Raw genomic sequence first — 54817 nt, forward strand, 5'->3', positions numbered from 1 at the left:
ACCACCGGGTCAAGACCTACTTGAACTACACCGTGCGACAACCCAGGCCAGGCACCCATGTCTGGCGTACACCCCACAACCGATGGCTACTCGTCGATGAGCGCGGCACACACCGCATCGACGAGTCGCTGGGCCACGCCCTCACCGGTCGGTCGCAGGGGGAGCAACATCTCGCCCTGATCATCCGTGACCAGAACCCCGGCTATGGCGAGGTCGTGGGGACACAGCGTGGACGGTCGAGTTCGCGAAGTGAGGATCAGCGATGACCCACGAACGCCGATGGATCACCACTGCCCCGGGGTGGTAGGACGGGCCACGGGGTGCCGGACCTCATTTGGTGGGTTGGCCACCAAATGCCTCGTCAATCAACTCCTCACAGATGTTGCGGTCGTCGTCGTTGCGGGGCTCGTGCAATCTGAACGGGACGCCGTTGATCTCCCAGGTTCGTTGGGATAGTTGAGCGTGTCTCCGGGCGGTCAGCAACTCCTCCGTCTCGACAACTAAGGGCTGGGAGGAAGACCGTTGCCCGCCAGCTGACGGTGGTGGCGTTGTTGTCCAGCAGAGAGCGCCATGAGCCGAGAAACTCTAGGAAGCCTCCAACTCCGTCGGCCGGAGCTCTGAGACGGAAAATTGCACGCGGCATGGCAGAAGTACACCCCAACTGTGGTTGGCGCGATCTTCTTGACACGCTTGTCGTAGAGAGCGAACGCACGTTGGTAGCACCAGTAGTTGCTCCGCCCGACATCAAAGTTCAAGAGTTCACCTCGTCAGGACGGCACAGGTCTGAGGACCCCGGTGCCACGGGTGACGGCCAGGCACTCATCCGCAGGCTCAGGCCATCACGAAGTAGCGCAGATAGACATAGAGCCACGCGACCAGCAACGTCGCCACGGTGACGACGATGCCGTGCTTGGTGAACTGCCAGAAGCTGATCGGCTCACCGGCCTTGGCTGCGATGCCCAGGACCACCACGTTGGCGCCCGCCGCTACGGCGGTGGCATTGCCACCAAGGTCAGCGCCGAAGACGAAGGCCCACCACAACGGGCTCTCGGCGCCGGACTGCGGCGTGGCACCGACCATGTCCTCGACGATCGGCACCATCGCTGTGGTGTAGGGAATGTTGTCCACGAAGGCGCCCACGACACCGGACCCGAAGAGCAGCACCGTGGCGGCGAGCAGCTCCTGGTCACCCATCGCCTCAGCAGCCCACTCCCCGATCTCGCCGATGATGCCGACCTGGACCAGCGAACCGACCAGGACGAACAGCGCCATGAAGAAGGCCAGGGTGCCCCACTCCACCTCTTCGAGGAACTCGTCCGGCTCCGTGCGGGAGACCAGCACCGTGGCCCCGGCACCCAGCATCGCCACCATCGAGGGGTCGACGTGCAGCAGGGTGTGCAGGCTGAACCCGACCATCACGAGCCCGAGAACCACTAGGCACCGCACCAGCATTCGCATGTTGGTGATCGCATCGCGCGGCCGGATGTCCCCCAGCCGCCCGTCGAGCGTGGCCTCGGCCTTGAGGTCGTGGCGAAAGAGCCACTTGGCCATCACGATGAACCCGGCCAGCAGTACGACGGTGAGCGGCAACGAGTGGACCAGGAAGTCGACGAAGCTGAGGTCGGCCCGGCTGCCGATGATGATGTTCGGCGGATCGCCGATCAGGGTGGCCGTTCCGCCGATGTTCGACGCCAGGATCAGGGAGATCAGGTACGGCGCCGGCCGCAGGCCCAGCTGACGGCACACCGACAACGTCACCGGCGCCACGAGCAGGACACACGTGACGTTGTCCAGGATCGGCGCGACGGTGGCGGAGACCAGCACGAGCAGGACCAGCAGCCGATAGGGCTCCCCGCCGGACTTGAGCGCCGCCCACAGGGCGAGGAACTCGAAGAGGCCGGTCTGCTTGAGGACCCCGACGATCACCATCATCCCGAACAGCAGGAAGATCACGTTCCAGTCGATGCCGGTCTCGTGATTGAAGAAGGCCGACTCCGCATCGACCAGCCCGATCACCGCCATCGCGGCCACCCCGCCCAAGGCCGCGGCGACGCGGTGCACCCGCTCGGTGGCGATCAGGGCATAGCTGACGATGAAGATCGAGATGGCGGCGGACGTCAGGATCACGCCGACCTCCGCCGTACGCCCAGGGCCCTGACCGAGTTCTGGGGTTCCATCGCCTCGTGCCAGCCCGCCAGCCGGCCGAACCTGCTGACCAACAGCAACCGGTCCTCGACCGCGCTCACCTGACCGAGCGCCGCAACCACCAGCACCTGGTCCCCAACACGCAGCGCTGTGGAACCGGTCGGGACCATGACCAGCGAGCCGCGGGTGACCAGGGCTACGGCGGCACCGTCGGGCAGTCGGAGCTCACCGACCTCCACGCCGGCGAGTCTCGACCCCACCTCCACCTCGAAGCGGAGCATCACCGCGTCGAGCCGGTCGAGCGTCGCGAAGCCGATGGACACCTTGTGGACGAAGCTGCCCTTCTCCGTCCATCGGGGTTGGCGGCCACGTCCGATCGCCAGGCCGACCGTGAAGCCCAGAGCCGCACAGATCATCCCCGCCGAAATGGCCAGTTCGAGCTCTCCGACCTCCATCCCTCAAGTCAAGGGGAGCCGGGTGCCCAGCCATATAGGTGCTGCCACCCATCTTGGGTGCGGACCAGTGGCCCGGGAGCCGACTACTGGCGCTGCTGCAGCTCCTGGACGGTGCCCGACAGCAGACAGAACTCATTGCCCTCGGGGTCGGCCAGCACGTCCCAGCTGACGTCGGGTCCCTGCCCCACGTCGACCCTGCGAGCGCCCAGCGCGAGAAGCCGCTCGAGCTCCTCGTCCTTGGTGGTGCCGTCCGCGCGCAGGTCGAGGTGCAGCCGGTTGGTGGTGGTCTTGGCCCTTCCCCACGGGGCGACGTCGATGCCGGGCAGGGCCCCGCCGGCGGGACCGATGCAGATGATCCCGTGCTCCTCGTCGAGGTGTTCCCAGTCCAGCACCTTCGCCCAGAAGTCGGCGACGAGTCGGGCATCGACTGCATTGATGACGATGTTCGCGATGCGAGTTCCCATGCTCCGAGTCTGACATTCTCGCTGGCCTAGGGTCAGCACCATGCCCAGCGGTGACGAAGAACCAGGAACCCTCCCCACCCGCGGGCTCGCCTGGACCCTGACGATCGGCGGCCTGCTCGGCCTGGTGGCCGCAATCGTGCTGCTGGTCGAGAAGATCGCGTTGATCAAGGATCCCGACTATGTCCCGACCTGCAGCATCAACCCGGTGCTCTCGTGCGGGTCGGTGATGAACACGGCGCAGGCTGAGGTCTTCGGCATCCCGAACCCGATCATCGGGATCGTCGGTTTCACGGCGGTGGCGATGCTCGGTGCCGCTCTGCTGGCCGGCGCGAGGCTCCACCGCTGGTTCTGGTGGGCAGCGCAGGCGGGGGTGAGCTTCGGTGTCGTCTTCGTGCACTGGCTGATTTGTCAGAGCCTCTACGTCATCGGTGCCCTGTGCCCCTACTGCATGGTGGTCTGGGCGGTGATGATCCCGATCTTCTGGGTCACCACCCTGCACAACCTCAGGTCCTGGGCGACCACCGGCTCCGGCGTACGACGTGTGGCCGGGTTCCTGACCAGCTATCAGGCCGCGATCCTGACCGCCTGGTTCGTCGTCATCGTCGGCCTGGTCGCGGTGCGGTTCTGGGACTACTGGGTGACCCTGGTCTGACGTCGGCGGTCACACCACCGGGCCCCCATCCGTCGTAGTGCTGAGGACACACGAGATGGAAGGGTGATCACATGGAGCTGACCGAGAGATTCTCAGCCGAGCGACCGAGGCTGGTGAGCCTGGCGACCCGCGTGCTCGGCAACGCCGGCGAGGCCGAGGACATCGTCCAACAGGCCTGGTTGCGGATGGACAACACGACGACCGACATCGACAACCTGCCGGCCTGGCTGACCACGGTCACCACCCGGTTGTGCCTGGACCGGTTGCGGATGCGTACGCCGGTCCCCGAGGAGGACCTCGAGCTCACCGAGGTCTCCCCCGACCCGGCCGAGGACGTCGCACTGGCCGACGCGGTGGGGATCGCGCTGCAGATCGTCCTGGACCGGTTGAGCCCGAACGAGCGGGTGGCGTTCGTGCTGCACGACAGCTTCGGCTTCGACTTCCCGACGATCGCGGCTGCCCTCGACGTGACCCCGACGGCCGCCCGCAAGCTTGCCTCCCGGGCCCGGGCGAAGGTCGCCCAGCCGCGGAGCACGGACCCGCTCACGGACTGGGAAGTGGTCGACGCGTTCATGGCCGCGGCCCGCGAGGGTGACTTCTCCCGGCTGGTCGAGCTGCTCGCACCGGATGCGTTCATCGCCGGGGACGAGGCCGCCGTACTCGCCGGGACCCCTCAGCGCATCGCGGGCCGCGACGAGGTGGCCACCTTCTTCAACGGCGCCGCCCAGGCAGCGCTGCCGGTGTACGTCGACCAGCGGGCCGGGTCGGCCTGGTTCCACAAGGGCGAGGCGCGCGTCGTCTTCGACTTCACCATCGTGGCCGGTGTCGTGCAGCGGATCGACTTCCGGGCCGCTCCGGAGGTGCTCGCGCAGGTCGCTCGACGCGACGGCGCGCGGCGGCGCTGAAGTTTTTGTCCGGGCCGGTCACACCTGCGCTCCGGCACACGTCAACAAGACAAGACCGACTACACATCGTGAAGGGAACAGACATGAAGACCATGACCTGCAAGCAGCTCGGTGGACCGTGCGACCTCGGGCACACCGGCGAGAGCGCCGATGACGTCATCAATGCCCAGGACAAGCACCTCAAGGAGGCCGTGAAGGCCGGCGACGAGTCCCACCAGGCAGCGCGCCAAGAGATGAAGTTCCGGTGGATGCACCCCAAGAAGTCGATGGGTTGGTACAACGACACGAAGGCTGCGTTCGCCGCGCTGCCCGAGTGCTGAAGCACCCCTTCCACCTGCCCGGTTTGGCCGGGCAGGTGGAAGGGCAGAACAGCGAGGTGACCCGAACGCGCTTCGCGGCCCTCGCCACTCTCGTCTCCCTGGTGTGGTTCCTGGTGCTGGTGCTGCACCACCCGAACATCACCTACAACGACGGCCGCGACTCCGACGCGATCGAGACCGAGTGCGAGTCGATCTTGGGGTTCGGCGACAGCACGGTCATCGGGTCCAACGGTGGTCCGCGCGATGCCACCGTGGTGAGGGGTGACGACGCGGTGAACGCACTCCAGCTCGAGGCGATGGACTCAGAGTCCATCGAGGACGAGCGGTTCATCCAGCGCCTTCTGGACGCGGACTGCACCGATCGACGCGCGACGCTCCAGGCCTGGTCAACCGCACCGGCCATCATCTTCACCCTGGCCCTGGTGGCGCTGGGACCGGCACTGGGCCGCGGGATCGCCTCGGTGCGGGAGATGGGGCCGAGGGCTCCCGCGAACTGGCGCGACCTGCCCTGACTGGAGCGATCTTCGCCGGATGACCCCACTAGGATCACTGCATGGAACTGGCTCCGACGTCATGCCCAGATCTGACTGGAGTGGGTGAGCGACGATGATCGACATCCAGACGCTGATCAACTTCCTGCTGGTCGTCGCGTTCGTGCTGGTCGGTGGCGTCTTCGCAGCCACGGAGATGGCGCTGGTGTCGCTGCGGGAGTCGCAGGTCAACCAGCTCGCGCAACGCGGCGGGCGTGGGCAACGTGTTGCCGACATCGCACGCGACCCGAACCGGTTCCTCTCCGCGGTCCAGATCGGTGTGACCGTCGCCGGGTTCTTCTCGGCCGCCTACGGTGGCTCCACCCTGGCCCCGGACATCGCGCCCTACCTCGTCGACCTCGGCATGGGCGACGACGCAGCAGACACCACCGCACTCATCGCGATGACCCTGCTGATCGCCTACCTCTCCCTGGTCCTGGGCGAGCTGGTCCCCAAGCGGATCGCCCTCCAGCGCGGCGCCGGCGTCGCGATGGTGACCGGTCCGGTGCTGGACCGGTTCGCGACGGTGATGCGCCCGGTGATCTGGCTGCTCTCGATCTCCACGAACGCCCTGGTCCGCCTGCTCGGCGGCGACCCGAACGCCTCGTCCGAGGACGTCTCCAGGGAGGAGCTGCGCGAGATCGTCGCCAGCAACGAGGAGCTCGGCGAGGAGGAGCGACGGATCCTGAGCGACGTCTTCGCGGCCACCAAGAACACCATCAAGGAGGTCATGCGCCCGCGCGGTGACGTGGCCTTCATCGAGGCCTCGATGCCGCTCGACGAGACCCCCGCCTGGGTGGCAGACCAGCCCTACTCGCGCTATCCGGTGATCGGGGACAGCTTCGACGACGTCACCGGCTTCGTCCACGTCCGCGACCTCCTCGGCAAGCGGCCGCCCGGGGCGGTGAGTGTGGGCGACGTACAGCGTGAGGTCCTGCACCTGCCCGGCACGAACAAGCTGCTGCCCTCGATCGTCCGGCTCCGCGAGATGGAGACCCACCTGGCGATCGTGGTCGACGAGTTCGGTGGCACCGACGGCATCGTCACCCTGGAGGACATGGTCGAGGAGATCGTGGGCGACATCCGCGACGAGTACGACCAGGAGCCGATCCGTCGCACGTCGTACGACGCCCGCGTCGACGGTGTCATTCGTGCCTCGGCATCGCTGACCATCGAGGACTTCGCCGACGAGACCGGCTTCGAGCTCCCCGACGGAAGCTACGAGACGGTGGCCGGTTTCGTGCTGGCACGACTCGGCCGGATCCCCGACGTCGGCGACTGCGTCGACGTCGGCGGCGCGGTGCTGCAGGTCTCGGGCGTGGACGGGCACCGGATCACCGAGGTCGAGCTCACCGGCGACCAGCCCGACCCGGCGGAGGCCTGAGTCGCGGCGCGGATCAGGACAGGCGCGCCGGCAAGGTCTCGAACCCGCGCAGGATCCGGGTCGTACGTCGGGTGGCTCCGGGCAGCAGCTCCAGCTCGGGGTGGCGCTCGAACAGGGTGCGCAGCCCGATCTCGCCCTCCATCCGGGCAAGCGTGGCGCCCAGGCAGTGGTGGCGGCCCAGCGAGAACGAGAGGTGGTCGCGGGCGTTCTCGCGGGTGACGTCGAAGACGTCGGGGTCGGTGAACACCTTGGGGTCGCGGTTGGCGCCGGCCAGCAGCGTGGTGACCAGAGCACCGGAACGCATCGGGACGCCCGCGATGGTGGTGTCCGCCTGGGCCATCCGGCCGGTCAGCAGCACCGGTGGGTCCAGGCGCAGGACCTCCTCGACGGCGTTGCCCCACAACTCGGGATCGGCCTTGAGCCGGGCCAGCTGCTCGGGGTGGTCGTGCAGCAGCCGGATCCCGTTGGAGAGCAGGTTGACGGTGGTCTCGAAGCCGGCCGCCAGCACAAGTCCGGCCGTCGAGCGGAGCTCCATCTCGCTCAGCCCGCCGTCCTCGCCGTCGTCGAGCGCGACGAGCTGGCTGAGCAGGTTGTCGCCGGGATTGCGGCGCAGTGATTCGAGGTGCTCCCCGAGCCAGCCGTCGAAGGAGATCAGCGCGTCGGTGACCTCTCGATAGGTGCGGTAGTCCAGGCCCATGTCCAGGCTGGGTGCCGCCGCGGTGCCGAACTCCAGGACCCGGGATCGCTCGTTCTCGGGGACGCCGAGGATCTCTGCGATGACGGTGACCGGCAGCAGCGCGCAGTAGCGCTCGACCAGGTCCACCTCGTTGGCTGCCTCGAGCTGGTCGAGCAGGTCGTTGGCGATCTGCTGCGTGCGCGCCTCCAGGCGCTGCACGGCGCGCATGGTGAACACGCGCATCACCTGCTTGCGATAGCGGGTGTGGTCCGGCGGCTCGGTGACCAGCAGCGACGGCGGTTCGACGGGGTGCAGGGCGTGCGGCGCGAGCGCCTGGCCGATCGTGCCGACCACCCCGGTGCGCCCGGGAATGCCGGTGCGGAAGTCGTTGCTGGTCAGCACCTCGCGGACCGTCGCATGGTCGGCAGTCAGGAAGGCCATGCCGGACTTGAAGAGCGGCCCCTGTGCCCGCATCTCCTCGACCAGGTCCCACAGGTCGTCGTCACCGCGCGACGTACTCAGCACGAGCTTGGCCTGCAGGTCGCCCTTGTCTGCCATCCGGGTGATCATCACCCGTGGCAGGCCGTGCACCACGGACCAGTGGGCCCGTCCGCGCAGGTTCTCGACAACAGCGGTCAGCTTGGTGGTGGTCTTGGAGACGACGTTGCTCACGGATTCACCGTAGCCCGCTGGAGAATGATCAGGCGAGGCCGACGCAGGCCGAGATTAGGACGACGGTGACTGGGCAGTCTTCCTGCGTCACCAGGCCAACGAGGCCGCACGAGCAGCGAGGGTCGAGGATGAATCGGGCGCAGTTGAAGTCGATGGGCGTCGCCGCGCCGGGCTACGGGAACGCGCTCTTCCTCGACGAGGGAGACGACCCGCAGGCCGATGCGGTCGTGTTCGACCCGCTCCAGGGAACTTCGACGGTCTATGCGACCGATGCCGCAGCGGAACCGGTCGAGGAGTCCCGGCGCAGCTTCTCCACCGAGTCCGAGGCGCTCGACCACATGTACCAGGCGCTGCGGGACAAGGTGAGTGCCCGACAGGCCACGCTCGACGAACGGCGCGAGGAGGCCGACGCGGTCGAGGCGCAGAGGCATCACCCCGAACAGATCCTGCGGCGCAGCTTTCACGTGTTCGAGGGGTGGCGCGAGCTTGGCCCGGTCGGGATCCTGACCACGATCGTGTCGCTGCTGACCGCGGTCGGTTGGGTGTTGGTCTCGCCGTTCACCTACACCCGCGAAGACGCGCTGATGCTCTACGCCGGCCAGGACGAGCGCGGCAGCTACATCTTCGATGCCGAGAGCTGGCTCCCGGTCGTGGCCGTCATCTATGGCCTCGCGGTGCTGCACATGGCGTGGCAGTGGAGGTGGGGACGCCGTGCTCTTCGCGCCGCCGGGGGTACGGCGTTGTTCGCGTCGGTGGCGCTCGTCTGCATGTTGATCCGCTCCAGCGAGATCGAGCCGTGGCTCTATTGGCTGCCACCGCTGCTGGCACTGCTCAGTGCGGTGACCGTGGTGATCTCGGTGATCTCACGCAAGCGCGCTGCCTGAGTCGGGTCGCCACGGCTGGTGCACGTGCGCGAGCCACACCTTCTCGGGATCGAGCGCGCGGATGAGCCGCTGTCCCTCGGTCTGCGGATCGTCCAGCTCCCCGAACCACACTGCGGTGTCACCGCAGATCACCTCTGGTCGCGCCCCGGTGTCGACCACGACGACCTGTGAACCGGGCGTATGCCCCGGCGCTGGCACGAGCCGGACACCGGGAAGCAGCTCGAGCTCACCGTCGACGGCCACATAGTTCAGGCCCGGCGCGTCGACCCACTCAGGAATCGTGTAGTCCTCCTGGCCGCGGGCGTCGTCGAGTTCCCGGCGCTGGACATGGATCGGTCGGCCGGCGAAGAGATGGTTGCCACCGCAGTGGTCGGCGTGCAGGTGCGTGTTGACGACGATGTCGATTGCAGCGATGTCGAAGTCCTGCTCGCTCAGTGGATAGAGGCGGGGGTCGAAGGCTGCCACGACCGCCGAGTGCATCTTCGTCATGCCGGTGTCGACGAGGATCCGACCGTCCGGATGGTCGATGACGTGCACGCACACGGGCATCATCTCGCCCTCGACATGCAGGTCGGCGACGACGATCGGGGTGATGCTGATCGGTCCCGCGTTGGTCATGGGTTGTCCTCGGGCTCTGGAGTACGACGGGCAGGTCGAAGGTATCGACCAGCGTTGCCGCGCAAAGTCATCGGCGGTTGTGAGCAACCGTCCACTCGCGGCTACACGCGATCGCCAAGTGTGACGACGAGCGTCGAGGTTCCGGCGCGGGTGTAGGCACCGGCGATCCCCTTTGCCGTGATCTCCGACGTGGGGACGATCCGCGGGTCGACGAGCTGGTAGCGCTTCCCGCATCGCTGGATCTCACCGCCACCCGCAGCGATCAGGTTCTTGACCCAGTGGCTCTCCGGTCCGTAGAGCATCGGGATCGCGAACCCCTCCGGGGTCTTGAAACCCATCACCGGCGTCTTGAGTGCACGGCCCGACGACCTGCCCGTGTGGTGCACGAGGGCCCACGGCGGAACAAGCCACGCCCAGAGTCCTTGTACGTGATTGTTGACGTACTTGTTGAAGATCGCGATCGCCCGCGGCAGTTGCATGACTGGCGACGCTACCGGTTCGCGCGACCTGGCGCCGGAGCGATGGATTCTCGACGCTTCTCCGGTCAACACCTCAGGACACCATCCATGTGTGAGGAGACGACCGATGAGCATCACCAACAAGATCACGCCGAACCTGTGGTTCGACCGCGAGGCCGAGCAGGCCGCCGCGCAGTACATCGACGCATTCGGCGGACAGGGCCGGGTCATCCGGACCGTGGCCGCCCATCCCGATGCTCCCTCGCCGCAGGACGTGCCGATGCTCGTGGAGTTCGAGCTCTTCGGGCAACGGTTCGTCGGCATCAACGGCGGTCCGCAGTTCACCTTCAACGAGGCGATGTCGCTGGAGGTGCGGGTCGACGACCAGGCCGAGCTCGACCGGGTCTGGGCGGCCTTGGTCGACGGCGGGAGCGAGATGCCGTGCGGTTGGCTCAAGGATCGGTACGGCGTGTGCTGGCAGGTCACTCCCGCGCAGTATGACGAGCTGATGGCCGGTGACGACGAGGAGGCCAAGCAGCGTCTGATGGAGGCCGTGCTCGCCACGTTCGGCAAGTTCGACATCGCTGCGCTCGAGGCGGCGTACGCCGGTCAGGCCGGGTCGCCCGCGTGACGAGCCGACGCTGATTCGTCCTCCCACAAGGAGGTCGTCGACTGGTTCAAGGCCGAGCACGGCCTGGGCCACGGGCATGCCAACGCGATCGTGGCCTACGCGAAGGCGGGTCTGTCCGGTCAGTAGCCTCAGCGCATGTCACGCGCTGAGGTCGCCGCTGCCTACGATTCCCGAGCCGAGGAGTACGTCGAGAAGCTGGGCTCGGTCCACCAGATGGCGGACCGAGACCGGGCAACGATCGTGCAGTGGCGCGACAGCACGGGAGGCCGGCTGCTGGACGCTGGCTGTGGGCCGGGGCACTGGACCGAGGTGCTGTCCGAGCGTGGTCGCCGTGACGTCGTGGGGATCGACGGGTCGACTCGGTTCCTCGAGTCCGCCCGAGACCGCTTCCCCGGCAACCGGTTCCTCGCCGCTGACCTGTCGGCGTTCCCGGTCACTTCGCGATCCCTGGGCGGGATCCTGGCCTGGTACTCCGTGATCCATGCGTCGCCCGCGGAACTTCCCGAGATCCTCGATGAGTTCGGGCGCGCTCTCGCGCCGGGAGGTTCGCTGCTGGTGGGCTTCTTCGCGGGTGAGGCCGGAGTCGCGTTCGAGCACGCGGTGACGACGGCGTACTACTGGTCCGCGGAAGCGTTGACCGATCTGCTCCACTCGCGTGGCTTCACCGTCGAGCACGAAGAGACCCGCCGAGATCCTGACGCGCACCGGACACATGGCGAGCTCCGGGCAACGTTAGGAGCAGTCGGGATCGCGGAAACCGGTCGCGCCCGGGACGGAGACCGTCCTAGCCTGCAGGGATGACCTCGCGACTGCATGCGGTGACCTTCGACTCGGCGGACCCAGCCGCGGTTGCGGCGTTCTGGGCCGGGCTGCTCGAGCGGGATGTCCTCGACGAGCCCGGCGTCGCCCTGGTGCCGGGCGACGAGAGGCAGGTCGGGCTCAGGTTTGTTGCCTCCGACGCCGAACAGGTCGGGCCGCGACGTCTGCATCTGCACCTGACCAGCGACAGCCCGGAGCACCAGGAGCGGACTGTCGAGACGGTGCTCCGCCTGGGCGGCCGCCACATCGACGTGGGCCAACAGCCCGACGAGCCCTTCGTCGTGCTCGCCGACCCGGAGGGCAACGAGCTCTGCGTGATCTCGCCTGGCAACAAGTTCCTGGCCGGCACCGGCCACCTCGGCGAGGTCACCTGCGACGGAACCAGAGACGTGGGCCTGTTCTGGCGCGACGCGTTGGACTGGCCACTGGTCTGGGACGAGCACGAGGAGACCGCTGTCCAGTCGCCGCTCGGCGGCACCAAGGTCTCGTGGGGCGGCCCGCCGGTCGAACCCAAGCTCGGTCGGAACCGGCAGCGCTTCGACCTCCTTGCCGATGACCCCGACCATGAGACGGAACGGCTCATCTCGCTCGGCGCCACCCGCCTTGGCCACCTGACTGACGGCGTCGAGCTGGCCGACCCGGACGGCAACGAGTTCAGCCTCCACGCAGGCTGACTCGGTCGGCAACTTCAGGTTCACCGATCGTCGACAACGCCTGCCGGGGGGTGTTCGAGTGCCCTGAGGAGAGGGGCGAGGGCGGATAGAAGGTCATCGGCATCGTGGCTGCCTCGGCCTTCCCATTCCGCAATTTCCACACCGACTATGTCGGAGCCCTGAGCCAAGGCGAGGGCGAGGTCTTCGAGCTGGCCGAGGGTGAGTCCGTCTGGTTCGTGGTAATCCGTCTGGAACAGACCAGGCTCAAGCACGTCGCAGTCAATGTGGAAGTAGACCGGACGACCCCCCACGATCTGGTTGAGTGTGGTCCCGTCCGATTCCTCGGGGGTGAGCACGGGGATCTGGTGTCGCTCGATCAGTTCCTGCTCAGCATCATCGATCGAGCGGGTTCCGACCAGCACCAGTCGCTCAGGGGTGAGGCCCGTACCCAGGCCAGAGTCCCACCAGCCCAGGGGCCCCGAGACTGCCATGCCGCCCAAGTAGTCCGTCGGGCTTCCGCCGGGGACGTTGCGGTCTGCGTGCGCGTCGAGCCAGACCAGCACAGCGTCTGGGTGGATGCTCATCACCGCAGGGACCGTGGCGAGGCTGGTCGCGCACCGCCCGTTTACACACACGACGCCGTGGCCCGCTTTCAGCTGTTCGATGACGGCGGCGGCGTATGACGCGAGTTGCTCTCGAGCGCCGTCGAGGTGCTCCGAGCTGGTCTGTTCGAGCCGGGTGAAGGCGTGCCCCAGCAGATGCGATGTTCGATTGCACGCAGCCCCAGACGCCTGCAGCAGGAGCGGCACTGCCTCGTTCGGTTTCTCGTTGTGGTCGCCTGCCGGACCCAGGTAACCCAGCACGGTCGCGCTGGACGCGAAGTCAGTCGTCATAGGTGCGACCGTAAGAGCCCGCGTCAGTCAGGGGAAGCGGAAAAATCGGGCATTACTTTAGGCTTCCTGAATGAGTCCCACCCTCGTGCAACTTCAAGCCCTCGCCGCGGTCGTCGACCACCAGAACTTTGAACAGGCCGCCCAGTCGTTGCACATCTCCATCAGCGCGCTCAGCCAGCGCATCGCAGGACTCGAACGCGTCGCCGGCTATCCCGTGGTCACCCGGGGCAGGCCGGCACAGGTCACTGAGCCGGGTCAGTCGCTGCTCAAGCTCGCCCGCCAGATCGATTGGCTCGTTTCCGAGCATCAGCGAGAAGCTGCTGACATCGCCGAGCTGCGACCCAGCACCATGGCGCTGGCCGTGAACGCCGACTCGCTGTCGACCTGGTTCAAGCCGATGCTGCGATGGTTCGCTCGCAACGAAGTGCTGCTCCATCTAAGGATCGAGGACCAAGACCGCACGGCTCGCCTGTTGGAGCGTGCTGAGGTCGTCGGCGCCGTCTCCACACGAGCCGCGCCGCCACCTGGCTGCCGGACGACGCCACTGGGCCGCATGCGGTACCTGCCAACATGCGCGCCGGAGCTGCTCCCTCTCGAGGGGCTCTCAGAGAAGGATCTGCCAGCGTGGCTGCAGGCAACTCCCACACTCCGCTTCGACACTGGGGATGCGCTTCCCGCTCAATTCGCCATGCATTTCGGCCTTTCCCCGGGCTCGCTGCGCTCCCACCTGATCCCGTCCAACCGGGAGTACCTCGATGCGGTTCGCGCAGGCTTGGGTTGGAGCGTGCTTCCAGAAGACCAGGTCGCGGGTGACCTTCGCGACGGACAGTTGGTCCTCCTGCCCACCCGACACTCCATCGACGTGCCGCTCTACTGGCATCGCTGGCGGCACAACTCGGCCCTCATGGAAAACATCGATGCCGAAGTGGGCCGTTGCGCCGAACGTCTGCGCGCGCCGACGGTGGCGGATGGACTCGCGGAGAGTCCGGCCCTCAACCCAGGCCGAGCTCAGCACCGAGTCGAGCGGTGAGGTCCGGGGCGGCGTACGCCTCGATCTCCACGATCCGCCCGGCTGCCACGGTGAACGCCATGACGCTGAACAGCATGCCGTCGCGGGTGATCACCACGCCCGCCGCACCGTTGACGACGGCGGGTCGCACGATCCGGTCCGGGTGGGCATAGAGGACCGCGTTGCCGGCGACCTTCTCCGCTCCGCGGTAGTGGGTGACGCCCGCCCCCAGGTCGGAGCGGAGCACCACGGCCGGGTCGAGCACGCTGATCAGGCGTTCGAGGTCACCGTCGTGAGCGGCAGCGAAGAAGGCGTCCACGACGGATCGCTGACGGGCCAGGTCCGCATCAGGCGCCGGTACGCCGCCCTGCACCCGTCGCCGTGCACGACTGGCCAGCTGCCGGGTCGCATCGTCGGTCTTGCCCACGATCGGCGCGATCTCGCCGAACGGCACGGCGAAGAGGTCATGCAGCACGAAGGCCAAGCGCTCGGCCGGGGACAGCTGGTCGAGCACCACCAGGAGGGCGACGCTGACCGAGTCGGCGAGCAGCGCCTGGTCGGCGGGGTCACCGGATGACCCGTCGAGGCTGACGACGGGCTCGGGCAACCGCTCGAGTCGTTCCTCGAGGGAGTCCTCACGGTGGGTCGATCGGGCACGGAGCACATTGAGCGAGATCCGGGACACCACGGTGGTGAGCCAGCCACCGAGGTTGTCGATCGCACCCGCGTCCGCGGACTCGGCGCGGCTCAGCCGCAGCCAGGCCTCCTGGACCGCGTCCTCCGCTTCGGCGGTCGATCCGAGCATCCGGTAGGCCACCCCGAACAGGTGGCGGCGGTGCTCCTCGAAGCCCTCCGCCAACCAGTCGTCGTACGCCATGTCGTCATCCTCTCGCTCCAGCAGTGCCGAAACTCTGACCCGCGAGGCGACCCAGATGTGATTGGCCGAGAAAACTTCTTGGGTCCAGTCACATTCGGTGGGCGTTGCGGGTCAGGGATGTCGACAGAGAACGAATCGATCCGAAGGAGACCCCGATGACCATCGAACCCCGCATGAGCAACCCAGCCACGATCATCCCGCAGGCCTACAAGGGGATCGGCGACCTCTTGGCCGCCGGCGCGTCCGGTGACCTGCCCCCGTCGACCATCGAGCTGGTGGCGCTGAGGGTCAGTCAGCTCAACGGCTGCGCCGCGTGCATCCAGGGTCACGTCATCAACGGTCCCGGGGTCGGCCTCACGGTGTCGCAGATGCTCGGCCTGCCGGCGTTCCGCGAGTCGCCGTTCTTCGACGAAGCCGAGAAGGCCGCACTCGAGCTCACCGACGCGCTCACCAACCTCGTCGGCTCACAGGAGGCGGTGTCCGACGAGCTCTGGCGCGAGGTCACCAAGCACTATGGGGAGAAGCAGATCGCCGCGTTGATCCTGACGATCGCCACCAACAACCTCTTCAACCGGATCAACATCGCTGTCCGCGAGGACGCCATGGAGCCGTTCTGGACGCAGTAGGCCGGTCGACACTAGCGTCCATGTCCATGTCACAGGACGCCACTGTCGAACTCATTCGCTCGCTCGTCCAGAACCTGGACGGACCCCAAGTCGACTGGGACGGTTGGCAGTCGATGTCGATGATCCTCGAGTTCCCTGGGGGCAGGTTCAACTCAGCCCACGGCTTTCTCTACTCCCCCGACGGCACGATTTCGGCCGTGGCTTGCCGCCCGACCCGCGTCCTGCCGGCCGTGGACGCCTATGTGCGCAGCAAGTACTCGGCAGGTGACGCGCCTGCACTGAAGATGCTGGTGCGATTCGACCGGACAGCCGGGCAGTACGAAGTGTTGTTCGAGGAATCCGACGAGAAGCGCTGGCAGATCACCCCGGACAATCTCAACGAGATTCACGCGGATCTGCGGCCGAGTTTCGACTGACGTGGGGCGGCCGCTCCGGACCGGTTCACTAGGGTGAGGTCGTGCAACTCACCGCACGCGACCTCAACCGCACCCTGCTGTCGCGCCAACACCTGCTCGAGCGCAGCCGACGTACCGTGCCCGAGATGGTGGAACACCTGATCGGACTGCAGGCACAGGAGAACCTCTCCCCCTATCTCAGCCTCGCCGCGCGCCTGGAGGACTTCGACCCCCACGCCGTCAGCGTAGGGCTGGAACAGAAGCACCTGGCCCGACTTCTCACGATGCGCGGGACCATCCACCTGCTGGTGCCGGACGACGCGTTGACGCTGCGCCAGTGGACCCAACCACGCATGGACAAGGAGCGCGCGTCGAGCCAGTCGATCGGCGACGCTCGACACCTCGATGCCGCCACCCTCAAGGAGGCGGTCTCCGAGCTCCTCGCGGACGGGCCGATGACCGGGAAGGAGCTCGGACTCCAACTCGCGGAGAGGTTCCCGGGGCCTTCGCCGACCGCACTCACGAACCTGGCCCGGGTCGACCTGCCTCTGGCCCAACTTCCACCCCGCGGGTGCTGGCAGCAGTCGGGTGGAGTCGTCTACCAGTACGTCGACCGCTGGCTCGAGCGCCCGTTGCGCGAGCCCGACCCGGCTTCCGTGGTCCAACGCTGGTTGCGCGCCTTCGGTCCGGGAACGGCTGCCGACGTCACCGCGTGGTCGGGCGTCACCGGCATGGCTCCGATCATGAAGGCGATGGATCTGGTCCAGCACACCGACGAGACCGGGCGGATCCTGTACGACGTACCCGACGCAGAGATCGTGCCCGGCGAGCAGCCCGTGCCCGCGCGCCTGCTCGGCACCTACGACAACCTCTGGTTGTCCCACGCCGGCCGCGACCGGGTCACCGCGCCGGAGAACCGCAAGCGCTGGATGGGACTCAACGGGGGGAACGCGAACACCGTCTTCGTCGACGGTTGGTTGGCGGGCCTGTGGCGAGTCACCGACGGCGAGATCGAGGTCGAGCTGTTTCGCGCCCTGACCCGCGCCGAGCAGAAGGGCCTCGACGATGAGGTCGAGCGAACCCGGTCACTCCTGGCCAGTTGAGCGCAGGACCCATGGACAGGGAGGATGCGCGGATGGTCCACCGCCCTATCCTGTGGCCATGCGTCGTCGTCACCTGCACCTCGCGTCGAACCGGCTCTTCTGGCAGGTCGGGGACCCTTACGTCCACCCATACTCCGTTGATGTCAGCGTCGAGCCCCTCCCGGCGAAGGTGACGGTCGCGGAAGGCGTCACGCACAACGCTGTGGCCGCGATCCTCGACATTGCGGAAGCGCTCAGCGACACCTGGGCGGAACACTTCGCGCGGGCTGAGGCGGACTGGCTGCGGCCATACCTGCTGAGAGTGCTGGACGGTGACCTGGTCACCGAGGCCGAGCTGGTCGATCACTTCGTCCGTCTTCATGGTCGGGCGCCGGAGGTCACGGACTCGCAGCACATCTGAGTGGCTGGCCTCTGCCATCGCCCGACGCCGATCAGAGCTTGGCCCACAGCAGCGCTGGTTTAGCACTCGAACCAACTGGTCAGGCTCACTGTCATGTCGCGACTGTCCGAACTCCTGACTCCAAATCTGCCTGCCAACCTCGCAATCCCCGAACCACTGGAGCGCGCCTGGGCCTGGCTTGAGTCTCGCGGCTGGGAGGGCGACAACGGAAACGGCTACTTCCTCACGCCCTACGCAGGCGAGGCCCAACTTGGCGCGGTGTTCACCTCGGCTGCGTCATTGATTGGCTGGTTCGAGCCAGGTGAGGATGGCGCTGATCGGCTCCTGCCCTTCGTGGAGCTGGACGGCGCAGGGAGTGTCGGCGTGCTCTGGTTGGACGACAGCGGCGCGGTTCGCGTCGCCGCGTTGGGCTCCGATGGCGCCGTCAGCCTGCTGGCCGAGAACGCCATCGACTTCCTGCGACTGGTTGCGATCGGCTTTTGCGATATCGACCAGTTCATTGAGGGAGAGCCCGAGGATGTGGAATCGGTCGAGGCGCATGCCGAGTTCCGCAATTGGGTGGAGACCGAGTTCGGTGTCGACGTCCCTGCACATTGGGAATTTCCTGACGATGACCCTTTCAACTCTTGGGTCCATCGAATGAAGGGTGTGGAGTACCGAACCTACGCCTAGAAGACCGCCTCCCTGCGAGGTCCTCGAAGCCGACAGACAGGAGCAGTCCGCCATGCGTGAGGTGAGACTCCGTGACGTCGAGGGTGTTCGGTGGCTGCCAGATGAGGTGTCCGGGGTTGGGGCGCTCGTGCTCGCGGGGTCCAGCGGCCGGGTGGATTCTGCGCGTGCAGAACTCCTCGCCCGCAGTGGTGCGGTCGCCGAGTCGATCCAGTGGTTCGGCGGAGTGGGCCAACATGAGGGGCCGTGGGAGATCCCTGTGGAACTCTTCCTCGACCGAGCCGCGGCCCTCGCGAAGGACTGTGAACGCGTCCTGGTCCTCGGCACCTCGTTCGGCGCTGAGGCCGCGTTGCTCACCGGCGCCCACAGTCCCGATGTCGATGCGGTGGTCGCGTTCGCTCCGAGCGACGTGGTGTGGGCGGGGGTGCGCGCGGATGGCACCGTCACCTCCCACTGGGCCATGGACGGTGCCCCACTGCCGCACGTGCCGTTCGATGAGAGCTGGGAGCCGGACGACGACGTTCCGGCTTTCCTCGGCATGTACGAGGCGAGTCGGCGAAGGTTCTCGGCGCAGATCGAGGCCGCAACGATTCCGGTTGAGCGGATCAAACAGCTTGTGCTGGTCGCAGGAGGTGATGACCAGGTGTGGCCGTCGGTGGAGATGGCAGAGTCGATACGCGCTCGACGCGAGAAGCACCGGCTGGACACCCTGCTCCTCTCCGCACCCGATGCAGGCCACCGCACGATCCTGCCTGGAGAACCGACCGTGACCGGGGGCATGCGGATACGGCGCGGAGGAACCGAAGCTGCCGACCGAGACCTGGGCACCGCCGCGTGGCCCCATGTCGAACGACTGCTGCACATCTGACCGAGCCGGGGTCAGCGGCCGGGCTCCCACTGCAGCACCTGGTTCAGGAGCGCCTCCGGCGCAGCCGCGCTGTCGAGCCGCAACACCGGCTGACGCCGATCGGCCAACCACTTCTCGTGTGCGACACGGCTTCGTCCGTTGAACGACGGGTCGTCGTACCCACGAGCCCACTCCACGAAGGCCGACCACGACTCCTCGTCAAACGTCTGGCCGTCCCTCCGGTGGACCTCCCGCGCTTGCAGCCGTCGCAGCCTCTCATCGGGATCGAGGGTCAGGAAGACGATGGCGTCGCACTGGTCGACGACCTCCTCGCCCCACCCCACCGTGGATCCCGACAGGACCCATGCCTCGCGAGGGACGAACACCTGACGCATCAGTTCCACCCGGTCGGCCTCGGCGCGCTTCACGGCATACGGAGGGTTCGTCGGGCGCCAGAAATAGTCATCAGCATCAGCGTGCGGTACTGACCAGCGGCCCGCCACGGCGCGCGCGAGTGTGGAGGTTCCCGAGCCACTGGCACCCAACACGTGGAGTCTGCATCGCCTCATGGCCGCATCTTTGCAGCGGCGATGAACCGGTCGAGCGCCGCTGTCACCTTCGTCGACCCGAGGAGAGCCGTGCCGTGCTCGCTGGATCCCTTGATCACAAGGAGTTCCTTGTCCTTCGAGCCGAGGGCCATCAGGTCCGCCTTCGCCTCCGCGAGCGGTACGTCGGGATCCGTGGCGGCGATCACCGACAGCACCGGGACCGTGACCTTGGGGAGATGCTTGGCCAGCGGCGTCGGATCCACCCGGTTCCAGACCTTCGCGCAGCTCAGTACGGCGACGCCCGAGACGTCGCTGTTCTTGGCCGCATCGAGCAGTGCCAAGCATCCACCCCGTGAGCCACCGATGACGAACACCTTGGCGGAGCCGGCCTTGCGCATCTGGCTCACCACGGAATCGAGCTCGGCCAGCCGGTCCTCGACGGGGCCGTCCGCGATGTCGTAGTTCCAGGCCGCCACCCGATGTCCGTCATCCACGAGGGTCTCGGCGTAGTCGTACCAGTCGCACTCGGTCCCATCGGCGGTGTTTGCGAAGACCACCGCCAGCTTGCCGTCACCGGCAGTGATCCCTGAGGGGCCCGCGGATGACAGAGCCGACCACTGATCGCCCTCGACGCAGACGGGCATCTCGGCATCTCCGGTGTCTGCCGACGTGGCCGAGGAATCGGAGGAGTCGGAGGGCTTGTCCGAGGACTTCGAGTCACCCTCCCCGCCACAGCCTGCGAGCAGGGTCATGCCGATAAGGACCATCGCCACACACCGCATCAATCGAACGTCCATGACCGGGCCGGTCAAGTCAACGCAGCGGCTCGAATCGTGACTGGCTCGTGACTGGCGCAGTTCCTCTCCCCGCCTCACACCTTGGACCGTGGGGCAGGATCTTCCCCATGACAGACAAGGACCCGGTCGAGTCCGCTCTCGGCGCCCGCGTCGGCGATGACGTTGCCGACGCCGTCCTCACCAAGGTGCTCCGCTATTCGAACCTGCCGAACACGGTCAAGGGGATGTCAAAGTCAGACCCCGCACCTGACGTCGAGGCCGCCGCACTGGCCATCGTCGACGACCCAGCCCTGGCGGAGGAGTTGGGCCTCGAGCCGGTTGCTGACGAAGGTGGCCTCGGACCCTCCGAATATCTGTGGGGCCTCCTGGCCCTCGCCGCCCGTGCTGACGTGGGAGTGCTGGACCGCGTCGAGGACCGATGGGGTGACCAGGACTACGCCCACAGGCTCATCGCAACGCTCCGACGTACGGCGGCCAGGCGCGCGGCCGCTCCGCCCGCTGCGGCCCGCCCAACTCCCGCCGCCCCCGATTCGCCGCAGAAGCTCTCGGAGGTCAAGGCCTGGCTCGGCGCCCACGCTGATCCTGACCCGGCAGCCCTCGCGCCATACCCCGGCCAGAAAGCCGCCGCCAAGGCCGCCGCGGTGCGGGCCCTCGGCACCATCGGCACCCCGCAGGCCCTGGCCGTGCTCGGCCGCTACGCCGCCGACGAATATCCCGACAAGGTCCTCGAAGAACTGCACAGGGCCTGGGGGAACTTCGATCGACGAGACTTCGCGGCAACGATGTTCGGCGGATCGGGGCATCTGGACCTTCACCTCGCGCCAACCATCGAGGGGATCGGCGCGGTCGCGGGACTGAAGAGTCTCGACGTCATCCTCACCGACGGTGCGGACCTGTCGCCGTTGGCGGAGTGCACCGACCTGTACACACTCCGGGTCGGCGCAGAGGGCGATCCCGGTCTCCTGGGCGTCGAGCCGCTCCTGGGGCTGCCGAAGCTGACCGAGTTGCACCTGACGCGAACCACCCACAACGCCGACCTCACTCCGCTCGCCCGGTGCGGCGTGCGGTCGCTGCGCCTCTCCCTGGATGGCGCTGACGGGGCGTTCCTCCTCGACATGCCGCGACTCCAGGCCCTGGACCTCAGCGACGAGGCGGCCCGTCCCGAGACGAGCGACGTTCTCATCGCCCTGGTTCGCAAGGGGATCCGGGTCGTTGTCCACAACCACGAGCGTGACTCGTTCCCCCGGCTGCTGGAGGCGACGGAGGATTCCTCGGATGTCTTCGGCGTCACGGAGAACGGCAAGATCGGGTTCACCAACGACGAGTCAAAGTTGCAGGATCTTCAGCGGAAGCTGTTCTACAACGTGCTGCCCTGACGCAGTGCTGCACCGGGCGGCCCAGACCCGCCCCCGCTACCGCCTGAACGTGACGTGGATGGTGCCGCTCTCCGCCACTTCGGTGGTCACCTCGTGGGTGTGCTCGAGACCCCGAAGGTCGTCCCACACCCGGATGCCCTTGCTGAGCAGGATCGGAGCGATCATGACGTGCAGGTCGTCGACCAGGCCCGCGCGCAGGAAGTCGCGCGCGGTGCCGATGCCTCCGCCGATGCGTACGTCGAGCCCGTCGGCCGCCGTGATCGCCTCGGCGAGCACGTCCTCGAGCGCGCCGCTTCGGAAGTGGAACGTCGTACCGCCCTGCAGCGGGATCGAGGGGCGCGGTGCCGTGTGGGTCAGCACGTAGACCGGAGTGCCGAACGGCGGCTCGTCCCCCCACCAGCCCTTCCAGTCGGGGTCGTCAGGGAACGCGTGCAGGCCGAACATCGCCGCTCCCAGGATCTCGGCGCCGATGCCGTCGAAGTGCGCGGCGGCGTACGACTCGTCGACGCCGGTGGTCCCATCGCCGCTCGTGTCGCCGAGCACCTTCGACCGGAACGTGCGGGTCGCTGCGTAGGCGGCAGTGAGGGGTCCCCAGTCATCGCCCATCGGGTTGTCCGACCCCGGCTCGCCCGTCGAGGTGTAGCCGTCGAGGGAGCTGAAGAGGTCGATGCGAACGCGGCTCATGTCTGTTCCTTCGAATGTCGTGGAGACTGCTCTGCCGGGGTGGACCCGCCGGACCGCGCGGAATCATCGCTGGTCGACACCATGATCTCGTATTCAGGGGCCCCGCTACCGTTCGTGGTCAAGCCCGATCACGACTGCAGGAGAACACCATGGATCTGTTCGACATCGACGACACCTCCACCGTCAGCCGCGAGGAGGCGGCCAAGCGGCTGCGCGCCCTCGCCGACTCGCTCGAGCGCCACAACTCGGTGGAGTTCTCGCGCAACGGCAACCGGATCACCGTCGACGTGCCCGACCAGGTGCAGCTCAAGGTCGAGGTCGAGCTCGGTGAGAGCAACGAGCTGGAGATCGAACTGACCTGGTGACCTCGCGGGCTGTCACCGGTCACGGCGTCCGGCTGCGAGGAACATCGGGAAGTCACGATCCTCGCCGCCGACGTCCTTGGTCACGGCCCCGGCATCGGTCATCGAGATGTCGGTGAAACCGGACTCGGAGAGCCAGCGCGTCACCTCGGCACGCGTGAACCCGTCGTGGCCGTGGAAGTCGTGCACGCTGGCATGGAAGTCACCGTGGGGGTCGTGGTCCAGGTCGACCAGCGCGATCCACCCTCCCGGCCGCAGCACCTGCGCGCACCGGCGTACGACGGAGGCGACGTCGCCCATGTGGTGCAGGGCGAGCTGGCCAAGCACGAGGTCGAAGCGCTCCTCGGGCAGTGGGTCGTGCTCGATGTCGTAGAGCCGCGACTCCCACCCGGCGTACCGGGGGTCGTCGAGGACCCGGGCAGCAGCCGCCACCATGCCCGGTGCGACGTCGGTGACCAGCACGGTGTCGAGGTCATCGGCGAGCGCGCGTGCGAGGAGCCCGGTCCCACCGCCGATCTCGAGCGCGCGCATGTCACCGCGGAGAGGCACGGCGTGGCGCACCACCTCGGCGACATCGGTGGCGCGCCGAACCTTGTCGGGGTCGGTGTCCCACGTGGCGGCCTCTTCGTTGAACCTGGCGGTCTCGTCCATGCCTCGACGATAGGCCGGCATCCATCACACGTGAGACAGGACATCGATTCCCTCTCCGAGCGGCGTGCTCGGAGGTAGGTTGACCCGCAGCCGACCCCCTGAGGAGCCCCGATGAGTGAGCCGCGCAAGTTTCTGCTGGACGACTCCGAGATGCCGACACACTGGTACAACATCGTCGCCGACCTCCCCACGCCGCCACCGCCGCCGCTGCACCCCGGCACCCACCAGCCGGTCGGACCCGACGACCTGGCACCGCTCTTCCCGCCGGAGCTGATCGCCCAGGAAGTCAGCACCGAGCGCTACATCGAGATTCCCGAAGCGGTGCGCGAGGTCTATGCGCAATATCGTCCTTCGCCGCTGTTCCGGGCCCACAACCTCGAGCGGAAGCTCGGCACGCCAGCGCGCATCTACTACAAGTACGAAGGCGTCTCTCCTGCCGGGTCACACAAGGTCAACACCTCGATCCCGCAGGCCTACTACAACAAGATCAACGGCATCAACCGGCTGACCACCGAGACCGGTGCCGGTCAGTGGGGAACGGCCCTGTCCTATGCGTGCTCGCTGTTCGACATGACCTGCGAGGTCTGGCAGGTGGGAGCGTCCTACGACAGCAAGCCTCAGCGGCGCACGCTGATCGAGGTGTTCGGTGGCACCGTGCACCGCTCACCCAGTCGCATGACCGAGTCGGGCAAGGCGTTCGAGGAGGGACACCCGGGCTCCCTCGGCATCGCGATCTCCGAGGCGGTCGAGCTCGCCGCCCAGGACCCGCAGGCGAAGTATGCGCTGGGCTCGGTGCTCAACCATGTGCTGCTGCACCAGACGATCAGTGGCGAGGAGACCCTCAAGCAGCTCGCCAAGGCCGGCGAGAGCGGTGCCGACCTGGTGGTCGGCTGCGCGGGCGGTGGCTCCAACTTCGCCGGGCTCGCCTTCCCGTTCCTCCGCGAGAAGCTGGCCGGCAACCAGAACCCCCGCATCCTCGCCGTCGAGCCGACGTCGTGCCCCACCCTGACCCGTGGTGAATACCGCTACGACTTCGGAGACACGGCCGGCCTGACGCCACTGATGAAGATGTACACACTCGGCCACGACTTCGTGCCGTCCACGATCCACGCCGGCGGCCTGCGCTATCACGGCATGGCACCGCTGGTGAGCCACGCCGTGCACGAGGGACTCATCGAGGCCACCGCGCTCCACCAGACCGAGTGCTTCGAGGCGGCGGTCGAGTTCGCCCGCACCGAGGGCATCGTGCCGGCGCCGGAGTCATCGCATGCGCTGGCTCAGGCACGCCGTGAGGCGCTCGAGGCCAAGGAGTCGGGCGAGGAGAAGGTGATCGTGATCCTGCTGTCGGGCCACGGCCTGCTCGAGCTGGGTGCCTATGACTCGTTCCTGAGCGGCCACCTCGAGGACGACCCGCTGTCCGAGGACGCCCTCGCCACCGCCCTCGCGGGGGTGCCTCAGATCGATTGATCCCCGACACTCGGACGTGCACCGGGCCCGGCGCAACAGTTCGGCACGGGTGGCATGCAAGGCGTGATAGTCACTCAACGGCAGACGATCCACCAACGCCAGTGCCACGTCTGGGCCGTCGAGCTCGGCCACGGCCCACGTCAGGGGGCAACTCGAGCTGGCATGGACGTCAGAAGACCTGAGCATGCAGAGTGCCCTGGTAGTCCAAGGCGGCCTGCACTCTGGCCGCCTGTACGCCGCCTAGTTCACCGATGGGAGCCCAGCGAAAATCACTGTGCTCCTCAGAAAGACGAATCGCGGCTCCGCTGGGGAGCGCACACCGGAAGATGCCAACCTGGGACTCGAACTCACGGTGGTAGTACCACCCGGTCAGTGGACCTATCTCAATATCGACGCCAAGCTCCTCATGACACTCCCGCTCGAGAGTCGCCACGATCGTCTCTCCAGGCTCGACCGCACCCCCGGGCAGCCCCCATCGCTGGTCGCCGTAGGTCTGTCGCAGCAGAAGTACGGACCGACTGGCTTCGTCCACCACTGCGGCATGCACGCTGAACCGAAACCGATCGTCGAAGGCCACCCCTCACATGATTCCAGCGAGGCAGGCCCGGGCCAAGAACAACACGCCCCCGACCGCCCGGCTACGGCGATGACCTGTCCAGAGCTCTTGCCCCAGCACGGCGGTTCCCTTGCTTCGGATCGATATTTGTTGACTCAAGCCAAGGCGGAGTCGGGGATCCAGTTCCCGTGGAACCCTTGTGGTACCCGGACCGGCAGATGGACCGTGGCCACCGGACGTCCGAAGTCGTGGGCGTCGATGATCACCAGGTCGCTGGCGCCGCGCGCGGCGTCGTACACGTAGCCCATGAGCCAACCGTCGTCCTCGCCAGCTGACCCGTCGTCCGGGACGAACACCATCTCGCTGGCGATGCGCCCAGGGCCCAGGTCCACCTCGACTGTGGTGCCGCCGACAAGGTCGTGCTTGCGCACAGCTGTCCGGGGGTCATCGCCCAGGGCGCCAAGCGCGCCCACCGAGGGTAGGCCGATCGTGTAGCCGTAGCGGTGGCGGCGGCCAGTGAGTCGTTCGTCCCCGCGCGGAAACTCGGTACCGCGATCGTCGATGGTCTCGGTGAGGACCTTGCGTGCCTTCGGGTCGATCGTCCAGCGCTCCAGACGGGGACGCTCCGACAACGGCTCGCGGCCCTCGGCGAAGGCATGGTCGTGCACCACCAGGTCGATGATCACTCGGTCACCGGCATCGAAGGCGTTCAGGGGGTGGTAGACGAAGCACGGCTCGACGTCGATCCACAGGACGTCGGACGCGGTGCCGCCGCGAGGCAGGAGCCCCACCCGTGCCCCGTTGTCGGGGCGCCAGCGGAAGGGCAGGGAAACGCCCTGGAGGGCGAGCTCCAGGTCGAAGAGGACAGGCAGGTCGAAGAGCACGACGCGCGTGGCGGTCAGCCCCATGTCGTGGAGCATGACCGGAGCCGGAAGATCGATGTCGACGGTGCTGGCGAGATCGCCGGAAGGGTCGATCACGTGGTAGCGCATCGCCGGGTTGTCGAAGCCGTAGCTCATCACGTGCATCTCGCCGGTGTTCGGGTCGAACTTGGGGTGCGCGTTGATGCCACCGGGGAGCGGGCCGCCGAAGTTGCGCGTGGCGACCGTGTCCAGGTCGCCGGTCAGCTCGTAGGGCAGCGACCCTTCGGTCACGGCCAGGATCCGGCCGGCGTGGGCGAACACGTTCGTGTTGCCTGAGCCCGGGTACCACCCGCCGTCCTCGTGGGGCACGGGGGACTCCTCGAGGTGCGCACTGGCCTCGGGGCTGCGCACCCAGCGGTTGCGGTACCAGCGTGCCTGGCCGCCGTGCAGGTCGACCCCGTGAACCATCCCGTCGCCCACAAACCAGTGGTAGGTGTCGGCCTGAGCTGCGAACGGGTTGGGGCCGGTGCGGATGTATCTGCCCGCCAAGCCCGGCGGCACCGCACCCGTGACCTCGAGATCGGTAGCGGTCAGCTCAGTGGCCACCGGCGCGAAGTTGCCGTCGAGGTACGTCGGTGCAGTCATCGTCCGCTCCCTGGAATCAGTCCCCCGGCCAACCCCAATAGACACCCTCACCTGCGATGCGTCAATCCGCCGCTGTCGTACGCAGAGCCGTGCCAGACAGCCTCCGCCCCGACCTCCTCGCGCGCCTTCACCGCGTGGCCGTCGGCTTAATTCTTCCTTCGGGAACTCGCGTCGATGAGGCAGTGGTCGTGGCTGAGGATCTCGTTGTGTCGGGCTTCATGGGCGCAGCGACGGTCCAGGTTGCGGCTCTGAGCCGAATCACGCCGCTCAGCGCCGCCGAGCCGTTGGTGAGGGGCATGCTCGCCGAACACGGAGTCGAGGTGCCGCTCGCAGAAGACGAGGGTTCGGAGTACCAGGTGCTGAAGCGCTCGTTCGGATACTGGGATCTCCCGATCTATTTCTTCGAAGGACCGTTTCATGTCCAGATCCCGGCTTGGGACGACCAGAGTTCCCTCGATCGTGCGCTCGTTACTTTGCTGGACCAGCGAGACAGCCTGACTATGCCCACAGAGCGCGCTTCTATCGAGCAGGAGATGCGTGCGGTAGTGCGGGCCCACGTGTCCGAGAGGTAGTTCGTTGTCGAGATGCAGCGAAGATTGACGAACCTCCCGCGGGCCACGTTGACGAAGTCGGCCGCCCGGCGGTCGCTCGTCAAGGTGCGGCGGGCACGGATCGCGGACACCGGGACGTCTGATCTGGAGCTCATCGACTTGATGGGCGAAGCCGGCGCGCGGGCTCGAGTCCCCTACTGCTGGTCCCGGCGGCCGTCGCTGTTGGCGCGGAGAGGGCGGGCCGCCGGCGTGGGGTAGCCACGCCGGACGGCCCGCTCGAGGAGTCCCAAGGATGCTCGCAGCGCCTTCTCGTCGATCACCGGGAAGATGGGCTTCCACTCCTCGGCCGCGCCGGACCAGTCGCAGTAGGAGGTGACGGTGGTGCCGTCGGGATGGGGAGCCAGCTCGTAGCCGTACACATGCCCGATCGGGGGTTTGACGGTTCCCTCGATCGTCCACTCGATGTGCTCGGGCGCCCGGATGCGGGTGATGACCACGCGGACGTCGTAGGTGCCCAGCGGCACGTCGCCGAGGGCCTCGCGGTCCATGTGGACGACGAACGCGTCACCCACTCGTGCTACGGGGGCGCCGGACGCTCCTTGCAGCATGCCGCTGGAGTCGATGGCGACGTGGCCGTCGGGGTCGGCAAGGACGTCGAAGATCGCCTGCGGTGAGGCGGGCAGGGTTCGGTGCGCTGAGATCCGCTCGGCCATGGTGGTGTCCTTCCCCGTCTTCATTGCCCTGTCTTCATCGGCGGCCGGTGGCCGAGGCGAACCCCAGCCAGGTGTGCCGGTTCCGCCACCAGCACCAGCCGACCTTCGGAGCGTCTCTGCGTGCCGGTCCATCGTGTCCGGTGCCGCCGCTGATCCACAGCGCCGGCGTGCGGGCGTGGTAGCCCTTGGGCTTCGGCTTCCGCGAGCCGATGCACATGAAGCACCGGTTCGGCACGAGGACCTCTGGCTCCTGGAGCAGCCAGCTGATGCCTTCGCTGATCGTCAGCGGCGTGCGCCCTCGCTGAGCGATCGCGGGAGCCGCCTCCTCAGGGCTCCAGTTCAGCATGTCGTCGCCTCGGTCGATCCCGGTCACCACGTACAGCGGCCGGTCCGGGATCACCAGGTCCGGAGTGGGGCGGAACTCGTCGAGGTCGGTCATGTCGTGGACGACGAAGCCCTGCTTGCCCTGCCTGCTGAGCAGGGGTGCGAGCGTGCTGGGGGGCGCCAGCGCCGGGTGCACGGCCAGCACGCCGTCGGGGTGGCCGTCCACCTCGGCCACCCACCCGGCGAGGTCGGCCGGCGTGACGTCGGCGATGACGGGCAGGTCGAGGTCGATCAGGTGCTGGAGCTGATCTGTCAGGGTCATCGGTCTCCTTTGACGTCGGATGAGGCCAGGACTTGCCTCAGGGTGGAGGGGGTCTGTCGAGGCGTGGGTTCCTATGGCCGAAGTCCTCCTCGGGAGCGGGTGACGGTCGCACGGCTGGGCGACGGCGGTGTCGAGGTCGCGGTGAACCGGCCCAGCGCCATCTCGACGTACCGGGTGAGGTGGAGCCGCCGCAGGAACGCCTCGTCGTGGCTGGCGACGAGCAGCGCGCCACGGAAGTTTTCCAGCGCGCTGACGAGCTGGTCGATGCTGGCGAGATCGAGGTTGTTGGTCGGTTCGTCGAGCATCAGCAGCTGCGGGGCCGGCTCGGCCAGAAGCAGTGCGGCCATCGCGGCACGGAACCGCTCGCCACCCGAGAGGGTCGAGGCCTGCTGGTCCGCGGCGCGTCCTTGGAAGTGGAACCGGGCCAGGCGTGCCCGGCGCCGGTTCTCGTCCGAGGCCGGGGCAAAGCGTGCGACGTTCTCGACGACCGACAGGCCGTTGTCAACGATGTCGATCCGCTGCGGCAGCAGCCGGGCCGGCACGCGTAGCTCGCACACGCCGGCCGGCTCCAGCTCGCCCGCGATGGTGTGCAACAAGGTGCTCTTGCCAGAGCCGTTGGCGCCTACCAGGGCGATCCGCTCCGGGCCGCGCACCTCCAGACTGCCACGCACGCCGTTGCGCAGCTCGACGTCCTGCAGCCGCAGCACCACGCGACCTTCCGGCAGCTCGGTGCCGGGCAGGTCGATCCGGATCGGGGCATCGTCCCGGACTCCGTCCTCGGCCTCCGCGAGTCGTTCTCGCGCCGAGGTCAGGCGCTCCTCGTGCATGATGCGGTGCTTGCCCGCAGACGCCTGGGCCTCGCGCTTGCGGGCGCCCATGACGATCTTCGGCTCACGCTTGGTGTCCCACATCTTCTGGCCATACCGCCTGCGCCGGTCGAGCTTGATGTGGGCCGCCGCGAGCTCGCGCCGCTGACGTCGGACATCGGCCTCGGCGACGCGGACCGCCCGTTCCGCGGCTTCCTGCTCCAGCGCCAGCGCCTCCCGATAGGCCGCGAAGTTGCCTCCGTACCAGTCGATCTCGCCGTCGCGCAGGTCGCCGACCTGGTCGACGTGTTCGAGCAGCGGCTCATCGTGGCTGACCACAACGAGCGCGCCGCGGAAGGACCGCACCGCCTCGACGAGCCGGGCCCGCCCGGACCGATCGAGGTTGTTCGTCGGTTCGTCGAGCAGAAGGACATCTGGCTCGTGCAGCAGCTCGGCCACCAGCCCGAGCAGGACGGCTTCGCCGCCGGAGAGCTCACCGATCCGCTGATGAAGCCCGCACTCCAGTCCGAGGCGCTCGAGCAGCGCGTGCGCCCGGTCCTCGATGTCCCAGGCGTCGCCGATCGTCTCCAGGACCGGTTCCGAGACGTCGCCGGCCTCGACGGCGACCAGGGCTCGGCGTACGTCGGCGATGCCCAGGAGCTCGTCGACACGCGCATCGACGCGCAGGGGCAGGTCCTGGCGCAGGTAGCCGAGCGAGCCGGCACGCCGGATCGAACCCCGGTCTGGGCGAAGTTGGCCGCTCAGGAGTCGGAGCAGGGTCGACTTGCCAGAGCCGTTGCGACCGACGATGCCGACGCGGCCGGCGTCCACGGCGAAGGACAGACCGGCGAAGACGGGCGTCCCGTCGGGCCAGGCGAAGTGGAGGTCGGAGACGGAGACGGCGGACAATCTAGTGGACATGGCTGCTCCTGAGACGCGTGAGGACGGGCACGACGGCGATCGGGGCGGCGTCTCAGAGGAGCAAGGGCGTTCTCCGTTCGGGCGATCAGGGAGTCGGGGCGCGCAGGCCGGTGCTTCGGCGTCGGCCGACCCGAACGACAGCATTATACGTCGTACGCTGTACGTTGTAAACCGTAATTGTGCGAGAATGTCCCAGTGACCTCCAACAGCACAGGAACCGGGCAGCCCAGCCGCACCCTGGCGCTGCTGTGGGGCGAGCCGTCGACGGCGAGGCGGCGCAAGGGCCCGGCGCGGTCGGTCGACGTCACTCAGGTGGTCGACGCTGCGCTGGTGCTGGCCGACGAGCACGGCCTGGCCGCAGTCACGATGCGGGCCGTGGCCGAGCGCGTGGGGGTTTCGGCGATGTCGGTGTACACCTATGTGCCCGGCAAGCCGGAGCTCCTAGACCTGATGGTCGACGCCACCTACCACCGGATGGCCCGCCCGACCTGGGGCGGCCAGTTGTGGCAGGACCGGCTGACCCTCGTCGCGGAGTCGAACCGCGATCTCCTGACCACCCATCCGTGGCTCACCGAGGTGGCCGGTCTGAGCCGCCCGCCGGTGGGGCCGGGGGTGATGGCGAAGTACGAGCACGAGCTCGCGGCCTTCGACGACACCGGCCTCTCCGACGTGGACACCGACGCGGCGCTGACCTACCTCCTCGGCTTCGTGCAGGCGCACTGCCGCGCGGCACACGACGCCGCCCGGGTCACCACCGACACGGCGATGAGCGATGCGGAGTGGTGGGCCACCAACCAGCCCATTCTGGCCCGCGTCCTCGACTCCGGCGCCTACCCGCGCGCCGTGCGCATCGGTGCGGCTGCCGGCGAGGCGCAGGGCAGCGCGTGGAACGCCGACCGGGCCTGGCGGTTCGGGCTTGCCCGCACGCTGGACGGCCTGGCCGCCCTGATCCGCGACGGCACGTGAGGCACGCGCTCATCTGTCGAGGGGTGGAGCGTGTGGAGCGTGACGAGCCACGAAGTCCTGCGCGATCGGTGATCCTCGGCGCTCACCCTCGGCCGGCGCCACCGAATCTCCACTGGCCAGTAGATCGTGACCTTGACAGGAGAGCGCTGCGCAATGCGCGTCAACTACCTGATCGCCATCACGCCACGGAGTGGCGATCTAGCACCTTCGACTTCGCCGTCACTGACCGTGAATAGTCGACCACGCCAGTAGATCTTGAGCGACTTACGGCCAAGGCGGCTGCAGGTGCAGCGGAGACAATGGGCAAGGCCACCGAGACTGCGCGAAAGGCGCTGGTCGAGGCGGAGGCCGCCTACCGCAAGGACTTCGCGGAGACCGTGGAGGTCTCGACCAAGGCGATGCGGGCAGCGGTCGAGCAGCTCTTCGGTGGGGAGAGCCCCGAACTGCTCGCCAAGCTCGGTCCTGTGCTCGACGCCGCCGGCCACAAGATCGGTCAGCAGGCGTTCGAGCAGACCGACAAGCTCCTGGAAAATGTGAGCCGGCAGTTCAACCCCGACGACCCGACGTCACCGTTCGCCAAGCAGGCAAAGGTACTCGCCGACCAGCAGAAGACGCTCACCGACACGATGGACAAGAACCACTTGGCACTCGTCGGCAAGGTCGACGAGCTGGCCAAGGCAGTCGAGGTCCAGAAGGCCGCGAACGGGGCGGCCGCGAAGACCGCGAGCGTCACCCCTCTGAAGGGCAGCACCTACGAAGCGGCCGTGAACAGGGTCATGGACGGCATCGCCGCAGGGCTGGGCGACGAGTACGCCGAGACCGGCACGACCGTGGGCGTGATCCCGAACTGCCGCAAGGGCGACGGACTGCTCACGATCGCCGGCGGTGCTGCGCGCGTAGTCGTGGAAATGCACGACTCAACGGCTCGTCGCGCATGGGGTGACTACCTGGACGAGGCCGAGCGGAACCGAGACGCAGCCGCGTCCATCGGTCTCGTGCCCGCGGCCAACCGAAACGGCGACCAGGCCATCCGAGTGCTCGGCCCCCGCCGAATCGTGATGGTGTTTGACCCTGAGCGTGACCAGGTCGACCTGCTCCGCACCGTCGTGCAATTCGTGCGGACGAGTGCAGTCGTCGCCTCCTCACGTCGGGATGTCGAGGGGATCGAAACGGCAGAGGAGTGCATCCAGCAGGCCGTTATCGAGTTGACCCGCGTCGACTCGATCCGGACCGCGTCCGGGTCGATCCGCAAGAACGCGGACAAGATCGACAAGGAATGCAACAGCGTCCAGTCGAGCCTGGACAGGTTGCTCAACCAGGCGCTCGACGCGTTGGCCGGCGTCGCCCTCGAGGCCACAGACATCGCTGCTGAGAACTCCACTTCGGACAGTGCCGGAGTCGTCGCCTGAGCCCGAGATGCTCACCCGTCGGCGGCCGCGCTGGACTCTCCCAGCGCGGCCGCCGACGTCTCAATGTCTACCGATTCAGTGTTCTTGAGGCGAAAGTTCGATCGCCTCGTTTTGACTGCATCTCGACATTCGTCCCAACGCCGTCGGCGGCAAATGTCGAGATGCAGGGAAGATTGGCGAGCTCCGCGCGAGGAACTTTGACGAAGCGGTCGGACCGCGAGCAGGTCGTCAATCTTCAGACGCCGCGACCTCAGCCAAGAGCCCGCTGTAGGAGAAGTAGCCGTCGGCGTCTGTGTGATCGGCCATGTAGTCGTCGTGCAGACCTTGCGCCAAGTCCAGCCACACCTCGCCGCCGCCGGGGACACCCTGCGTCTCGCGAAAGAGGTTCGACAGCAGTTCTGGTGTGTCCGAGGCCTGATAGATCTGGTTGTTCCCTCGAATGCTCGCGGCCGCTGTTGCCAGGTCGTCTGCGGTCAGCACCGGCGCGAGCCGCAGCACGCACCGAAGGCGGCTCTCCGCCGATCTGAAGGATCCGGCATTGGCCAGCGCTTCGACCGCTGGCGCGACCCATTGCCTACTGTCCAGCGTGGGGCGACGAACCAAAGTGTCAAGGTCTTGAAAGTCCGCTGTCGCGGCCTGAATCGCCGTGTTGTAGGAAGCCAGCATGGTCGGCTCCGCAGGCGGACCAGACGCGAAGGTCCGCTCCTCAATCAGTGAGCCGACCGGGGCGCTCTCGAGCAACGCAGCAAGTCGCGCGCGAGTTCCGCCATCGATCACCTGCCAGGTGCACGAAAGGTGACCCAGCGCGCCGACTAGCCGCAGGAGCACCTCGTCAGTCACGGCTCCTGATCGCACCCAAGCTGCAACGACCGCCTCAAGGCCACGCTGAAGGACATCCGGCCGAACGTCATTGACGGCGTTGACCGCGACTCGGCACCGATGAGCCACTTGGTTGGGAGATGCGGTGGAAAGATCCGCCGCCGCCGGAGGTCGTACTGCACACTTCACGATGAGCTTGACGAGGTTCAACTGCACGCTGTCCCGTGTACGGGAGAAGTACTGCTCTCGCACGTAGTCAGCCACGTCCGCGTCGCGCGGCCAAGAGTTCGAGTCGAGGTCGCGCTGCAAGTTCTCGACGATCTTCTTGCCGGACACCGGCGGAAGCGACAACGCGCAGTCGACCGCCGCAGCCAAGTGGGAACGCACCAGTTCGGGAGTTGCGGCGAACACCTCCCCTGGCTCGATGAAGGCTGGGTGCGCACAGAGATTCCGATCCTCGTACAGCCGGGCAAGGGCGACGCGCTCGCGAGACGTAATCAATTCGAAGGAACGCTCGCATTCCTCCAAGATCGATCGCTCGAATGCCTGCATGGCGGGCACGTCTCGGATAGCGACGGCGGCGTCCAAGGTCTTGATGGCAGTGGCTGCGCCCCCGTCGCCAGTCTCGGCGAGATGGCGGATCTTGTTGGTCAGATCGAGGGACACGGCTACCCATGCCTCCACGACCGCAGCCCGAAGGGCGCCTGCCTGGAATGCCCGCACAGCCTCATCGAAATGCGGGCGAGAATCGGGGTCGCGCACCTGTGCGCCGAGGTCCGCCAAGTCCCGCATGTGATCAGCTCTCTCCTGTTCGCGCCACTCGGGCGGGCCAGTCTCCCGACTTTGTTCTATCAGTTGTCGATCTGCAGCAACGGCTGCCCCCGCGCAGATACGTCGAGGGCGACAGCGGCGGCCATAATCGCCCGAAATGCCGTCCTGAGGGTCTGTCAGTCCAGGGCCCGCTCGTAGGCGGCCATGTCTATGGCGGGGACAGTGCCGATGCTCTGCAGAAGTCGGAAGAGCCGCGCCGCGAATCGGATGAGTTGGTTGCTGGTGTGGAAGGAAATGTCGGAGGTATTCACAGTCTGTGCGGGCGCGCCTATCTGTGCGTTGGGCGTGAAGTCGAACGCTAGCGCGTCGAGCGCGATCCCGATATTGAGCGAGTCGAGCCGCCCGAGTACGGGAAGGTGCTCTTTGAGCGCCTTCACGGACCCATCGACTGTGGTCCAACCGGTCTTGGCTGCGAGGATCCCTCCGAGGATCGATCTGTTGTCGAGGTCAACTGCCTGGAAGGTTCCACCTGCATGCGGGATCGGCGCCGTGGTGCGTGCCAGATTTCGAACTGATGCAACCTTCTCACGGGCCGCGTCGAGGTACACCTTGTCGAGCAGTGGCTTCACCTCGAAGATCGCATAGACGGACTCGACCGGGATCAAACTGGTGCTGTCCCTCTGGCCGAACCACAGGGGCGAGAAGTTCCGATCATAGATTGCGACGTCGATCTGCTGGCTCTGGTTGCCGCGATGGTCAACTGCAAAGACCGGGCCGACGCAATAGCGCTCGGGCAGGAAACCTCGAAGGATCTCGGCCCACTCCTTCTCGTCGTTGTCTCCCAGAGTGGTGCCATGGCCCGTCATGCCTCGCAGCGAGTCGTGGCCAGCAAGGAGGGTCGCCTGCTTCTGTAGCAGGGCCTTCCGGATGTCGAAGGTCGGTGTGTCATTCATTGCTTCTCCAAGCGCGGTAGGTCACCCGCCAGCCGTACCTCGCAGACGCGCGGCACGATGGCCAAGATCCGGCGAGTGTCGAGGGTGTAGCCGTCGGCGGACTTGCGCACGACGACGAGGGCGGGATTGGGTGTGCGGGGGTGCTTCATGGAGAAGATCGCCAGCGTTGCGAGGTCGGTGGGACTGGGAGCGACGTCGGCCGGGTGGGTGTGCCAGTCACCGAGGTAGCCGACCCGCGGGTCGTCCCGACGTGCTGCGTGGACTGCGGGCTGTGTCGCTCCGGCAGGGATCTTGTAGTGGTGCCGTCCTCGATCCGGGCTGGCAATCTCAATGGCGCGAGTGACCCAGGGTTCGTTGTCGAGGTGGACGCCGACGAGGATGCCGCCGGTCTCGTTGGGGTGAGCACGGGCGGCTGCTGCGAACATCGCCGCCTTGGCCGATTCGGAGATGACGATCAGTGGCGCTGGGGTGCGGCGATTCATGCGGCTCCACCCGCCGCAGGCGAGTCGAGAGTGCCGGTGTGGTCGAACGGGGCGTCCATCGCTCGGAAGACGAGGATGCGCTCGTCCGGTCGGACGTGACGGCCGGTGAGAAGATCGACTGCGGCGTGTGCAATGTCTGCGGCGGTGCCGAGGACGGCTGTGGGCGGCGCGTTGTTGATTGGCGCCGTGCATCCGAGCTCGAGGAAGCCGCTATTGGGCTCGGCCGGGTCGTCTGGCGGAAGGTTGTAGTAGTTCGAGTCGGTGGGTCGGGCCGCGATCGGGGTGTCGCCGGCTGCTTGGCGTTGAACGCGTGCGATCGCTCCCTGGTGGAAGATCGCGCCGGTGATGAGCGGGGTTCCGGCCCGGTGGCACACCTCGCCGAGCGCAGCGGAGACGGAGTAGATACCGGTGCAGTCGATGACGAGATCGACGCCTTCGATCGCGGCGCTGAGGCCGGCCGGATCGTGTGGCAGGGCACCGTGGGTGTCGACGTCGGTCCAAGGGGCGTGGTCGTCGATCGTCATCGACACGGTGAGAGTCTTCGGATAGCCGACGAGGTACTGATTGCTGACGTGGCGGACGAGGTTGCCGGTCTTGAGGTAGTCGTCGTCGTAGAGCCGGATATCCGTGACCCCGGAGGCGGCCAGCGTGACGGCGACGTGGCCGCCGACGGATCCAGCACCGGCGAGCAGGACCGTCTTGTCTGCGAGGAGTTCGACATCGGGTCCTGCTCGGCGTTTCCGGGCAACCGGTTCGTTGGGTGTGGCGGACATGGCCGATGCTCTGAGCGAGTCGCCTTGGCCTTCGAATCCGACCACTACTGCGTCGTGTTCGCGGTCGTGGCGCGGCCACGCGAGCACGATGAAGTCGTAGCCGCCGCTCGGCTCGGCGAGGGCGGTTGGTGCTCTCTCGTCGAGCCCGCGTTCGAGGTCGGCTTTCTGCTTCTTGGTGAGCACTGCCTTGATGTCGTCGAGGTTGCGCGGTGGGGTGCCGATGTCGCGCCGCAGGTAGAACACGCCGCGCAGGTGCTCCTCGTTGGTCTTCGGCTCCGGTGGTGCGGCGGGTTTGAGCATGATCGCTCGCCTGCCTTGCTTGGTTCCGATGAGGGGGGCGCGATACCCGTTGCTTCCGGCCCGGATCAGGTCACCGAAGGGGAGTTCTGCCTGGTAGGGGTTGGTTTCCTCGAACAGGATGTAGGCGTCGAGAGCCCGGTCTTCAAGCCGGAAGCCTCGCTGTGCGACCTCGGCCCATTCATCGAGCCGTGCCCACAGGACGTTGGGGTCTCGCGCTGCGACCTGGGCGGGGTCGTCGTCGGCCCATAGGCAGATGGTGCCGTGAGCTGCGTGTTCGGTTTGGAGTCTGTTGACGGTGACGTGCGCGTATCGCAGCGGCCAGCCCTGGGGGAACCAGACCTGCATGCGGGTGGCATCGGTGAGTGGCTTCAGGCTCTCCCGAATAGGGCCAGTCCACATAGCCTGCCCGGTGTTCCGCGCCGGCGAAAAACCTGCGTTGACCAGGTCGGAGCAGAACTTCTCGAAGGCGGCGTCGTCGTAGGTCTCCAACGGAGGATTACCTGTGACGACGTGCCGGCCAGGGAAGGGCCGCGAACCCGCGAGGATCGTTGCTGCCGACGGCGCTCACAGCGGTCACGGCTCCGACGGGGAACCCGTCGGCGTCGCAGCCCTCAGGAAGCGGCAGGACCTGGCCGCGCTCGTTGGTGCCGAGGATCTCGCGCCACATCTTGGCAGCGCGGCATCGCTCGGAGCCGAGCGCTTCGTGCGCCTGCTCGGCGAGCCTGTTCAGACCCTGCGCCGCCGTGGTCCACTGCCACGAGTCGAGAGCGGGCTTCATCGGAGTGCCGAGCACCGGATCTGGAAGACCGTTGTCGGCGCAGTCGTCGAACCGCTTGGCGACCTGCTCCATCGTGCTCGTCAGCAGCTCTGCCCAGGTGGATCCTGTGACGATCCGGTCGCTCCAGACGTGGTGTGCCGCCACCTCGGTGAACAGTCCACCGGGCCTCTCTTCCCCGATGTGGACGTGTCGGACCTGGCGAAGGAGCCTCACAACCGGGCGGTAGGCGTTGACCTCGCCGACGGTGGGGCTCCAGGTCGCGATGGAGAGAGCCTTCGTGTCGTCGGCAAACTTGACTGGATTGGTCCTAATCCATCGCTTCTCGTCGTTGCTCCAGAGGTCTCGGTCGCGGTTCGGAATGCCCCAGTGCTCGCCCCAAGGGACGGCGGGAACGGCGTCGATGGAGAAGGAGACCTCGAACTGGTCGTCGGGGTCCGGGAAGTCGATCTTGAGCGACCGGGGCTGCCGCGTCACGCGTCCTCCGGAGCCGTCGTCCTTGAGCCCGTACCTGTCGACGAGGACGCGCTCGACAGCGTTGTAGACCTTCTCAGGGCTATGGCGGACCGTGAGGTTCTTGAACCGGAGGAAGACGTCGACGTCCTTGCCGGGGTACCTAGCGGTCTGGCGCGCGTAGGAACCGATGAGGATGGTGTCGATTCCCCAATCGCAGAGTTCCTCATCGGCTTCTAGCAGCTCGCGGACTTCCGTGTGCGCCGCGATCGCCCGCTTCTCCTTGTCGCCGCTTATCGTGACGTTGCGGACCGCCTGCGCGAACTCGTTGCCGAGTGCCTCCATAGTTCCCATCCCTTGTTCTGTACTCGCTCCCAGTGACTCTGGACCGTACGCCGTGCCACCGACAGTTCGACCGGACTGCAAACTCACAAGGCCACCAGCCGATCGGGGGCGAGCGTGGCCAAGCGTCGGACATCCCCGGCGAAGATCAGAAGCTCCCGCGCGAACTGGTCGGGCTTCATAGCAGCGAGTTCTCGCGTCATCCCGACCGTGAGTGCCGAGCCGAGGTGTTCGATCGGCAAGTAGACGAGTGCAGCCCTGCTCGCGCGAACGACAGCGATCAGTTCGGCGTCGACCAAGTACCGAGGCCCAGCAGGGATTCCGCGTCCCATGTTCCTGTGACAAGCGAGTTCGAGCCTGTCGAGAGCACAAATCACCGCGCTGCTTTCACCACTCGCCGTGGTTTGCGAAGCCACTTCCTGTTCAGCTTTCGCGACGATCGGACGCACGGAGGCAGCGAGGTCGTCAGCTGCCTCCGCGAGACGGCGCACTGCGTCGTCAGTAGCGGCGCGGTCGACTCGGAACCAGCCGATCAGAACGGTGGCTAGTCCGATCATGGCGAGCGCGACTGCCCTTGTGTCGCGGAGGCTGAGCGCGACTGTGGATCCGACCACCACGACTGGGACTGCAATGCTCGTGAGTTGCCTGAACGTCCCCAGCTCGCGCCACCAGGTCGCCCGCGTCAGCGGGATCGGACGGAGGTCTGCGACGCGGACCATCATCATGATCCCGCCGGCCATCGTTGCGAACACCAATGCGTTGTAGAGGAAGTACACCACCTCATCGGACCAGTTGCCCCAGGCCACTGCACTGCCAAGCAAGACCACAGCAACAAGTGCCGTGAGCACCTCCAGGCCAATGAGCAACATAGTCAGGGCGGCGCCCATGAGCCTGATCGTGCGGAAGATCCGCTCGACACGTAACTCGCCGTCGGCGCCGCGCCGCGCAAGGTCGATCACGCCCAGCATCGCTGTGGCTAGCCCAAGACCGGCAGCCACCGCACCTGCCCAGTTCCAGGCCGGACCTGTTGAGTAGATGATGGTGACGCCGAGGCTGACTACAAGAAGCCCGATCGCTATCTGCGCCCACGAACGCGCGCGGGAAGTCTCTGCTCGTCTCCGTCCACTGGGCACCTGGTCCCGGAGCTTGAAGGCGCGCGCCATCAGCATGCCGTGCCGAGAAAAGTCGCGTCGCCTGCCTACAGAGGGTGTCTGGCGACCTGCGGCCGACCCCACCTGCATCAGGTGAGGTGCGTTGACTTCGGTGGTCACGCTACGTCCTCTCCTCTGCCCCGGACGACACCGGCAATCTGCTCGGCCATGTCTTCGATCGCGACGGTGTCCGTGGTCAACGCGACCTTGTCGGCCAGCGACGGACTGTAGGCGCGCACTTGGTCACAGGTCAGGTTGTGCCAAATGGGCAGAAGGGTCTGCTCCCCGGCGACGGTCCGGGTGACGAGGCCGTCGAGCTCGTGGTTGGTCCACCCCTTGTCAAAGAACCGCTCGGAGAGGACGACGATTCCGAAGCGGCTGGACCGAATTCCTTGGTCGATCTTGCGACGGAGGCTGTCGCCGATGGTCAGCTCCGTCTTGTCGAGCCAGACGCTGATGCCAAGGTCGACGAGGGCGTTGCGAAGCGGAACGGCCACGGCCTCCTTGTCCTCGCTTGCGTGAGAAATGAAGACGTCCCAAGTCTGCCCACCCAGAGCATCACCGTCGGGCTCTATCGGTTCACGAACCTGGACGTCGTTGATCGGGCCCCGGTCACGGATCGGGGCCAGCATGCCGGGCGGAGGAGGTTGCACGGCAACACTGGCTCGAACCCGGCCAGCAAGCCCGCCGAGGTCAACGACGACGAACCAGTGACCGTTGCTGGGAATGGGGAGGCGGACGGGCGACTTGGTAGCGCGGCCCCCGTGAAAGGAAAAGCGGCGGCCGCTTTTGAGGGCGCCGTAGTTGCTCGCGGTCATCAAGCGGACGTTCGCCTGCTTGTCGAGGGTGACGACGGCGACTGCGCCCTTCTTCTGTTGCTTCAGGTCAAAGTAGAGGTGCTGCATGATCCGGCGCTCACTTCGTGTCGCGCGGAGGGTTGGGGTCGTTGCCCGGAGCGATCGTGTCAGAGTCGCGGATACGGCCGTCGCGGCCGTGAATCACGACCTCGCCGCCGCCGGCGTTGCCGACAATCTCGCCTGCTCGGCATACAGCGTCGGCCTGGGTGTCGGTGTGGGCGCTGGAACGCTGGGCACCCGGGGCACGGACGTCCCAGCCGCCATCCTGGTTCGGCACGACGTGCCTACGGTTGTCGTTGCTCATGGCCTTCTCCTGCTGGATCTCATCTTGTGGGTTTGGCTCGTCCGGTGATGAGATGCAGGTGCAAGTCGCATGCGATCACCTCGCGTGCCGCGGGCGTCTGGTCTAGCCACCAGGCGCCCGCGCTGTGTTTGCACCCAGTCTGAACCTCAGAATTCCGCGCGCTTTAACCTCCTGTGACTAAGCGTGTCGTGCTGGAATCTTCGCGACCGCGCGCGTGGCACAACCTCTATGACCTGCACGAAGCGATACATTGTTTTCGCGCGATTTATTGGAGGTTCTGATGCCCAAGGCCACGGTCACCCGCCTCACGGAGACGCCGAACCACAACGTCCTGACCGCGGAGTGCGCCAATCCGCGGTGCGATGAAGTCATCCATCGCACCGGCGGCCGCGGTCGACCGCGGGACTACCACGACGAGGACTGCCGTCGCGCAACAGCCGATGTGAAGCGGCGTCTCGAGTCACGCCTCGAGCACTACAAGGAACAAGTCGCGATCCTCAGCGAGCGCTACGCCGCCTACGAAAAGGCTCCCGGGATGGGTGAGACGAGCGAGCAAGTCGACGCCGGAGCGCTCACCCCCGATCAGATCCGGGCCGCCCGCGAGGCCGTCAGCAAAGTAGAGGGCGCTGCCCCTTTCCTCCGTAAGCACGATGGCGATTTTGCGGCTCAGTTGATCGAGCTTTTCGATGCTGTCGCTCCTGTCGTTCGCTCACATCTCTGATGACCTCGCTCCGAAGGCGCGAGCAACACCCATCAGCCTTGGTCCCACAACATCGACCTCGCCGTCGCGAAGCACGCGTGCTGGAGCAACACCGTCGAGCAGCGGATTGCGGCCCTGGAACCACGCCTGGATGACCGGTGCGGCGTCCTTCTCGCTGAGCAGCGTGGCTGCCTGGTAGGCGATTCGTAGACGTTCGATGACCTCATCCGGTGGTTCGCTTCCGTCAGCAGAGGCCGCCCAGACGCGCACGGTTCGCGTGTCAGTTACGGAGACCAGATAGGCAACCAGCTTGGCACCGAGCAAATCGCACAGACGCCGGACGAGCTCGGGTGTGTCCATGAGGTTGTCGTTCGGGTCGCCACCGGTGACAGGCTCCTGTGACTCGTGCTCCGTCTCACTGCGACTGCGGATCGCCCGGCGGAAGGTGGCACAGGCGGTCTCGTAGGCGGCGGTGTTGAGCCGCGAGAGCGGGATGCTGTCGTGGTCGTAGGTGCGCCAGATCATCCCGGCGACGAAGACCCAGAGGTGGCTGGGTGGCAGGGTGAACGTGGTGCGCGGATCACGATGACTGATCCACTCCAGATCGGTTCCGTGTGGCGCGAGGACGATGGTGCCTCCGCTCTCGTCGCTGTGCTCGTGGTCGTCCGGTAGGAAATTCATGGCTGCGAGTGGCTCGATGCCGGTGTTGAGGTAGTTGTCGAAGTTGTTCTGCGAGTGGGTGGTGGCTTCGACGTCGGCGGTGAGGATGCGGAGAGCCCGGTCGGCTCGGTCTAGTCCGGCGAGGATGTCGTCGGGTGTCGAGACACGGGCCCAGTGCTGCAGGATCTCGACGAAGATCGCCGCCTCCTCGGTGTGGTAGGCACCGTAGACCCGTTCCTCCACGGTGCCGTCGGCTGCGGGGATGTGAGCGGTGAACGCGAAGTCGCCGAACGGGCCGGGTGTGGTGAAGTCGAGTGTGACGCTGGTGCCGTCGGGCTGTGGGACATCGAAGACGGGTTGCGTCGTCTGAGGTTCGCCAGGGCTGCCGTGGTCCTCATTGGCAGTCATGTCGACCTCCTCCTCCATGGTGTCTCGGCTGCGCCGTCCCGGGCCGGGACGTCACTTGCCCATGGTGGCCGGTCTTGGTGTCCTGGCCGGGGTTCTCCACAGGAGCGAACTCTTCGGGAAGGCGGATGCTGCGGATCTGGACGGCGACGCTGATGGCGTCCTGGTCGTCGGTGAAGCATCGACAACGTGTGAGGTGCTCGTTCCTGGCGTCTATGGCGTCGGCGTGGGTGAGGTGGACGCTGAGGAGCTCTTCGCAGTCCCACAGACCCCAGACCTGTAGAGCGGTGGTCATGCTGTCCTCCTGTCCGCAGGCGTGCTGTCGTCGACGAGCTCAATCAGTGCATCGGTCGCGGCGGGTCCAAGTCGGCGGACGTAGGCGCGGTAGTGGGCGCGATCGTGGCGGCTGGGCGGGTGCTGCCAGCCGGGGCTGGTGTCGGTGTGTCCGTGCGCGTATTGGGTCCACAGCCAGGTGATGGCGTACTGCTGGCTGGTGGCGTGGCTGCCCGGCAGATGAATGTGCGCCCAGGGGCGGTACCAGCCTCGGCTGCGCGCAAGTCGCCGTACGTCGTCCTCACGGACCCGGTGGTCGATGAACGGGTCGAGGTCGTTCGCGACTCGAGCGAGCGCGGCGATGAACTCGCTGGAAGGCGCGAGCAGGTGGGCGCTGCAGGCACGGGCGGTCTTCGTTCCGAGCTCTGCCGGGAGCTCGAGGGCGGTGGCGGCATCCGCCCACGTCGCCGTACCCGGGTGTTGTCGGGCCAGGCAGAGGCTCACGAAGAGGCGCCCGGTGTGATCGGTGACGTCGAGCATTCGGGCGACGTGCTGGTTGTAGACGGCGGCCGGAAGGACTTGCGGGATCGCTGAGACCAGCAGGGGCTCGGGGTTGCGGTCGAGCAGGGTGGCGAGCCTGCGACGCGAGGCAGTGGCGGCCATGACAACCCGGGTCAGCAGTGGAGTCATCGTGGTGTGGTCGGCCAACCAGCCCAGCTGTCCATCGTTGGTTGCAGGGGTCAGTTCCGTCCACGGGGGCAGCAGATCGGCAGCCTCATCGAGGCCCGTGGCGCGCAAGATCTCGTCCGCTGCGGCAAGGGCCTGGCCGCGAAGTTGGAGGTTGGTCGGTGGGGCCAGTCCCCATCGGGCACCCTTCTCGCCGGCGCTGCGCTGACGGTCTGCGCGGGCAAGATCAGCCCACGACACGAGTTCCTCACCGCCAGGTGGGGCAGCGAGGTGCAGGAGGAGCACGGAAAGCGACTTGAGTTCCCGGAGGTAGTCGCGAGGTTCCATGAGGTCGCCGTGGACAGTGACGGGTCGGCCTTGGAGAGCGCCGTCGATGCGGCGTTGAGCGGCAAGCACCGCGGCAGGTGCCGCGATGCTGTCGAGTTCACTGAGGGGCTGTGTGCATCCACGTCCACGGGCTCCGCGGGGGTTCCCGCAGCGATCAGGGTCGGTGTCGACGGCGCGTATGGGTGTTCGGTGTGAGCGGAAGCGTCGTCCGCAGGTGGGGCAGTGATCGATGAGCCACAGGCGGTGTTCGGCGCAGGTGGTGACCCAGGGGTGGCGCCAGCTGAGCCGCCAGACACCGTCGCCTCGGAGGCACCTTGGGCACAGGGCGGTGCCGTGGGTTGGCGGCCAGCCGCGTGCGGCGACTCGACGCCAGGTGTTCTTGTTCGCGGGGTCGAGTCCGTCGGTGTCGATGCCGACGATGGTGGCCAGCGTGCAGCATCGCAAGGCGTCGGCGTCGAGTCCGGTCAGCGCAGCAAGATTCGCGACCAGCGGCTCTGCTGGAGCGATGGTCAGGAAAGCTGTGGGTGCGTCGGCTTCGAAGAGACGCTGGACAAGGACGGGATGAGGGAGCGCGTTCGCGGCTGCCAGCCGCTCGAGGTATCCGTCGAGTGCTTCTCCGACGACGGGTGCGATGGTGACCGGCAGCGGTGCCGGATTAACCAACATTGGTGTGCCTCGCTGCCAGTGTGAGCGTCTGTTGGGCGTCACGAGCGACGTCGACGGCGACGGCGACGAGGAGTTGGTGGCCGTACTCAATGAGGATGAGTCGATCCTCAGGGAGGAGCGCTCGATCGAAGGAGCGCAGTTCCCGTCTCATGCCGGCGTGGTGCGGGCTCAGGCCAAGCGTGCCGTGGGTGAGCTCGAGCCAGATCCACGCTGCTGCCAGCTTCTGGTTGCGGGTCGTGCGTGGCACGGCGGTGAGCGCGAGCGTCGAGGTCGGGACGGAATGCAGAGTGGTTAGGACAGCGCGGCGGTAGCGGTAGTCACGGATACCGGCGTGCGCGAGACGGTCGGTTTCGTGAGCAAGGATCCGCAGTCCCGCGGCGGTGTTGCCAAGGTGGTGGACATAGGTTGCGATCATGGGCCGCTTACGGGTGTCGCCGTACTGCTCGTCCAACTCGGCGACAGTAGGGCGTGCTCCGGTGGCTGTGTGGATGGCTTCGCGGCGCAGGGCTCGCGCGATGCCGTGGCCGAGGTCTTCTCCGGCCGCATCGACGTCCAAGGCCGGGTACCGGGGGTGGAGGTAGTCGGGGATCGCCGCCTCGGTGATCCCCGAGCCGCGGAGCTGATCGTGGAGCTCCGCGCGGGCTGCCGCGTCGTCGTCCTCCCGGGCTGGGGGCTCGCCGAGATGGGTCAGCGTGCGTTCGCCGATCAGGTCGCGGGTTGCCTGGACGGTCCGGCTGGCTGGCCAGGCGTGCTCGGCGAAGCCGGCGATCCAGGCGGGAGCCTGCCACGACCTGCCCGTGGTTGCGGGGCCGGTGGTGGTGGCGAGGTGAACGTGCAGACGCAGGAGACGCAGCAACCGCTGGCGGCGATCAGCAAGGCCGACAGCGGGCGTTTGCATTGATCGCAGGACAGCGTCCTGCATCTCCAGGGCGTGAACCGCGCCGTCGGCGCCTCCGCCGTCATCGAGGGGGGATTGGCATCTCGGGCAATGGCTGACCCAGACCATTCCGCTCCACAGGCTGCCTATCCCGCACGCGGAGCAGATGGTTCTGTCGCCGCGACGGAGCTCGATGCTGGCCGCCTTTCGGCCGTTCCGCCCAGCGAGTCGCTGAGGCAGCATGTGGGTGCGCAATCGTCGCGTAGGCAGCCCCAAGGTGCGCGCAAGGGCCCCGACTTGACGAACGGTGATCCGGTCGCTGACGCCGTACGGATAGAGGTTGTGGACAGGGATGCCGGTGGTCGTGCTGAGACGCCGCAGCATCGAGGGGATCGACTCGTCCGGGTACGGGTCGATGCTGACCGGGAGCCGCGTGGTCATCGGGGTGCCGTCACGGCCGCGGCTCGCCTGGCGGTCTTGGAGCGGGTCTGGTCGATCTGTGCGTCCTGTGCTCGCTGGCTCACCCAGATCGGGTCGAGGATGGCTCGGTCGAGGGGTGCACCGGTCTCGATCGCGACGGCGGTTGCGTCGATCAGCAGGCGGGTGGTGTCGCCGACGTACCCCTGGGTGCGTCGCCACAGGTAGCCCGCGTGGCGGGAGGAGAAGAGGCCTGGCTCCTCGTGCGGTAGGTACGGGAGGAGCAGGTCCTCACAGTTCTTCAGGAGTCGTTGCCATTGCGCGCGCCCCGTTGCCGTGTCGACCTCGTAGGGGGCGAGGGTGTGCTCGGAGAGCCGGCCCCGGATCTGGGGATCGCTGAGCACGTCTCCACCGGTCAGCTCCGCGCCGACGAGCACCAGGACGCCACCGACCTCGCCGAGTTCGGTGTTGAGGTGCTTGACCGCGTGCAAAGTGGCGCGGCCGGTGACCGAGGTGCTGCGGAGCATGTGGGCGTCGTCGAGGATGACGAGGCGTACGCCGTGGGTCTGGAGAGCCTTGACCGCGCGCAGCGCCAGCGTCCTTTCCACGCCGCTGGCCGGGTAGCCGACGAAGGAGAGGATCTGGGTGTAGAGGTCTTTGCTGCGCGACTCCGACAGCAGGGTGAGGTAGCAGACCGGGACCAGGTCTGCGGTGACCCCGGGCCTCGGCGTCCATCGGGGCTTGGTCGATCGGGTCGCCTTCGCCCAAGTTCGGTAACGGTCCTGTGCCCAGCTTTTGATGAGCGTCGACTTGCCGGCGGTGTACGGCGCCGACAGGGCCAGGATTGTGCGGGCGCCGGGCGGCTCGAGGAGCGCGGACTCCAGCGCGCGATCGATCGCGGCGGCGGTGGCGTCGTGCATGGGCGAGGAGACACGCTGCGCCCGCAGTGCAGCGCGCACCGAGTCGGCATAGCTGCTTCTACCCATCGGGTTCATGGTGTCTAGGTCATCGGCTGGGACCAGCTGCGGCGCGACAACCGTGACTTCGGTTGCCTGGTGGTGCCACATCTCGGCGTCCATCAGTCGCCACCCTCGTCGTAGTCCGGCCACTCTGCGTCGAGGTCGAACCCGTCGTCGGTGGCTGGGCGGCGCGGCCGGAGCGGCGTGACAACGCCGTCCTGGTCGCCGTCGAACATGGCTGCCGCTTCGGCAGCTTCGGCGTGGTCACGTTGGGCCTGTTCCCAACGCAGCCGTGCGGCGTACCCCTTGGCCCGTGCCTCCGCTGTTTCCTCCGGCGAGGTCAACTTGCCCAGCTCTGTGATGATCTGCCGCCACGTGGACTTCCGACTCAGGGCGGTGTTGCCGCCACGCTCAGCGATGCGCTCCAAAGCCCGCTCGTGCATCCAGTCACCCATCGGCATGTCCAGCAGGTGCCGAGCCTTCCACCCGATCTCGTGGATCCGGCCGGTCTCGGGATGCCGGAACCAGATCCGGGAGACGTCGCGAGGGTCGTAGTGGAACGGCGCCTTGCGGGAGTCGGCCTGGAAGGTGCCCTTGCGCACGTCACGGAAATCGGTGAGGACTGGGTCGTCGTAGACGAGGTTCTTGTACTCAACCCCCGCGTGTCCGATGGTCAGCCACCGAATCGGCAGGAACTGGTAGATCAGATCCGGGTGCTGCGGCACATGGAGACGACCGGTGACCTCGTGCATGGCGTCCCACATCTCCAGCGGCGTCAGCCGTGCCGACGGTGCTCCCGGAAGTACAAGGCCTTCGTGCCACGAGCGGTGGTAATCGAGGGCCACGAACCGGCGAAGGTGACGTTCGAGTTCACTGGCGGTCAACAGTGCCTCGCCGGTGGCATCGACCTTGCGACCGCGTTCGGCGACGTTGCGGCCCTTGAATCCGGGAATCGCTTGGTAGGCCCGCTGGAGGGTCTCGTGCCAACGCTCAACGTGAGGATTATCCGTCGGCTTGGATCCACGAGACAACATCAGGTCGATGCCGAAGTCGCGGAGCAGCCCGATGAAGTGCTCAGACAAGAAGACCGACCCGTGGTCGCAGCGGATCGAGGAAGGTCGTACGCCCGGCTTTACATGCACTCCCTGGAGGCTCTGACCAGGCGGAACGATCCGCTTCGGTGAGCGATGAACGGGAACGTTTGCGAGGTCGAGTGACTCGGGTACGCCGCACCAGCGCCAGTCATCCACCTCGGTGCCTTCGACCAGCATCGACATCGGCCGCATGACGTCGTAGAGCAGCAGCCCCGCCTCGAGTGCGTTCCCCGATCGGGGCGTGACCCGCAGGCCGACCACGACGCGAGTAGCGACGCTGATCGCCGTCAAGATCTCCACGCTGACTGGGCGCTTCCGCAACTCATCCCACACGAGGACGTCGGCGCGGGTGGCATCGATGGCTATGTGGCTTGGATGCATCGCGGGGAAGCTGGTGTGGGCGGACGCCTTGCGACGCAGATGTCGGGAGCGTTGCGCCCGCGTGGTTCTCCCGAGAGCGCGCTGCCGCTCAGACAGGTACTCCTGAAGCAATCTCTCGGGAACGCGTAGATCACCAATCCCCTCAGCCTTCATCTGCAGTCGGATCGCGGCCTCGATCGTGGTCGTGTTGACCTTCGAGACGTCACCGTCAAACCGCGCAAAAGCGTCATCAGCAATCCGGCGCACGCGCTCATCGAGTGCGTCGTAACCTTGACGTCCCTTGACTGCCCGCTTGTCGACGAGACCGCGCAATCCATGGTCACGCCAGTCGCGTATCCACTTCTGAACGGTGCTGGCACCGACAGCGGTGCTTCTCAGTTCGCCGTTCTGAACACGGGTGAGGACCTTGCGGTCGGAGCTGCGTTCATATGACAGTTGCCGGGCCATTGCCTCACAGCGTTGCGTTTCACTCAGGTCCGGATCACTGACGGTGGGGTCGGGCTCGGCAGGCTGAGCAAGGCGGCGATGGGCCCAGCGGTATCCAGTCAAGATCTCCTGGACTACCTCGAGCTTGACGAGAGCATCACGGCGCACTTCCTCAGGCAAACCCGACCACCACGGTTCAAGCGTGGCGAGATTCGGGCCGGCGCAGCCTCCCTCGACAGGACTGCCGATGATCTGGCCATAGGGCACTTCGCGTTTCGCGCCGGTGCTCGTTTCAACAGTGACGGAGTGCCGTCCCATCTCAGTGACGAGCAGGTAGCCATCCTCATTGAGGAGCCGACTTCCGACTTGGAGCTTGAGATTCAGTCCAGACATGCGTGCACCTCAGTCTCCGGGTGCAGGCGAACGGAGAGGGCGACCTCAAGGCGTCCACTCCAGATCAGGTGCCAGACGACTGCAGTTCTCTCATGGCCGCCCCGAAGCAGATCGCCCAGCTGGCACCCAGGTTCCGCCCCGCTCAAGATCAGGGGTTCCCAGGAGCTGGTCCACTCCGGCCGAGCGCGATAGCCCTGCAGCCACAGGAGGTTGTGGCGTTCGACCGGACCCAGCCCCGTGAAGACCTTGTGGCCCCAACCGACCTCCGTGCACGCTGCTCGAGTCGCCTCGGTCAGGCCTTCAAACTCTTCGGACTTGGCCTTTTCGGGCGACTTCACATTCCAGAGCGTCACCGTCCCCTCGGCGTCGCAAGTCAACAAGTCCGGGATGTGCCAGCGCCCGCTCCGTGGTGCTTGGCTCCACTCGATCTTGCAGGGCTGGCCCACTATCCACCTGACCTGTCGATCCCGATCCAGATCGCGGAGCAGGTCATGCTCGAGTCCAGACTCGACTCTGATGATTGTCTTGGTGGTGGCGCTGTATGCCCGCACAGGGATGTGCCTGGAAGTCGCGCCCGAGCTGGGGCGACGTACGGCTTCCAGCGTGTAGACGTCTGGGGCCCCGACGGACCAGTCCCAGGCGCCTTCGTGACAGCCAGTTTTGAAGTGCCAACGGACATCGTCGGATACAGCCCCTGCCATCTTGGCGGGGCTGCAGTTAGAATCAGTCAAGGACGATTCCCTCGCTTTCATGCGTGCCTCGGGAGTCGGCCATAGGAGGCGTACCCGTTGCACCGGGTGCGCCTCTGCTGCGTTCAGCTTCGGCGCGCCACCACCTGTCCGACCCTCAGAGCCTATGACGGCACCCGGGCTGCAGCAAGGGCTCTGGCGCACATTAGATGCCCTGCTCGCGGATCGCTTCCCATCGTCACTGCGATACTCCATCGAACAGCACTAGTGCATTCTTCTGGACTTTCGGCGAACCTATGGCGCTAAAGGTGCGCATGAGTGCACAATAAACGCCCACGCAAGAACCTGTTCGACGCAGGACTCCGCACCAAATCGTGCTCCTGGCGCGGAGACTCGCGGATATCAGCGAGGAGACCCATGCCTTGGACGAGGCCAAAAATGTGCAGACGGACGCGACCACTCGCAGGTGTGACAACCCCGAATGCGACTCACGGGTCCAGTGGACGGGTGGACGTGGTCGCCCCATGCTTTTCTGTTCATCAGCGTGCCGAAAACGCTGCATCAACTCAGCGAAGCGACTTCGGCAGGACGTGGAATCCATCGAAGCCCTGCTCGCCAAGGGCACATTCAAGTATCGCGAGGAGCGCCAGATGAAGGCGGAACTCTCACGCCTGGAATGGTTGCTCTCCGCCTACCCGGAATCCTGCGTCGTCAGCCGCGGCAACACTGGTCAGTAGTACTCGCGGACGTACCCGAGTGCCTTCTCGTAGACGTCGTTGTCGCGGATCTTGAACTGCACGTAGAGCGTCTGCCGCAGCGCCTTACGCACTTCCTGATCGCCAGCGATGGTCGACTGCCACCCGTCAAACCGCACGCCTCGAACAACCTCGTCGATACGGTCGACGACGTTGGCAACGATGATGGGGGTCTCGTCACCCTTGAGGGCCTCGAAGAGTTCGGTGAGCGCCGCCTTGCCCCTTTCCTCACGGGGAAGGAGCTCCTCGGCCTTCTCAGCGGCCACCGTGTCCTTGGCCAACTCCAGGAGCTCCCGCAGGAAATCCAGGCTCGACTGCTGGATGTCGGCGTACCGCTCGCGCAGGTCGTTGAGTCGCTGCCCGAGCTCGACGAAGACAGGGTTGTTGAGGTGACGAGCGATCCGGGCGGTGATCTGCTTTTCGATCTCTTCGACCGGCACGTCCTTGCGCCTGCCGGTCATCAGATCCTCGATCGTCTGGGCGTCGAGGACGATGGTTTCGTCGCCCTGGGGGATCTCGACGTGGATGTTCTGGTTGATCAAGTCGATGGTCTTAGCGCCGAGCGCGTGCCAGACGAGCCGCCCGGTGATGTCGGCGGGACGGACGGACTCATAAACGTCGGTGAGCCACTTGTAGTCGTCGCGGTAGGCCTTGAGCATCGGGTCGGGACTGAGCGCTTCCCACAACTGGGACACCATGCTGTACGCCGACCCGAAGTCGTCCTTCACGGTGTCGTCGGCGATGGCGGCCTGGGCTTGAATGAGCCCCTCATAGCCGCCCACGGAGCGATCGACGCCAGGGAAGAACGCGATCGCGGTGGCCATCGCCGGAGCCATCTGGCCCTTCAACTCCTCGATGTTGGAGATGATCTGCTGCACCGCGGTCTCGTCGAACGCGAGCGACTTGGCGACGTCGTCGAAGATCCCGAGATAGTCGACGATCAGACCATGCGTCTTGTGCGGTGGGTAGACCCGGTTGGTGCGAGTGATCGCCTGCAGGAGCGTGTGCTCCTTGAGCGGCTTGTCGAGGTACTGCGTCTGGAGGATCGGAGCATCGAAGCCGGTGAGCAGCTTCGCGGTCACGATGATGATCTTCAGCGGATCAGCGGGGTCGTTGAACCGCGCGACGACCTGTTCCAACTCCTCGGCGCCCGGAGTCCACTTGGCCCATTCGGCTGGGTCTGTGCGGGACTTGGACATCACGATGGTTGACGCCTCGGGGGAAAGCATCGTGTCGAGCGCTTCCTTGTACGCCACACATGAGGCCTTGTCGTAGGCGACGAGCTGCGCCTTGAAACCCTCCGGCTCGACCTTGGCCGTGAAGTGTTCGACGACATCGGCCGCGACCTGCCGGATGCGGTCCGGTGCCTTGATGAGCACCTCGATCGAGGCGGCCTTCTTCGAGAGGGTGATCTTCTCGCCCTCAGTCAGGTTCCGGTCAGCCGCCAGTTCCTCGAAGGCGGCGTCGATCTTCTCCTGGTCGAGGTGGATCTCCGAAAGACGTGGCTCAAAGTGCAGCGGCAGGGTTGCACCGTCACGGATGGAGTCCTGGAAGGTGTAGCGCGAAAGGTAGCCCCCCTCATCCTCGGCCGACCCGAACCACATGAACGTATTGCGGTCACGCTTGTTGATCGGCGTCCCGGTAAGCCCGAAGAGGAACGCGTTGGGCAGCGCCTCACGCATCTTCTGCCCGTAGTCGCCCTCCTGGGACCGGTGGGCCTCGTCGACCATCGCGATGATGTTCTGCCGGTCGTCGAGCACACGCGACGCTTCACCGAACTTGTGGATCGTGGTGATGATGACCTTGCGCGCACCTTGGCTGAGCAGGGTCTGGAGGTCCTTGCGCGAGTCCGTTGACACCAGACCGGGTACGTCCGAGGCGTTGAACGTGCCGGTGATCTGGGTGTCCAGGTCGATGCGGTCCACGACGATCAGGATCGTGGGGTTGGTCAGCTCCGCCATCGCGCGCAACTTCAACGCGGTGAACACCATCAATAGGGACTTGCCTGAGCCCTGGAAGTGCCAGATGAGTCCCTGCTTGATCTTCCCGTGCAGAACCCGCTCAACGATCAGGTTGGTGGCCTGGAACTGCTGGAACCGAGCGATGACCTTGATCTTGCGGTGCTTGGAGTCAGTCGCGTAAATCGTGAAGAAGCGCAGGAAGTCCAACACCGCGGCCGGTTTGAGGACACCGTCCACGGCATCCTTGACGACCTCGAGACCGACCTTTGCGGGCGCATCGGGGTCGGCCTCCTCCTCGCGCCACGGCCCCCACAGCTCAACCGGCATTCCGACCGTGCCGTAACGGAAGTCCTTGCCCTCAGTCGCGAACGAGAAGACATTGGGCACGAAGAACTGCGGCACACTCGCTTCGTAGTCGTCATGCACCTGCGCGGCGCCGTCGATCCACGAGTACGCCGCACGGATCGGCGTCTTCGCCTCGCCGACCACCAGCGGGAAGCCGTTGCACCACAGCACCAGGTCGAACCGCTTGCCGACCCGGCCGATCTGGAACGTGACCTCTGTCGAGATCATCCACTGGTTCGACGAGTCGTCGTCAAGGTGATCGAAGTCGATCAGCCGGACCGTGGTGTGCTCTCCGTCAGGGCCGAACGGCATCGACTTCTGACCGGTCAGCCACGCCATGAACTCCTCGTTGGCGACGACCGGGCGCGGAGTCGTGCGGGCCGAGATGAGGATCGCCCGCAACGTGTGGATGACCTCGTCGGCCTTTCTCGGGTCCACCGCGATCTCGGGGTTCAGCCGGATCAGCGCGGCCTTTACTGCGCCCTCCAGCAGCACCTCGTCGGGACGGCGCGGAAGCTCTTGGCCCGGCACGAACTGCACTTCGATCGACTTTACGAGGTCGCGGACGAAGTCGCGGACTGAGTTCGCCTCGTTGAACAGGGCCATCAGTCGCTCCCAAAGGTATGGGTCAGAAGCGCTCCACGCACGACGTTGAGGCGCTCTGCTTCGTCCCGAAGCGCCGCAACGGCGCTGGTCATTGCCTCAAGCCGATCCACACGCTCTTGCTGCTCATCAAGTGACGGCAGGCGCACAGGCATCTGGGAGGACCGAAGCGCACTGATGTGCTTGATGTTGGTTCCGCCTGCCACTTCGAGAAAGGCACCGGACTCGTAGGCCCACATGCACCAGTGGAATACAAAGCCCGGGACGCAGACGCCGAAGACGGCGCGGAGCCGAAGCAAGGTCATCTGGAAGCAGATCGGACCTGGGAGCTCGTCTGCCCACCGCGCAGGCATGCCGACAGCCGACGCGCTCGCACTTCCCTCACTGACAAGCACGTCTCCAGGGCGAAGACGGAAGCGCTCTTGCTCATCGGGCTCGTAGTTCATTTGCTGGACGTCCGAGAGATCAAGCGTTCCGTACCCGACGTTGGCGGACCGCAGGTACCGAGTCATGTGCGCGCCCGCCGCGCGGCCGGGAGTGCGGCGCACGCCAGTGGAGAACTCGAAGGCCTCACTCGCCCTGACCGCTTCGAAGGCCGGGTCATCGACGAACCGGGCGCGAGCAATCCTCAGAGCGACCGATGCAGTCTCAACGTGGACTCGCAATCCAAGGTGGTGGTTCTCGATGGCCCAGAGGAGGTCGCCGATGCGCTTCTGCTCGTCGAGGGGTGGAAGGTCGAACTCGAAGTCGGCGAGGTCACGCCAGTTGGTGCGCGGGGACAGGGAGCCCGCCGAAGTGTCGAGGGCGTGGTCGAAGAACTCGTTGGACTGGACGAGGAACGGCAGGAACTCTCCGAGCATCTGGGTCTCGTCTGCCTCGAAGGTGTAGATGTCACCGGAGCAGACGGCATCGAACTCGGCGTAGGCAACCTTGCGCTGGTAGGCGCGGCGCTTGCCGAACAGCGTCTGACCCGGCTTCACGCGGCGGGTGAAGGTGGTGCCGTCCTCGGTCGACCCCCAGCGGCCGATCTTCAACTCCCCGGGGTCCATGTGTTCCATCGCGATGATCCGGTCCACACCTGCCGCGTCGAGGTCGCGGACCGTCTCGTTGACGTTGCGAACGACGTCACCGAAGGTGACGCGCTTCCACGCGGACTTGTCGAGGTTCAGGTTC

60 protein-coding genes and 1 pseudogene (2 of these 61 cut by a window edge) are annotated in these 54817 nt (G+C 66.5%); 26 read left to right on the forward strand and 35 right to left on the reverse strand.

The features are described from left to right. Positions 1-266: the 3' end of a hypothetical protein gene (locus BJ980_RS11200; RefSeq protein WP_179502364.1), read on the forward strand. The gene continues 1498 nt to the left of window position 1, outside the view; the window shows 266 of its 1764 coding nt (coding positions 1499-1764); its start codon lies off the left edge, out of view; its stop codon occupies positions 264-266. 565 nt (positions 267-831) lie between these two features. Here BJ980_RS11200 and BJ980_RS11205 read toward each other — a convergent pair. The 3 genes from BJ980_RS11205 to BJ980_RS11215 all read right to left on the reverse strand — a co-directional run bounded on the left by BJ980_RS11205 (position 832) and on the right by BJ980_RS11215 (position 3064). Continuing rightward, positions 832-2127, reverse strand: coding sequence for an ArsB/NhaD family transporter (locus BJ980_RS11205; RefSeq protein WP_343047787.1), 1296 nt, complete (start codon positions 2125-2127; stop codon positions 832-834). After that, positions 2124-2600, reverse strand: coding sequence for a TrkA C-terminal domain-containing protein (locus BJ980_RS11210; RefSeq protein WP_179502365.1), 477 nt, complete (start codon positions 2598-2600; stop codon positions 2124-2126). Before BJ980_RS11210 ends, BJ980_RS11205 begins: the two co-directional genes overlap by 4 nt. 83 nt (positions 2601-2683) lie before the next feature. Beyond that, the gene (locus tag BJ980_RS11215) at positions 2684-3064 is read right to left on the reverse strand and encodes a VOC family protein (RefSeq protein ID WP_179502366.1); all 381 of its coding nucleotides are present in this window, start codon (positions 3062-3064) and stop codon (positions 2684-2686) included. Positions 3065-3104: 40 nt separating this feature from the next. On the opposite strand from BJ980_RS11215, the gene BJ980_RS11220 reads away from it, so the two are divergent. From BJ980_RS11220 to BJ980_RS11240, 5 genes are all read left to right on the forward strand, one after another. Beyond that, positions 3105-3716, forward strand: a complete 612-nt coding sequence (locus BJ980_RS11220) for a vitamin K epoxide reductase family protein (RefSeq protein ID WP_179502367.1) — start codon at positions 3105-3107, stop codon at positions 3714-3716. A 71-nt stretch (positions 3717-3787) separates the two neighbouring features. Further along, the gene (locus BJ980_RS11225) at positions 3788-4621 is read left to right on the forward strand and encodes a sigma-70 family RNA polymerase sigma factor (protein ID WP_179502368.1); all 834 of its coding nucleotides are present in this window, start codon (positions 3788-3790) and stop codon (positions 4619-4621) included. Positions 4622-4704: 83 nt separating this feature from the next. Continuing rightward, the gene (locus BJ980_RS11230; RefSeq protein ID WP_179502369.1) at positions 4705-4941 is read left to right on the forward strand and encodes a hypothetical protein; all 237 of its coding nucleotides are present in this window, start codon (positions 4705-4707) and stop codon (positions 4939-4941) included. Between the two features lie 56 nt (positions 4942-4997). Next, the gene (locus tag BJ980_RS11235; RefSeq protein ID WP_179502370.1) at positions 4998-5453 is read left to right on the forward strand and encodes a hypothetical protein; all 456 of its coding nucleotides are present in this window, start codon (positions 4998-5000) and stop codon (positions 5451-5453) included. Positions 5454-5547: 94 nt separating this feature from the next. Further along, complete coding sequence (locus tag BJ980_RS11240; RefSeq protein WP_218855483.1) at positions 5548-6855, forward strand: hemolysin family protein; 1308 nt, start codon at positions 5548-5550, stop codon at positions 6853-6855. Positions 6856-6868: 13 nt separating this feature from the next. On the opposite strand, the gene BJ980_RS11245 is transcribed toward BJ980_RS11240, so the two are convergent. Next, a complete protein-coding gene (locus tag BJ980_RS11245; protein WP_343047788.1) occupies positions 6869-8203 on the reverse strand; it encodes a cytochrome P450 in 1335 nt (444 codons plus the stop codon). A 128-nt stretch (positions 8204-8331) separates the two neighbouring features. Between BJ980_RS11245 and BJ980_RS11250 the strand changes: the two genes are divergently transcribed. Then, positions 8332-9087 carry a hypothetical protein gene (locus tag BJ980_RS11250; protein ID WP_179502371.1) on the forward strand — a complete coding sequence of 252 codons (756 nt, stop codon included), beginning with the start codon at positions 8332-8334 and terminating at the stop codon, positions 9085-9087. Here BJ980_RS11250 and BJ980_RS11255 read toward each other — a convergent pair. Both BJ980_RS11255 and BJ980_RS11260 read right to left on the reverse strand, forming a co-directional pair. Beyond that, positions 9067-9705, reverse strand: a complete 639-nt coding sequence (locus tag BJ980_RS11255; RefSeq protein WP_179502372.1) for an MBL fold metallo-hydrolase — start codon at positions 9703-9705, stop codon at positions 9067-9069. The two genes, BJ980_RS11250 and BJ980_RS11255, sit on opposite strands and share 21 nt — an antisense overlap. A gap of 101 nt (positions 9706-9806) precedes the next feature. Then, positions 9807-10184: a nitroreductase family deazaflavin-dependent oxidoreductase gene (locus BJ980_RS11260; RefSeq protein ID WP_179502373.1), complete on the reverse strand. Its 378-nt coding sequence runs from the start codon at positions 10182-10184 to the stop codon at positions 9807-9809. A 106-nt stretch (positions 10185-10290) separates the two neighbouring features. Between BJ980_RS11260 and BJ980_RS11265 the strand changes: the two genes are divergently transcribed. From BJ980_RS11265 to BJ980_RS11280, 4 genes and pseudogenes are all read left to right on the forward strand, one after another. Further along, entirely contained in the window at positions 10291-10794 is a 504-nt protein-coding gene (locus BJ980_RS11265; protein WP_179502374.1) for a VOC family protein, read from the forward strand. Between the two features lie 27 nt (positions 10795-10821). Beyond that, positions 10822-10920: pseudogene (locus tag BJ980_RS19585) on the forward strand (DUF4287 domain-containing protein); the annotation flags it as partial. Positions 10921-10929: 9 nt separating this feature from the next. Beyond that, the gene (locus BJ980_RS11275) at positions 10930-11595 is read left to right on the forward strand and encodes a class I SAM-dependent DNA methyltransferase (RefSeq protein WP_179502375.1); all 666 of its coding nucleotides are present in this window, start codon (positions 10930-10932) and stop codon (positions 11593-11595) included. Then, positions 11592-12287: a VOC family protein gene (locus BJ980_RS11280; protein WP_179502376.1), complete on the forward strand. Its 696-nt coding sequence runs from the start codon at positions 11592-11594 to the stop codon at positions 12285-12287. The genes BJ980_RS11275 and BJ980_RS11280 overlap by 4 nt, the downstream gene beginning before the upstream one ends. A 20-nt stretch (positions 12288-12307) precedes the next feature. Here the strand turns inward: BJ980_RS11280 and BJ980_RS11285 are convergent, their stop codons facing one another. Then, a complete protein-coding gene (locus tag BJ980_RS11285; RefSeq protein ID WP_179502377.1) occupies positions 12308-13159 on the reverse strand; it encodes an arginase family protein in 852 nt (283 codons plus the stop codon). 70 nt (positions 13160-13229) lie between these two features. On the opposite strand from BJ980_RS11285, the gene BJ980_RS11290 reads away from it, so the two are divergent. Next, positions 13230-14189: an ArgP/LysG family DNA-binding transcriptional regulator gene (locus BJ980_RS11290; protein ID WP_179502378.1), complete on the forward strand. Its 960-nt coding sequence runs from the start codon at positions 13230-13232 to the stop codon at positions 14187-14189. On the opposite strand, the gene BJ980_RS11295 is transcribed toward BJ980_RS11290, so the two are convergent. Next, positions 14152-15045, reverse strand: a complete 894-nt coding sequence (locus BJ980_RS11295; RefSeq protein ID WP_179502379.1) for a sigma-70 family RNA polymerase sigma factor — start codon at positions 15043-15045, stop codon at positions 14152-14154. The two genes, BJ980_RS11290 and BJ980_RS11295, sit on opposite strands and share 38 nt — an antisense overlap. A 155-nt stretch (positions 15046-15200) precedes the next feature. Between BJ980_RS11295 and BJ980_RS11300 the strand changes: the two genes are divergently transcribed. The 6 genes from BJ980_RS11300 (at position 15201) to BJ980_RS11325 (ending at position 19106) form a co-directional block, all read left to right on the forward strand. Further along, complete coding sequence (locus tag BJ980_RS11300; protein ID WP_246279961.1) at positions 15201-15671, forward strand: carboxymuconolactone decarboxylase family protein; 471 nt, start codon at positions 15201-15203, stop codon at positions 15669-15671. Positions 15672-15697: 26 nt separating this feature from the next. Further along, positions 15698-16087 (forward strand): hypothetical protein, encoded by a 390-nt coding sequence (locus BJ980_RS11305; protein WP_179502380.1) that lies wholly within the window; start codon positions 15698-15700, stop codon positions 16085-16087. 41 nt (positions 16088-16128) lie between these two features. Next, positions 16129-17169, forward strand: coding sequence for a DNA glycosylase AlkZ-like family protein (locus BJ980_RS11310; protein WP_179502381.1), 1041 nt, complete (start codon positions 16129-16131; stop codon positions 17167-17169). 58 nt (positions 17170-17227) lie between these two features. Then, positions 17228-17569 (forward strand): hypothetical protein, encoded by a 342-nt coding sequence (locus BJ980_RS11315; protein ID WP_179502382.1) that lies wholly within the window; start codon positions 17228-17230, stop codon positions 17567-17569. A gap of 93 nt (positions 17570-17662) precedes the next feature. Then, the gene (locus tag BJ980_RS11320; RefSeq protein WP_179502383.1) at positions 17663-18241 is read left to right on the forward strand and encodes a hypothetical protein; all 579 of its coding nucleotides are present in this window, start codon (positions 17663-17665) and stop codon (positions 18239-18241) included. 52 nt (positions 18242-18293) lie between these two features. Further along, on the forward strand, positions 18294-19106 hold the full coding sequence (locus BJ980_RS11325) for an acyl-CoA thioester hydrolase/BAAT C-terminal domain-containing protein (RefSeq protein ID WP_179502384.1): 813 nt from the start codon (positions 18294-18296) through the stop codon (positions 19104-19106). 11 nt (positions 19107-19117) lie between these two features. On the opposite strand, the gene BJ980_RS11330 is transcribed toward BJ980_RS11325, so the two are convergent. Further along, entirely contained in the window at positions 19118-19654 is a 537-nt protein-coding gene (locus BJ980_RS11330; protein ID WP_179502385.1) for a P-loop NTPase family protein, read from the reverse strand. Further along, positions 19651-20385: an alpha/beta hydrolase gene (locus BJ980_RS11335; protein ID WP_179502386.1), complete on the reverse strand. Its 735-nt coding sequence runs from the start codon at positions 20383-20385 to the stop codon at positions 19651-19653. The genes BJ980_RS11330 and BJ980_RS11335 overlap by 4 nt, the downstream gene beginning before the upstream one ends. 152 nt (positions 20386-20537) lie before the next feature. On the opposite strand from BJ980_RS11335, the gene BJ980_RS11340 reads away from it, so the two are divergent. After that, positions 20538-21806: a hypothetical protein gene (locus BJ980_RS11340; RefSeq protein WP_179502387.1), complete on the forward strand. Its 1269-nt coding sequence runs from the start codon at positions 20538-20540 to the stop codon at positions 21804-21806. A 36-nt stretch (positions 21807-21842) separates the two neighbouring features. Here the strand turns inward: BJ980_RS11340 and BJ980_RS11345 are convergent, their stop codons facing one another. Further along, positions 21843-22490 carry a dihydrofolate reductase family protein gene (locus BJ980_RS11345; RefSeq protein ID WP_179502388.1) on the reverse strand — a complete coding sequence of 216 codons (648 nt, stop codon included), beginning with the start codon at positions 22488-22490 and terminating at the stop codon, positions 21843-21845. 149 nt (positions 22491-22639) lie between these two features. On the opposite strand from BJ980_RS11345, the gene BJ980_RS11350 reads away from it, so the two are divergent. Continuing rightward, positions 22640-22855: an amphi-Trp domain-containing protein gene (locus tag BJ980_RS11350; RefSeq protein WP_179502389.1), complete on the forward strand. Its 216-nt coding sequence runs from the start codon at positions 22640-22642 to the stop codon at positions 22853-22855. A 12-nt stretch (positions 22856-22867) separates the two neighbouring features. On the opposite strand, the gene BJ980_RS11355 is transcribed toward BJ980_RS11350, so the two are convergent. Next, on the reverse strand, positions 22868-23503 hold the full coding sequence (locus BJ980_RS11355) for a class I SAM-dependent methyltransferase (RefSeq protein ID WP_179502390.1): 636 nt from the start codon (positions 23501-23503) through the stop codon (positions 22868-22870). A 111-nt stretch (positions 23504-23614) separates the two neighbouring features. On the opposite strand from BJ980_RS11355, the gene BJ980_RS11360 reads away from it, so the two are divergent. Continuing rightward, positions 23615-24970: a TrpB-like pyridoxal phosphate-dependent enzyme gene (locus BJ980_RS11360; protein WP_179502391.1), complete on the forward strand. Its 1356-nt coding sequence runs from the start codon at positions 23615-23617 to the stop codon at positions 24968-24970. A 169-nt stretch (positions 24971-25139) separates the two neighbouring features. Here the strand turns inward: BJ980_RS11360 and BJ980_RS11365 are convergent, their stop codons facing one another. Next, positions 25140-25547 carry an NUDIX domain-containing protein gene (locus tag BJ980_RS11365; RefSeq protein WP_179502392.1) on the reverse strand — a complete coding sequence of 136 codons (408 nt, stop codon included), beginning with the start codon at positions 25545-25547 and terminating at the stop codon, positions 25140-25142. A 134-nt stretch (positions 25548-25681) separates the two neighbouring features. Next, entirely contained in the window at positions 25682-27034 is a 1353-nt protein-coding gene (locus tag BJ980_RS11370; protein ID WP_179502393.1) for a carotenoid oxygenase family protein, read from the reverse strand. 188 nt (positions 27035-27222) lie between these two features. Between BJ980_RS11370 and BJ980_RS11375 the strand changes: the two genes are divergently transcribed. Beyond that, positions 27223-27606: a hypothetical protein gene (locus tag BJ980_RS11375; RefSeq protein WP_179502394.1), complete on the forward strand. Its 384-nt coding sequence runs from the start codon at positions 27223-27225 to the stop codon at positions 27604-27606. Positions 27607-27779: 173 nt separating this feature from the next. Here the strand turns inward: BJ980_RS11375 and BJ980_RS11380 are convergent, their stop codons facing one another. The 3 genes from BJ980_RS11380 to BJ980_RS11390 form a co-directional block, all read right to left on the reverse strand. Then, positions 27780-28298, reverse strand: a complete 519-nt coding sequence (locus BJ980_RS11380) for an SRPBCC family protein (RefSeq protein ID WP_179503875.1) — start codon at positions 28296-28298, stop codon at positions 27780-27782. A gap of 34 nt (positions 28299-28332) precedes the next feature. Further along, positions 28333-28944 carry a DUF5701 family protein gene (locus BJ980_RS11385; RefSeq protein ID WP_179502395.1) on the reverse strand — a complete coding sequence of 204 codons (612 nt, stop codon included), beginning with the start codon at positions 28942-28944 and terminating at the stop codon, positions 28333-28335. A 71-nt stretch (positions 28945-29015) separates the two neighbouring features. After that, positions 29016-30671 carry an ABC-F family ATP-binding cassette domain-containing protein gene (locus tag BJ980_RS11390; protein WP_179502396.1) on the reverse strand — a complete coding sequence of 552 codons (1656 nt, stop codon included), beginning with the start codon at positions 30669-30671 and terminating at the stop codon, positions 29016-29018. Positions 30672-30866: 195 nt separating this feature from the next. Between BJ980_RS11390 and BJ980_RS11395 the strand changes: the two genes are divergently transcribed. Both BJ980_RS11395 and BJ980_RS11400 read left to right on the forward strand, forming a co-directional pair. Continuing rightward, positions 30867-31637, forward strand: a complete 771-nt coding sequence (locus BJ980_RS11395) for a TetR/AcrR family transcriptional regulator C-terminal domain-containing protein (protein WP_179502397.1) — start codon at positions 30867-30869, stop codon at positions 31635-31637. Between the two features lie 299 nt (positions 31638-31936). Next, on the forward strand, positions 31937-33046 hold the full coding sequence (locus tag BJ980_RS11400) for a Fis family transcriptional regulator (RefSeq protein WP_179502398.1): 1110 nt from the start codon (positions 31937-31939) through the stop codon (positions 33044-33046). 228 nt (positions 33047-33274) lie between these two features. Here the strand turns inward: BJ980_RS11400 and BJ980_RS11405 are convergent, their stop codons facing one another. From BJ980_RS11405 to BJ980_RS11440, 8 genes are all read right to left on the reverse strand, one after another. Beyond that, the gene (locus BJ980_RS11405; RefSeq protein ID WP_218855486.1) at positions 33275-34657 is read right to left on the reverse strand and encodes a hypothetical protein; all 1383 of its coding nucleotides are present in this window, start codon (positions 34655-34657) and stop codon (positions 33275-33277) included. A 155-nt stretch (positions 34658-34812) separates the two neighbouring features. After that, the gene (locus tag BJ980_RS11410) at positions 34813-35589 is read right to left on the reverse strand and encodes a DUF6602 domain-containing protein (protein ID WP_179502400.1); all 777 of its coding nucleotides are present in this window, start codon (positions 35587-35589) and stop codon (positions 34813-34815) included. Then, complete coding sequence (locus BJ980_RS11415; RefSeq protein ID WP_179502401.1) at positions 35586-36071, reverse strand: Mov34/MPN/PAD-1 family protein; 486 nt, start codon at positions 36069-36071, stop codon at positions 35586-35588. Before BJ980_RS11415 ends, BJ980_RS11410 begins: the two co-directional genes overlap by 4 nt. Beyond that, positions 36068-37633, reverse strand: a complete 1566-nt coding sequence (locus tag BJ980_RS11420) for a HesA/MoeB/ThiF family protein (protein ID WP_179502402.1) — start codon at positions 37631-37633, stop codon at positions 36068-36070. Before BJ980_RS11420 ends, BJ980_RS11415 begins: the two co-directional genes overlap by 4 nt. 7 nt (positions 37634-37640) lie before the next feature. Beyond that, a complete protein-coding gene (locus BJ980_RS11425) occupies positions 37641-38717 on the reverse strand; it encodes a nucleotidyltransferase domain-containing protein (protein WP_179502403.1) in 1077 nt (358 codons plus the stop codon). 83 nt (positions 38718-38800) lie between these two features. After that, complete coding sequence (locus BJ980_RS11430; protein WP_179502404.1) at positions 38801-39985, reverse strand: hypothetical protein; 1185 nt, start codon at positions 39983-39985, stop codon at positions 38801-38803. Beyond that, the gene (locus BJ980_RS11435; protein ID WP_179502405.1) at positions 39982-40770 is read right to left on the reverse strand and encodes a DUF1883 domain-containing protein; all 789 of its coding nucleotides are present in this window, start codon (positions 40768-40770) and stop codon (positions 39982-39984) included. Before BJ980_RS11435 ends, BJ980_RS11430 begins: the two co-directional genes overlap by 4 nt. Before the next feature lie 10 nt (positions 40771-40780). Continuing rightward, the gene (locus BJ980_RS11440; RefSeq protein WP_179502406.1) at positions 40781-41026 is read right to left on the reverse strand and encodes a DUF2188 domain-containing protein; all 246 of its coding nucleotides are present in this window, start codon (positions 41024-41026) and stop codon (positions 40781-40783) included. Positions 41027-41306: 280 nt separating this feature from the next. Here BJ980_RS11440 and BJ980_RS11445 point away from each other — a divergent pair, with 280 nt between their 5' ends. Beyond that, positions 41307-41747, forward strand: a complete 441-nt coding sequence (locus tag BJ980_RS11445) for a hypothetical protein (RefSeq protein ID WP_179502407.1) — start codon at positions 41307-41309, stop codon at positions 41745-41747. On the opposite strand, the gene BJ980_RS19010 is transcribed toward BJ980_RS11445, so the two are convergent. The 7 genes from BJ980_RS19010 to BJ980_RS19590 are packed head-to-tail and all read right to left on the reverse strand — an operon-like array spanning position 41736 to position 50235. Further along, complete coding sequence (locus BJ980_RS19010) at positions 41736-42794, reverse strand: hypothetical protein (protein WP_246279962.1); 1059 nt, start codon at positions 42792-42794, stop codon at positions 41736-41738. The two genes, BJ980_RS11445 and BJ980_RS19010, sit on opposite strands and share 12 nt — an antisense overlap. Beyond that, entirely contained in the window at positions 42781-43086 is a 306-nt protein-coding gene (locus BJ980_RS11455) for a hypothetical protein (RefSeq protein WP_179502408.1), read from the reverse strand. The genes BJ980_RS19010 and BJ980_RS11455 overlap by 14 nt, the downstream gene beginning before the upstream one ends. After that, a complete protein-coding gene (locus tag BJ980_RS11460; RefSeq protein WP_179502409.1) occupies positions 43083-44744 on the reverse strand; it encodes a TniQ family protein in 1662 nt (553 codons plus the stop codon). The genes BJ980_RS11455 and BJ980_RS11460 overlap by 4 nt, the downstream gene beginning before the upstream one ends. Continuing rightward, complete coding sequence (locus tag BJ980_RS11465; protein WP_179502410.1) at positions 44734-46062, reverse strand: hypothetical protein; 1329 nt, start codon at positions 46060-46062, stop codon at positions 44734-44736. The genes BJ980_RS11460 and BJ980_RS11465 overlap by 11 nt, the downstream gene beginning before the upstream one ends. After that, the gene (locus BJ980_RS11470) at positions 46059-47117 is read right to left on the reverse strand and encodes a TniB family NTP-binding protein (protein ID WP_179502411.1); all 1059 of its coding nucleotides are present in this window, start codon (positions 47115-47117) and stop codon (positions 46059-46061) included. Before BJ980_RS11470 ends, BJ980_RS11465 begins: the two co-directional genes overlap by 4 nt. Beyond that, the gene (locus BJ980_RS11475; protein ID WP_179502412.1) at positions 47117-49291 is read right to left on the reverse strand and encodes an integrase; all 2175 of its coding nucleotides are present in this window, start codon (positions 49289-49291) and stop codon (positions 47117-47119) included. Before BJ980_RS11475 ends, BJ980_RS11470 begins: the two co-directional genes overlap by 1 nt. Next, positions 49279-50235, reverse strand: a complete 957-nt coding sequence (locus BJ980_RS19590; protein ID WP_425490316.1) for a TnsA-like heteromeric transposase endonuclease subunit — start codon at positions 50233-50235, stop codon at positions 49279-49281. The genes BJ980_RS11475 and BJ980_RS19590 overlap by 13 nt, the downstream gene beginning before the upstream one ends. Before the next feature lie 335 nt (positions 50236-50570). On the opposite strand from BJ980_RS19590, the gene BJ980_RS11485 reads away from it, so the two are divergent. Next, on the forward strand, positions 50571-50717 hold the full coding sequence (locus tag BJ980_RS11485; RefSeq protein ID WP_179502414.1) for a hypothetical protein: 147 nt from the start codon (positions 50571-50573) through the stop codon (positions 50715-50717). Here BJ980_RS11485 and BJ980_RS11490 read toward each other — a convergent pair. The 3 genes from BJ980_RS11490 to BJ980_RS11500 all read right to left on the reverse strand — a co-directional run. Beyond that, entirely contained in the window at positions 50711-53647 is a 2937-nt protein-coding gene (locus BJ980_RS11490) for a type I restriction endonuclease subunit R (protein ID WP_179502415.1), read from the reverse strand. The genes BJ980_RS11485 and BJ980_RS11490 overlap by 7 nt on opposite strands. Next, entirely contained in the window at positions 53647-54720 is a 1074-nt protein-coding gene (locus tag BJ980_RS11495) for a restriction endonuclease subunit S (protein ID WP_179502416.1), read from the reverse strand. Before BJ980_RS11495 ends, BJ980_RS11490 begins: the two co-directional genes overlap by 1 nt. A 95-nt stretch (positions 54721-54815) precedes the next feature. Then, positions 54816-54817 carry a 2-nt sliver of a type I restriction-modification system subunit M gene (locus BJ980_RS11500; RefSeq protein WP_179502417.1) on the reverse strand. The gene runs 1492 nt beyond the window's last position, so only 2 of the gene's 1494 nt are visible here; its start codon lies beyond the right edge, outside the window; its stop codon straddles the right edge of the window (only 2 of its three bases are visible, at positions 54816-54817).

This window comes from Nocardioides daedukensis (assembly GCF_013408415.1).
Lineage (GTDB): Bacteria > Actinomycetota > Actinomycetes > Propionibacteriales > Nocardioidaceae > Nocardioides > Nocardioides daedukensis.

Bases quoted from the DNA above. Each gene is read 5' to 3' on its own strand.
- BJ980_RS11225 (WP_179502368.1), top strand. From the start codon at position 3,788: ATGGAGCTGACCGAGAGATTCTCAGCCGAGCGACCGAGGCTGGTGAGC.
- BJ980_RS11210 (WP_179502365.1), bottom strand. From the start codon at position 2,600: ATGGAGGTCGGAGAGCTCGAACTGGCCATTTCGGCGGGGATGATCTGT.
- BJ980_RS11385 (WP_179502395.1), bottom strand. From the start codon at position 28,944: ATGACCCTGACAGATCAGCTCCAGCACCTGATCGACCTCGACCTGCCC.
- BJ980_RS11340 (WP_179502387.1), top strand. From the start codon at position 20,538: ATGACAGACAAGGACCCGGTCGAGTCCGCTCTCGGCGCCCGCGTCGGC.
- BJ980_RS11295 (WP_179502379.1), bottom strand. From the start codon at position 15,045: ATGGCGTACGACGACTGGTTGGCGGAGGGCTTCGAGGAGCACCGCCGC.
- BJ980_RS11355 (WP_179502390.1), bottom strand. From the start codon at position 23,503: ATGGACGAGACCGCCAGGTTCAACGAAGAGGCCGCCACGTGGGACACC.
- BJ980_RS11370 (WP_179502393.1), bottom strand. From the start codon at position 27,034: ATGACTGCACCGACGTACCTCGACGGCAACTTCGCGCCGGTGGCCACT.
- BJ980_RS11400 (WP_179502398.1), top strand. From the start codon at position 31,937: ATGGGCAAGGCCACCGAGACTGCGCGAAAGGCGCTGGTCGAGGCGGAG.
- BJ980_RS11285 (WP_179502377.1), bottom strand. From the start codon at position 13,159: ATGACGACTGACTTCGCGTCCAGCGCGACCGTGCTGGGTTACCTGGGT.
- BJ980_RS11280 (WP_179502376.1), top strand. From the start codon at position 11,592: ATGACCTCGCGACTGCATGCGGTGACCTTCGACTCGGCGGACCCAGCC.
- BJ980_RS11250 (WP_179502371.1), top strand. From the start codon at position 8,332: ATGAATCGGGCGCAGTTGAAGTCGATGGGCGTCGCCGCGCCGGGCTAC.
- BJ980_RS11475 (WP_179502412.1), bottom strand. From the start codon at position 49,291: ATGTCTGGACTGAATCTCAAGCTCCAAGTCGGAAGTCGGCTCCTCAAT.
- BJ980_RS11425 (WP_179502403.1), bottom strand. From the start codon at position 38,717: ATGGAGGCACTCGGCAACGAGTTCGCGCAGGCGGTCCGCAACGTCACG.
- BJ980_RS11440 (WP_179502406.1), bottom strand. From the start codon at position 41,026: ATGAGCAACGACAACCGTAGGCACGTCGTGCCGAACCAGGATGGCGGC.
- BJ980_RS19590 (WP_425490316.1), bottom strand. From the start codon at position 50,235: ATGGAGTATCGCAGTGACGATGGGAAGCGATCCGCGAGCAGGGCATCT.
- BJ980_RS11315 (WP_179502382.1), top strand. From the start codon at position 17,228: ATGCGTCGTCGTCACCTGCACCTCGCGTCGAACCGGCTCTTCTGGCAG.
- BJ980_RS11405 (WP_218855486.1), bottom strand. From the start codon at position 34,657: ATGCGGGACTTGGCGGACCTCGGCGCACAGGTGCGCGACCCCGATTCT.
- BJ980_RS11265 (WP_179502374.1), top strand. From the start codon at position 10,291: ATGAGCATCACCAACAAGATCACGCCGAACCTGTGGTTCGACCGCGAG.
- BJ980_RS11230 (WP_179502369.1), top strand. From the start codon at position 4,705: ATGAAGACCATGACCTGCAAGCAGCTCGGTGGACCGTGCGACCTCGGG.
- BJ980_RS11240 (WP_218855483.1), top strand. From the start codon at position 5,548: ATGATCGACATCCAGACGCTGATCAACTTCCTGCTGGTCGTCGCGTTC.
- BJ980_RS11445 (WP_179502407.1), top strand. From the start codon at position 41,307: ATGCCCAAGGCCACGGTCACCCGCCTCACGGAGACGCCGAACCACAAC.
- BJ980_RS11305 (WP_179502380.1), top strand. From the start codon at position 15,698: ATGTCACAGGACGCCACTGTCGAACTCATTCGCTCGCTCGTCCAGAAC.
- BJ980_RS11345 (WP_179502388.1), bottom strand. From the start codon at position 22,490: ATGAGCCGCGTTCGCATCGACCTCTTCAGCTCCCTCGACGGCTACACC.
- BJ980_RS11380 (WP_179503875.1), bottom strand. From the start codon at position 28,298: ATGGCCGAGCGGATCTCAGCGCACCGAACCCTGCCCGCCTCACCGCAG.
- BJ980_RS11335 (WP_179502386.1), bottom strand. From the start codon at position 20,385: ATGACCCTGCTCGCAGGCTGTGGCGGGGAGGGTGACTCGAAGTCCTCG.
- BJ980_RS11255 (WP_179502372.1), bottom strand. From the start codon at position 9,705: ATGACCAACGCGGGACCGATCAGCATCACCCCGATCGTCGTCGCCGAC.
- BJ980_RS11465 (WP_179502410.1), bottom strand. From the start codon at position 46,062: ATGACCACGCGGCTCCCGGTCAGCATCGACCCGTACCCGGACGAGTCG.
- BJ980_RS11455 (WP_179502408.1), bottom strand. From the start codon at position 43,086: ATGACCACCGCTCTACAGGTCTGGGGTCTGTGGGACTGCGAAGAGCTC.
- BJ980_RS11220 (WP_179502367.1), top strand. From the start codon at position 3,105: ATGCCCAGCGGTGACGAAGAACCAGGAACCCTCCCCACCCGCGGGCTC.
- BJ980_RS11350 (WP_179502389.1), top strand. From the start codon at position 22,640: ATGGATCTGTTCGACATCGACGACACCTCCACCGTCAGCCGCGAGGAG.
- BJ980_RS11325 (WP_179502384.1), top strand. From the start codon at position 18,294: ATGCGTGAGGTGAGACTCCGTGACGTCGAGGGTGTTCGGTGGCTGCCA.
- BJ980_RS19010 (WP_246279962.1), bottom strand. From the start codon at position 42,794: ATGACTGCCAATGAGGACCACGGCAGCCCTGGCGAACCTCAGACGACG.
- BJ980_RS11360 (WP_179502391.1), top strand. From the start codon at position 23,615: ATGAGTGAGCCGCGCAAGTTTCTGCTGGACGACTCCGAGATGCCGACA.
- BJ980_RS11435 (WP_179502405.1), bottom strand. From the start codon at position 40,770: ATGCAGCACCTCTACTTTGACCTGAAGCAACAGAAGAAGGGCGCAGTC.
- BJ980_RS11410 (WP_179502400.1), bottom strand. From the start codon at position 35,589: ATGAATGACACACCGACCTTCGACATCCGGAAGGCCCTGCTACAGAAG.
- BJ980_RS11330 (WP_179502385.1), bottom strand. From the start codon at position 19,654: ATGAGGCGATGCAGACTCCACGTGTTGGGTGCCAGTGGCTCGGGAACC.
- BJ980_RS11300 (WP_246279961.1), top strand. From the start codon at position 15,201: ATGACCATCGAACCCCGCATGAGCAACCCAGCCACGATCATCCCGCAG.
- BJ980_RS11215 (WP_179502366.1), bottom strand. From the start codon at position 3,064: ATGGGAACTCGCATCGCGAACATCGTCATCAATGCAGTCGATGCCCGA.
- BJ980_RS11415 (WP_179502401.1), bottom strand. From the start codon at position 36,071: ATGAATCGCCGCACCCCAGCGCCACTGATCGTCATCTCCGAATCGGCC.
- BJ980_RS11275 (WP_179502375.1), top strand. From the start codon at position 10,930: ATGTCACGCGCTGAGGTCGCCGCTGCCTACGATTCCCGAGCCGAGGAG.
- BJ980_RS11490 (WP_179502415.1), bottom strand. From the start codon at position 53,647: ATGGCCCTGTTCAACGAGGCGAACTCAGTCCGCGACTTCGTCCGCGAC.
- BJ980_RS11320 (WP_179502383.1), top strand. From the start codon at position 17,663: ATGTCGCGACTGTCCGAACTCCTGACTCCAAATCTGCCTGCCAACCTC.
- BJ980_RS11260 (WP_179502373.1), bottom strand. From the start codon at position 10,184: ATGCAACTGCCGCGGGCGATCGCGATCTTCAACAAGTACGTCAACAAT.
- BJ980_RS11470 (WP_179502411.1), bottom strand. From the start codon at position 47,117: ATGGACGCCGAGATGTGGCACCACCAGGCAACCGAAGTCACGGTTGTC.
- BJ980_RS11460 (WP_179502409.1), bottom strand. From the start codon at position 44,744: ATGTTGGTTAATCCGGCACCGCTGCCGGTCACCATCGCACCCGTCGTC.
- BJ980_RS11390 (WP_179502396.1), bottom strand. From the start codon at position 30,671: ATGTCCACTAGATTGTCCGCCGTCTCCGTCTCCGACCTCCACTTCGCC.
- BJ980_RS11290 (WP_179502378.1), top strand. From the start codon at position 13,230: ATGAGTCCCACCCTCGTGCAACTTCAAGCCCTCGCCGCGGTCGTCGAC.